This window comes from Pseudomonas sp. PAMC 26793 (assembly GCF_000313235.1).
In the GTDB taxonomy this organism is placed as follows: domain Bacteria; phylum Pseudomonadota; class Gammaproteobacteria; order Pseudomonadales; family Pseudomonadaceae; genus Aquipseudomonas; species Aquipseudomonas yamanorum.
Genome location: NZ_AMXG01000018.1, coordinates 1 through 56946 on the forward strand (window position 1 = coordinate 1; position 56946 = coordinate 56946).

Consider the following 56946-nt stretch of genomic DNA (forward strand, 5'->3'; position numbering starts at 1 on the left):
GCAAAGACCTTTTGGTTACTTTTGGCTGCGCCGGCATTCCGGGCGTTTGCCAAAAGTGACCCGCTGTAAGAGCGGAACCATAAGCCGCCGTTACCGCAGCAACGGATATGTACACAGTCCCCCACAACCAAATTTCGACCAAAACATTGATCCAGAGCGGTATCCGCGCCCCCAAAGTCAGTTAAAAGATCCGCCTTACCAACTAACACCACCCGCACAAGTAACAGCAACTTCCTCCGTTAAACCCCGAACAGCTGTTTAAAACCCACGCAAACAATATTCATTATCATTTAGAGCATGAAAACTTCTTTACAGCTTAAACAAAACATAATTGGTGAAATGCCCGCTAATGCCCGCCCCACAAGGGCTACAGCCCCAAGAAGGTGCACTATGTCCTTATTCCATCGAATAATTTCGCTATAGGAATTTTACTTGCCCGGTGTTTAGCCATAAAATCACCGCGATTGATTGCGCTGCGACATATCGTCACTGCATCGTTACTTTTTCGAGCTCAGAGACCTTTGCTCTCTGTTAAGGATTTCCAGCATGACCGAAGCGACAGGACTCATGGCCCACAACTGGGGCTTTGCAATTTTCCTCCTCGGTGTTGTCGGCCTCTGCGCCTTCATGCTCGGTGTCTCCAGCCTCCTCGGGTCAAAAGCCTGGGGCCGCAGCAAAAATGAACCGTTCGAGTCCGGCATGCTGCCTACAGGTGGCGCCCGCTTGCGGCTCTCAGCCAAATTCTATCTGGTCGCGATGCTCTTCGTGATCTTCGATATCGAAGCCCTTTTTCTCTTTGCCTGGTCTGTGTCCGTCCGCGAAAGCGGCTGGACCGGATTCGTCGAAGCCCTCGTTTTCATAGCAATTCTGTTGGCAGGCCTTGTCTACCTATTCCGAGTGGGCGCCCTTGACTGGGCTCCGGAAGCTCGTCGTAAGCGGCAAGCGAAGCTGAAACAATGAGGCTTTGGCGATGCAATACAATCTCACCAGGATCGACCCGGATGCTCCTAACGAGCAGTACCCCATCGGCGAACGGGAAACCGTTTCCGATCCGTTAGAAGACCAAGTCCACAAAAACATCTACATGGGCAAGCTGGAAGACGTGCTGAGTGGCGCGGTCAACTGGGGACGTAAGAACTCCCTGTGGCCGTACAACTTCGGTCTGTCCTGCTGCTACGTGGAAATGACCACCGCCTTCACGGCGCCCCACGACATCGCGCGCTTTGGCGCCGAAGTCATCCGGGCATCGCCGCGCCAGGCGGATTTCATGGTTATCGCCGGTACCTGCTTTATCAAGATGGCGCCGATCATTCAGCGTCTCTACGAGCAAATGCTCGAGCCAAAGTGGGTTATCTCCATGGGTTCGTGCGCCAACTCCGGTGGCATGTACGACATCTACTCCGTGGTTCAGGGGGTGGACAAGTTCCTGCCCGTGGACGTCTACGTGCCTGGCTGCCCGCCCCGCCCTGAAGCATTTCTGCAAGGCTTGATGCTGTTGCAGGAATCGATTGGCAAGGAGCGTCGCCCACTTTCCTGGGTTGTCGGAGATCAAGGCGTATACCGCGCCGAGATGCCGTCACAAAAGGAACAGCGCCGCGAACAGCGTATTCAGGTAACCAACCTGCGCAGCCCCGACGAAGTCTGATCCAGAACCGCTTCTTTTATAGAACGAAAACCTGGCTTCATTCTTTACGTTGACCGAAAGCGATAAAAAACCATGACTACAGGCAGTGCTCTGTACATCCCGCCTTATAAGGCAGACGACCAGGATGTGGTCGTCGAACTCAATAACCGTTTTGGCCCTGACGCCTTCACCGCCCAGGCCACACGCACCGGTATGCCGGTGCTGTGGGTGGCGCGTGCCAGGCTCGTCGAAGTCCTGAGCTTCCTGCGCAACCTGCCCAAGCCGTACGTCATGCTCTATGACCTGCATGGCGTGGACGAGCGCCTGCGCACCAAGCGCCAGGGACTGCCGAGCGGCGCCGATTTCACCGTGTTCTACCACCTGATGTCCCTGGAACGTAACAGCGACGTGATGATCAAGGTGGCCCTCTCCGAGAGCGACCTGAGCGTTCCGACCGTGACCGGTATCTGGCCCAACGCCAACTGGTACGAGCGTGAAGTGTGGGACATGTTCGGCATCGACTTCCCGGGCCACCCGCACCTGTCGCGCATCATGATGCCGCCGACCTGGGAAGGTCACCCGCTGCGCAAGGACTTCCCTGCCCGCGCCACCGAATTCGATCCATTCAGCCTGACCCTCGCCAAGCAGCAGCTTGAAGAAGAGGCTGCACGCTTCCGTCCGGAAGACTGGGGCATGAAGCGCTCCGGCACCAACGAGGACTACATGTTCCTCAACCTGGGCCCGAACCACCCTTCGGCTCACGGTGCCTTCCGCATCATCCTGCAACTGGACGGCGAAGAAATCGTCGACTGCGTGCCAGACATCGGCTACCACCACCGTGGTGCCGAGAAGATGGCCGAGCGTCAGTCGTGGCACAGCTTCATTCCGTACACCGACCGTATCGACTACCTCGGCGGCGTGATGAACAACCTGCCGTACGTGCTCTCGGTCGAGAAGCTGGCCGGCATCAAGGTGCCGGACAAGGTCGACACCATCCGCATCATGATGGCCGAGTTCTTCCGGATCACCAGCCACCTGCTGTTCCTGGGTACCTATATCCAGGACGTCGGCGCCATGACCCCGGTGTTCTTCACCTTCACCGACCGTCAGCGTGCGTACAAGGTCATCGAAGCCATCACCGGCTTCCGCCTGCACCCGGCCTGGTACCGCATCGGCGGTGTCGCACACGACCTGCCACGTGGCTGGGAACGCCTGGTCAAGGAATTCATCGACTGGATGCCCAAGCGCCTGGACGAGTACCAGAAAGCCGCCCTGGACAACAGCATCCTCAAGGGCCGGACCATCGGCGTCGCCCAGTACAACACCAAAGAGGCCCTGGAATGGGGCGTCACCGGTGCTGGCCTGCGTTCCACCGGTTGCGATTTCGACCTGCGCAAGGCGCGCCCGTACTCCGGCTACCAGAACTTCGAATTCGAAGTCCCGCTGGCGGCCAACGGCGATGCCTACGACCGCTGCATCGTGCGCGTCGAAGAAATGCGCCAGAGCCTGAAGATCATCGAACAGTGCATGCGCAACATGCCGGAAGGCCCGTACAAGGCGGATCACCCGCTGACCACGCCGCCGCCGAAAGAGCGCACGCTGCAACACATCGAAACCCTGATCACGCACTTCCTGCAAGTTTCGTGGGGCCCGGTGATGCCGGCCAACGAGTCCTTCCAGATGATCGAAGCGACCAAGGGTATCAACAGTTATTACCTGACGAGCGATGGCGGCACCATGAGCTACCGCACCCGGATTCGTACGCCAAGCTTCCCGCACCTGCAGCAGATCCCTTCGGTGATCAAAGGTGAAATGGTCGCGGACTTGATTGCGTACCTGGGTAGTATCGATTTCGTTATGGCCGACGTGGACCGCTAAGCATGAATAGCACGCTTATCCAGACAGACCGTTTCACCTTGAGTGAAACCGAGCGCTCGGCCATCGAGCACGAGCTGCATCACTACGAAGACCCGCGCGCGGCGTCGATCGAAGCCTTGAAGATCGTCCAGAAGGAGCGTGGCTGGGTGCCCGACGGCGCCCTCTACGCCATCGGCGAGATCCTCGGCATCCCCGCCAGCGACGTTGAAGGCGTGGCGACGTTCTACAGCCAGATCTTCCGCCAGCCGGTTGGCCGCCACATCATTCGCGTGTGCGACAGCATGGTCTGCTACATCGGTGGCCACGAGTCCGTGGTCAGCGAGATCCAGAGCAAGCTGGGCATCGGCCTGGGCCAAACCACTCCGGACGGCCGCTTCACGCTGCTGCCGGTGTGCTGCCTGGGCAACTGTGACAAGGCGCCGGCGTTGATGATCGACGACGACACATTCGGTGACGTGCAGCCTGCTGGCGTCACCCAATTGCTCGAGGGCTACCCATGACCCTGACTTCCTTCGGTCCTGCCAACCGCATCAAGCGCACGGCTGAGACTCACCCGCTGACCTGGCGCCTGCGTGACGACGGCGAAGCCGTTTGGCTCGACGAGTACCAGGCCAAGAACGGTTACGCGGCCGCGCGCAAAGCCTTTGCCGACATGGCCCAGGACGACATCGTCCAGACCGTGAAAGACGCAGGCCTTAAGGGCCGCGGCGGTGCAGGCTTCCCCACCGGGGTCAAGTGGGGCCTGATGCCGAAAGACGAATCCATCAACATCCGCTACCTGCTGTGCAACGCGGATGAAATGGAGCCGAACACCTGGAAAGACCGCATGCTGATGGAGCAACTGCCCCATCTGCTGATCGAAGGCATGCTGATCAGTGCTCGCGCACTGAAAACCTACCGTGGCTACATCTTCCTGCGTGGCGAATACACCACCGCCGCCAAGCACCTGAACCGTGCCGTGGAAGAAGCCAAGGCAGCCGGCCTGCTGGGTAAAAACATCCTCGGTTCGGGTTTCGACTTCGAACTGTTCGTGCACACCGGCGCCGGGCGTTACATCTGCGGTGAAGAAACCGCACTGATCAACTCCCTCGAAGGCCGCCGCGCCAACCCGCGCTCCAAGCCGCCCTTCCCTGCCGCCGTGGGCGTGTGGGGCAAGCCAACCTGCGTGAACAACGTTGAAACCCTGTGCAACGTGCCGGCAATCATCGGCGACGGCGTGGAGTGGTACAAATCGTTGGCCCGCGCAGGCAGCGAAGACATGGGCACCAAGCTCATGGGCTTCTCCGGCAAGGTCAAGAACCCGGGCCTGTGGGAACTGCCTTTCGGCGTGACCGCACGGGAGCTGTTCGAGGACTACGCCGGCGGCATGCGCGACGGCTACACCCTCAAGGCCTGGCAGCCTGGCGGCGCCGGTACCGGCTTCCTGTTGCCTGAGCACCTGGACGCGCAAATGTACGCCGGCGGCATCGGCAAGGTGGGCACCCGTATGGGTACCGGCCTGGCCATGGCCGTGGACAACACCGTGAACATGGTGTCGTTGCTGCGCAACATGGAGCAGTTCTTCTCCCGTGAATCCTGTGGCTTCTGCACCCCGTGCCGCGATGGTTTGCCATGGAGCGTCAAGCTGCTGATGGCCCTGGAAAACGGCGAAGGCCGCGAGGGTGACATCGAGACCCTGCTGGGTCTGGTCGGTTTCCTCGGCCCAGGCAAGACCTTCTGTGCTCACGCACCGGGCGCCGTGGAGCCATTGGGCAGCGCGATCAAATACTTCCGCTCGGAGTTCGAAGCCGGCATCGCGCCTACCAGCGCCGCCGTCCCGCCTCTGGCAAGGCCGATTGTTGTCGGCGCGTAACGCTTAAAAAGGCGAAGGGTCCGTGCCCTTCGCCTTCTCATGTGCTGACGCCTTCAAGGCTGTGTTGATGCACATGAATAACAAGATTCCATTAGCCACGCCCGCTGACACCGGGCCAACGAAGAACTTTGAACCATGGCCACTATCCACGTAGACGGCAAAGAGCTCGAAGTCGATGGGGCAGACAACCTGTTACAGGCGTGTCTGTCGCTAGGCCTCGACATTCCATATTTCTGCTGGCACCCCGCCCTTGGCAGCGTTGGCGCTTGCCGCCAGTGCGCGGTCAAGCAGTACACCGACGAGAACGACACCCGTGGTCGTATCGTGATGTCCTGCATGACCCCTGCCACCGACGGCAGCTGGATTTCCATCGAAGACGAAGAAGCGAAAGTGTTTCGCGCCAGCGTCGTCGAATGGCTGATGACCAACCACCCGCACGACTGCCCTGTGTGTGAGGAAGGCGGCCACTGCCACCTGCAAGACATGACCGTGATGACCGGCCACAACGAGCGCCGGTATCGCTTCACCAAGCGTACCCACCAGAACCAGCAACTGGGCCCGTTCATTTCCCACGAGATGAACCGCTGCATCGCTTGCTACCGCTGCGTGCGCTTCTATAAGGACTACGCCGGCGGTACCGACCTCGGTGTGTTCGGCGCCCACGACAACGTGTACTTCGGTCGCGTTGAAGACGGCACCCTGGAAAGCGAGTTCTCCGGCAACCTCACCGAGGTCTGCCCGACCGGTGTGTTCACCGACAAGACTCACTCCGAGCGCTACAACCGTAAGTGGGACATGCAGTTCTCGCCGAGCATCTGCCATGGCTGCTCCAGCGGTTGCAACATCTCCCCGGGCGAGCGCTACGGCGAACTGCGTCGGATCGAAAACCGCTTCAACGGTTCGGTCAACCAGTACTTCCTGTGCGACCGTGGCCGTTTCGGCTATGGCTACGTCAACCGCGAAGACCGCCCACGTCAGCCACTGTTGGCCGACGGCGCCAAACTGAGCCTCGACGAAGCACTGGATAAAGCCGCTGACCTGCTGCGCGGTCGCAACATCGTCGGTATCGGTTCGCCCCGCGCCAGCCTCGAAAGCAACTACGCGTTGCGTGAGCTGGTAGGTGCCGAGCACTTCTACTCCGGTATCGAAGCCGGTGAGCTGGAGCGTATCCGCCTGGTGCTGCAAGTGCTGAACGACAGCCCGCTGCCGGTTCCGAACATGCGCGACATCGAAGACCACGACGCGATCTTCGTCCTCGGTGAAGACCTGACCCAAACCGCTGCACGCGTGGCCCTGTCCCTGCGCCAGTCGGTAAAAGGCAAGGCCGAAGACATGGCCGACGCCATGCGCGTCCAGCCGTGGCTCGACGCCGCGGTGAAAAACATCGGCCAGCACGCGCTGAACCCGCTGTTTATCGCCAGCCTGGCTGAAACCAAGCTCGACGACATCGCTGAAGAATGCGTACACGCCGCGCCTGACGACCTGGCCCGCATCGGTTTCGCCGTGGCCCACGCCCTCGACGCCAGCGCGCCTGCCGTTGAAGGCCTGGACGCTGAAGCCGTTGAACTGGCCCAGCGTATTGCTGACGCCCTGCTGACCGCCAAGCGTCCATTGATCATTGCCGGTACCTCGCTGGGTTCCAAGGCGCTGATCGAAGCCGCTGCCAACATTGCCAAAGCCTTGAAGCTGCGCGAGAAGAACGGTTCCATCAGCCTGATCGTGCCAGAGGCCAACAGCCTTGGCCTGGCCATGCTCGGTGGCGAGTCCCTGGACGCCGCCCTGCAAGCCGTGACCGACGGCAGCGCCGATGCGATCGTGGTGCTGGAAAACGACCTGTACACCCGCACTGATTCGGCCAAGGTCGACGCAGCGCTGAACGCGGCTAAAGTGGTGATCGTTGCCGACCACCAGAAAACGGCCACCAGCGACCGCGCCCACCTGGTACTGCCCGCCGCCAGCTTTGCTGAAGGCGACGGTACCCTGGTCAGCCAGGAAGGCCGCGCCCAGCGCTTCTTCCAGGTGTTCGATCCGAAGTACATGGACGCCAGCATCCTGGTTCACGAAGGCTGGCGCTGGCTGCATGCCCTGCGCGCCACCCTGCTGAACCAGCCGATCGACTGGACCCAGCTCGACCACGTGACTGCCGCCACAGCCGCAGCCGCACCGCAACTGGCACGCATCGTCGACGCGGCACCGTCTGCCTCGTTCCGCATCAAGGGCATGAAACTGGCCCGTGAACCGCTGCGTTACTCCGGCCGTACCGCCATGCGTGCTGACATCAGCGTGCATGAGCCACGTACGCCACAAGACAACGACACCGCGTTCGCCTTCTCCATGGAAGGTTACTCGGGTTCGGTCGAGCCACGTCAGCAGGTGCCATTTGCCTGGTCGCCGGGCTGGAACTCGCCGCAAGCCTGGAACAAGTTCCAGGACGAAGTCGGTGGTCACATCCGCGCTGGCGACCCGGGCACCCGCCTGATCGAAAGCACCGGTGACTCGCTGAACTGGTTCGCCAATGTTCCGCGTCCGTTCAACCCGGCCCAGGGCACCTGGCAGGTTGTGCCGTTCTTCCACCTGTTCGGCAGCGAAGAAACCTCTTCCAAAGCCGCGCCGGTACAAGAGCGCATTCCAGCCGCCTACGTGTCCGTAGCCAAGTCCGAAGCCGACCGCCTGGGCGTCAACGACGGTGCCCTGCTCAGTTTGAACGTTGCTGGCAAGACCCTGCGTCTGCCACTGCGCATCAACGAAGAGTTGGGTGCTGGCCTGGTTGCATTGCCAAAAGGCCTCGCGGGGATTCCTCCGGCGATCTTCGGCCTCACCGTTGACGGTCTGCAGGAGGCAGCTCAATGACCTGGTTCACCCCTGAAGTGATCGACGTGATCATCGCGGTGGTCAAGGCCATCGTGATCCTGTTGGCCGTGGTCGTGGCGGGCGCCTTGCTCAGCTTCGTCGAACGTCGCCTGCTGGGCTGGTGGCAGGACCGTTACGGTCCGAACCGCGTTGGCCCGTTTGGTATGTTCCAGATCGCCGCCGACATGCTGAAAATGTTCTTCAAGGAAGACTGGACCCCGCCGTTTGCCGACAAGGTGATCTTCACCCTGGCACCGGTCGTGGCCATGAGCGCCTTGCTGATTGCCTTCGCAATCATCCCGATCACCCCGACCTGGGGCGTGGCGGACCTGAACATCGGCTTGCTGTTCTTCTTCGCCATGGCCGGCTTGTCGGTCTACGCGGTGCTGTTCGCCGGTTGGTCGAGCAACAACAAGTTCGCCCTCCTGGGCAGCTTGCGGGCCTCGGCCCAGACCGTCTCCTACGAAGTGTTCATGGGCCTCGCGCTGATGGGCATCGTGGTGCAGGTGGGCTCGTTCAACATGCGCGACATCGTCGAGTACCAGGCGCAGAACCTGTGGTTCATCATTCCGCAGTTCTTTGGCTTCTGTACCTTCTTCATCGCTGGCGTCGCCGTGACTCACCGTCACCCGTTCGACCAGCCGGAAGCGGAACAGGAACTGGCCGACGGTTACCACATTGAATATGCCGGCATGAAATGGGGCATGTTCTTCGTGGGTGAGTACATCGGCATCATCTTGATCTCGGCCCTGCTGGTCACGCTGTTCTTCGGCGGCTGGCACGGTCCGTTCGGCATCCTGCCGCAGCTGGCGTTCTTCTGGTTCTTCCTGAAGACCGCGTTCTTCATCATGTTGTTCATCCTGCTGCGCGCTTCCATCCCGCGTCCACGGTATGACCAGGTGATGGATTTCAGCTGGCGATTCTGCCTGCCGCTGACCCTGATCAATTTGCTGGTGACTGCTGCCGTTGTGTTGTTGAACACGCCAGCGGGCGCGGTTCAGTGAGGATTTGACCCATGTTCAAATATATTGGCGACATCGTTAAGGGTACCGGTACCCAGTTGCGAAGCCTGGTGATGGTGTTCGGTCACGGCTTTCGCAAACGCGACACCCTGCAATACCCGGAAGAGGCGGTGTACCTGCCGCCGCGTTATCGCGGCCGCATTGTCCTGACCCGCGACCCCGACGGCGAAGAGCGCTGCGTGGCCTGTAACCTGTGCGCCGTGGCATGCCCGGTGGGTTGCATCTCGCTGCAGAAAGCTGAAACCGAAGACGGTCGCTGGTACCCGGACTTCTTCCGCATCAACTTCTCGCGCTGCATTTTCTGCGGCCTCTGCGAGGAAGCTTGCCCGACCACCGCGATCCAGCTGACACCGGATTTCGAGATGGCCGAGTTCAAACGTCAGGACCTGGTGTACGAGAAAGAAGATCTGCTGATCTCTGGTCCCGGTAAAAACCCTGATTACAACTTCTATCGTGTTGCAGGTATGGCCGTTGCCGGTAAGCCGAAAGGCGCCGCACAAAACGAAGCCGAGCCGATCAACGTGAAGAGCTTGCTGCCTTAAGGAAGAAAGATGGAATTCGCTTTCTATTTCGCATCGGGTATTGCAGTGGTGTCCACGCTTCGCGTGATCACCAACACTAACCCCGTGCACGCCCTGCTCTACCTGATCATTTCGCTGATCGCCGTGGCCATGACCTTCTTCAGCCTCGGCGCACCGTTCGCCGGTGTGCTGGAAGTGATCGCCTACGCCGGCGCCATCATGGTGCTGTTCGTGTTTGTGGTGATGATGCTCAACCTGGGGCCGGCTTCGGTCGCCCAGGAACGCGTCTGGCTCAAGCCCGGCATCTGGCTCGGCCCGGTGATCCTGGCAGCCCTGCTGCTGGCTGAACTGCTGTATGTGCTGTTCGCTCACCAGAGCGGCCAGGCCATCGGCCACACCACCGTAGACGCGAAAGCCGTGGGCATCAGCCTGTTCGGCCCGTACCTGCTGGTGGTCGAACTGGCTTCGATGCTGCTGCTCGCTGCAGCCATCACCGCCTTCCACTTGGGCCGCAACGAAGCCAAGGAGCAATGACGATGCCTGCTATCCCTTTGGAGCATGGTCTGGCGGTCGCCGGCATCCTGTTCTGCCTTGGCCTGGTCGGCCTGATGGTCCGCCGCAACATTCTGTTCGTGTTGATGAGCCTGGAAATCATGATGAACGCCGCGGCACTCGCGTTCATCGTGGCCGGTAGCCGTTGGGGCCAGCCGGATGGACAAGTGATGTTCATCCTGGTGATCAGCCTGGCAGCCGCCGAGGCCAGTATTGGCCTGGCGATCCTGCTGCAACTGTATCGTCGCTTCCACACGCTTGATATCGACGCTGCCAGTGAGATGCGCGGATGAACATGATCTTTCTGACTTTCGTATTTCCCCTGATCGGTTTCCTGCTGCTGTCGTTCTCCCGTGGACGCTGGTCGGAAAACCTCTCGGCCCTGGTAGGCGTGGGTTCCATTGGCCTGTCGGCGATCGTCGCCGCCTACGTCATCTGGCAATTCAACGTTGCGCCACCTGAAGGCGGTCACTACACCCTGGTGCTGTGGCAGTGGATGTCGGTGGAGGGCTTCAAGCCCAACTTCGCCCTCTACGTCGACGGCCTGTCGATCACCATGCTCGGCGTGGTGGTGGGTGTGGGCTTCCTGATCCACCTGTTCGCGTCCTGGTACATGCGCGGTGAAGCCGGTTACTCGCGCTTCTTCGCCTACACCAACCTGTTTATCGCGAGCATGCTGTTCCTGGTGCTGGGCGATAACCTGTTGTTCCTGTACTTCGGCTGGGAAGGCGTGGGCCTGTGCTCGTACCTGTTGATCGGTTTCTACTACAGCAACCGCAACAACGGTAACGCCGCACTCAAAGCCTTTATCGTGACCCGGATCGGCGACGTGTTCATGGCCATCGGCCTGTTCATCCTGTTCCAACAGGTGGGCACGCTGAACATCCAGGAACTGCTGGTGCTGGCACCGCAGAAATTCCAGGTCGGCGATTTCTGGATCACCCTGGCGACCCTGATGCTGCTGGGCGGCGCTGTGGGTAAATCCGCACAACTGCCGCTGCAAACCTGGTTGGCGGATGCGATGGCCGGTCCTACCCCGGTTTCGGCACTGATCCACGCCGCAACCATGGTGACCGCCGGTGTCTACCTGATTGCCCGTACCCACGGCCTGTTCACCCTGGCGCCAGAGATTCTGCATCTGGTGGGCCTGGTAGGTGGCGTGACCCTGGTACTGGCAGGTTTTGCTGCCCTGGTCCAGACCGACATCAAGCGCATCCTCGCCTACTCGACCATGAGCCAGATCGGCTATATGTTCCTGGCCCTGGGCGTCGGTGCCTGGGACGGCGCGATCTTCCACCTGATGACCCACGCCTTCTTCAAGGCCCTGCTGTTCCTTGCTTCCGGTGCGGTGATCGTTGCCTGCCACCACGAGCAGAACATCTTCAAGATGGGTGGCCTGTGGAAGAAACTGCCGTTGGCCTACGCCAGCTTCATCGTCGGCGGTGCGGCCTTGTCGGCCCTGCCACTGGTGACCGCAGGTTTCTACTCGAAAGACGAAATCCTCTGGGAAGCCTTTGCCAGCGGTAACCACGGCCTGCTGTACGCCGGCCTGGTGGGTGCGTTCATGACCTCGCTGTACACCTTCCGCCTGATCTTCATCACCTTCCACGGTGAAGCCAAGACTGAAGCCCACGCAGGCCATGGCATTTCCCACTGGCTGCCACTGTCGGTGCTGATCATCCTGTCGACCTTCGTCGGCGCCATGATCACCCCGCCTCTGGCCGGTGTTCTGCCGGAAAGTGCCGGTCATGCCGGTGGTGCAGCCAAGCACAGCCTGGAAATCGCCTCGGGTGCCATCGCCATCGCCGGCATCCTGTTGGCCGCCCTGCTGTTCCTCGGCAAGCGCCGCTTCGTCACCGCCATCGCCAACAGCGGCATTGGCCGCTTCCTTTCGGCCTGGTGGTTCGCTGCCTGGGGCTTCGACTGGATCTACGACAAACTGTTCGTCAAGCCGTACCTTGCGATCAGCCACGTTCTGCGCAAAGACCCGCTCGACCAGACCATCGGTTTGATCCCGCGCGCCGCCAAGGCCGGTCACACCGCCCTGAGCCGCAGCGAGACTGGCCAATTGCGCTGGTATGCAGCTTCCATGGCGGCCGGTGCCGTCCTGGTAATCGGCGCCATCATCGTGGTCGCGGTCTGACTATGCACATTGCGAACTTTGCGAACTTGCGAAAGGAAACGAGCCCGTCATGATTCTGCCCTGGCTAATCCTGATCCCTTTTATCGGCGGCCTGCTCTGCTGGATGGGTGAACGCTTCGGCGCCACCCTCCCCCGCTGGATTGCGTTGCTGACCATGTCCCTGGAACTCGCACTCGGCCTCTGGCTGTGGGCCCATGGCGACTATTCATTTGCTCCGGCACCGGGTGTCGATCCAACCTTCGCGCTTGAATTCAAGCACGTGTGGATCCAGCGCTTCGGCATCAACGTGCACCTGGCCCTCGACGGTCTGTCGCTGTTGATGATCCTGCTGACCGGCCTGCTGGGTATCCTCTCGGTACTCTGCTCCTGGAAAGAGATCCAGCGTCACGTGGGCTTCTTCCACCTGAACCTGATGTGGATCCTGGGCGGTGTTGTCGGCGTGTTCCTCGCCCTCGACCTGTTCATGTTCTTCTTCTTCTGGGAAATGATGCTGGTGCCGATGTACTTCCTCATCGCGCTCTGGGGTCACAGTTCTTCGGACGGCAAGAAAACCCGGATCTACGCGGCGACCAAGTTCTTCATCTTCACCCAGGCTTCCGGCCTGATCATGTTGGTGGCGATCCTGGGTCTGGTACTGGTCAACTTCAACAGCACGGGCGTGATCACGTTCAACTACGCCGACCTGTTGAAAACCAAGATGTCACTGACCACCGAGTACATCCTGATGCTGGGCTTCTTCATCGCGTTCGCGGTGAAGCTGCCGGTGGTGCCGTTCCACTCCTGGTTGCCTGACGCTCACGCCCAGGCACCGACCGCCGGTTCTGTGGACCTGGCCGGTATCCTGCTGAAGACGGCGGCCTACGGCCTGCTGCGTTTCGCCCTGCCGCTGTTCCCGAATGCCTCGGCCGAGTTTGCGCCGATCGCCATGACCCTCGGTTTGATCGGGATCTTCTACGGTGCGTTCCTGGCCTTCGCCCAAACCGACATCAAGCGTCTGATTGCCTTCTCGTCCGTTTCCCACATGGGTTTCGTACTGATCGGCATCTACTCCGGCAGCCAACTGGCACTGCAAGGCGCGGTGATCCAGATGCTGGCGCACGGTGTGTCGGCAGCGGCACTGTTTATCCTCAGCGGCCAGTTGTACGAGCGCCTGCACACCCGGGACATGCGTGAAATGGGTGGCGTATGGTCGCGTATCGCCTACCTGCCGGCCATCAGCCTGTTCTTCGCCGCCGCGTCCCTGGGCTTGCCGGGTACCGGTAACTTCATCGGCGAGTTCCTGATCCTGATGGGTGCTTTCGTGCATACACCGTGGATCAGCGCAATCGCTACCTCCGGCCTGGTGTTCGGTTCGGTCTACTCGCTGATCATGATCCACCGCGCGTACTTCGGTCCGGCCAAGTCCGACACCGTGCTGCACGGCATGGACGGTCGCGAACTGATCATGGTGCTCGGCCTTGCGGTACTGCTGGTGTTCATCGGCGTTTACCCGCAACCGTTCCTGGATACCTCTGCCGCAACGATGCATGGCGTGCAGCAATGGTTCAGCACCGCCTTCACTCAACTCGCTTCGGCCCGGTAAGAGCGCTATGGAATTCACGATCCAACACTTTATCGCGCTTGCGCCGCTGCTGATCTCCAGCCTCACCGTTGTGGTGGTGATGCTGGCGATCGCATGGCGCCGCAACCACTCACAGACCTTCCTGATTTCCGTGGCAGGTTTGAACCTGGCCTTGCTGTCGATTATCCCGGCACTCAAGGTCGCACCGCTGGCGGTCACGCCGCTGTTGATGGTCGATGACTTCGCGCTGCTGTATATCGCGTTGATCCTCGTGGCCACCCTGGCCTGTGTCACCCTCGCCCACGCCTACCTCGGCGAAGGCGGCACGGGTTACCCGGGCAACCGCGAAGAGCTGTACCTGCTGATCCTGCTGGCTGCGACCGGCGGTATCGTGCTGGTCAGCGCACAGCACCTGGCCGGCTTGTTCATCGGCCTGGAACTGCTGTCGATCCCGGTCTACGGCCTGGTGGCGTATGCCTTCTTCAACAAGCGTTCCCTGGAAGCCGGCATCAAGTACATGGTGCTGTCGGCCGCCGGTTCCGCGTTCCTGTTGTTCGGTATGGCCCTGCTCTACGCAGAAGCCGGCAGCCTGAGCTTCAGCGGTATCGGCCACGCCCTGGCAGCTTCCGGCAGCCCTGCGCCAATCGCCCAGCTGGGCCTGGCCATGATGCTGATCGGCCTGGCGTTCAAGCTGTCGCTGGTGCCATTCCACCTGTGGACACCGGACGTGTACGAAGGCGCCCCGGCGCCGGTAGCCGCGTTCCTGGCTACCGCGTCGAAAGTCGCGGTGTTTGCGGTGATGGTGCGTCTGTTCCAGATATCCCCAGCGGCCAACACCGGTGTACTCAGCAACGTGCTGACCATCATCGCGATCGCCTCGATCCTGTTCGGTAACCTGCTGGCGCTGACCCAGAACAACCTCAAGCGTCTGCTGGGTTATTCGTCCATCGCGCACTTCGGTTACCTGCTGATCGCCCTGGTGGCGAGCAAGGGCCTGGCGATGGAAGCCATCGGCGTGTACCTGGTCACCTACGTGATCACCAGCCTCGGTGCCTTCGGTGTGATCACCCTGATGTCCTCGCCTTACAAAGGCCGTGACGCCGACGCCCTGTACGAATACCGCGGCCTGTTCTGGCGCCGTCCGTACCTGACTGCCGTGCTGACCGTGATGATGCTGTCCCTGGCCGGTATCCCGCTGACCGCTGGCTTCATCGGCAAGTTCTATATCGTGGCCACCGGTGTTGAAGCGCACGAATGGTGGCTGGTTGCTTCCCTGGTACTGGGCAGCGCCATCGGCGTTTTCTACTACCTGCGTGTGATGGTGACCTTGTACCTGATCGAGCCAAACCTGCGCCGTGTGGACGCCGAGTTGCACTGGGAACAGAAAGCAGGCGGCGTGATGCTGCTGGCAATCGCCCTGCTGGCGTTCTTCCTGGGTGTGTACCCACAACCGTTGCTCACCCTGGTGCAGCATGCGGTGATGGCGGGTTGATCGCTTAGTTAGATGCAGTAAACAAAACGGCGCCTTCGGGCGCCGTTTTGCTTTCCACTGTAGGAGCAAGCTTGCTCGCGATGGTCGTTAACGATGACGCGGGGTATCTGAAACAACGCAGCGCTTTTCAGTTTTTCGCGAGCAAGCTCGCTCCTACAGAAACGGCGGAGTTGTCTGACCCCACACACAATCTCTACTGATATCGCCCTCTCAAGCGCCACCGTAGAGTTGCCGGCCTATACGCAATCTACGTAGGCATACCCATGAAACGTGACATCTTTTCCGAACTGGTCGAAGGCCTCGACGCGCTGGCAGATGAACGAGAAGGCAAGGTAACGCTGCGCAGCCACAAGGTGCAGTTGAGCAAGCTGGCACCGCTCACTGCCGACGAAGTAGTCGCTGTGCGTCAACAACTCAATCTGTCGCGCTCGGTGTTTGCGATGTACCTGCGTACCAACACCCGGACCCTGGAAAATTGGGAGCAAGGCCGGGCCACACCCAATGCTCAAGCGGCGACCTTAATTCGGCTGGTGGCGAAGTTTCCGGAGACGGTGGAACGTTTGGCGCTGTTGACCTGATCGATCAATCTAGCCGGCCCCATCGGCAACAGGACGTTGCCGATGGCTCAAGCCTGCAATCAAATCCTGAACTGCCCCACCAGCTGCCCCAACCGCTGCCCCAGGTCCGCCAGGCTGCGGGAGGTCTGGGCACCCTGCTGGGTTTCATCGGCCACGCTGTCCACCGCCACCGCGATCTGATGCACGCTGCGATTGATCTCTTCGGCCACGGCGGTTTGTTCTTCCGCCGCGCTGGCGATCTGCGCGTTCATTGAGTTGATGGTGCCGATCAACTGCGCCATGGTGTCCAGGGACGCACCCGCTTCATTGGCCTGGGCTGAAGTGCCGTCACCGGCATCACTGGAGCGGCGCATGGATTCAACGGCGGCTTCGGTGCCTTTTTGCAGACGGTCGATCATGCCCTGGATTTCCTGGGTGCTTTGCTGGGTGCGGCTGGCCAGCGCCCGCACTTCGTCGGCGACCACGGCGAAACCACGGCCGGCCTCCCCTGCCCGCGCGGCTTCAATCGCGGCGTTGAGGGCGAGCAAGTTGGTCTGCTCGGCAATCGAGCGGATTACCCCCAGCACGCTGACAATCGAGGAAACGTCCTGCTGCAAGCTGTCCAGGGATACGCCGCTGGTGCGGATGTCGTTCACCAGCGCGTGAATCTGCGCGATGCTGCCATCCACGACTTTTTTCGCGGCCTGGCCTTCGGCGTCAGTCTGCTGCGCTGCAACCGCCGCGCCTTGGGCACTGCGCGCCACTTCATGGGCGGCGGAAGACATTTCGTTGATCGCAGTCGCCACCTGGTCCGTCTCGTGACGCTGGCGTTCCATGGCTTTTTCCGAGCGATTGGCTTGCTCGGCGACCTGGCTCACCAGGCCGGTAAGCTGGGAGGTCATTTCAGTGATCTGGCGCACAAGGCCGTGGATCTTGTCGACAAAGCGGTTGAAAGAACCGGCCAGTTCCCCCAGCTCGTCCTGGCTGGTGATGGCCAGGCGGCGGGTCAGGTCACCCTCACCGGCCGCGATGTCGTCGAGGTTGATCTTCATCAGGTGCAACGGCCGCAGGATGGTATTGGCCACCAGCATGCCCACGGCGGCGATCACCAGCAGCACTACCACGGCTATCCCGATAATACTCAGCACCACCCCTTCCATGCGCTTCTCGACCTTGGCCTGAACCTCGGCGACCTGTGCATCGATACCGTCCAGGTTCACCGACGTACCGATCACCATGTCCCATTTGGGCAGGTATTCGGTGTAGCCGAGCTTGGGCACCAGTTCGGTCTGGCCGGGCTGTGTCGAGCTGTATTGCAGGTAGTGGGTGCCGTCTTTGCCGACTTTCACCAGGTCACGGTTGACGTAGACGCCATTCGGGTCGCGGTTGTCCTTGAAGCTTTTGCCGACGCCGTCCGGGCTGTTGCCCTTGAACAGGCGAATGGTCTCGGAGTCGTAGCCGAAGAAATAACCGTCCTTGCCGTAGCTGGTGTTGGACAGCAGCTTGACCACCTGTGCCCGCGCCGCCGTGTCGCCCTGGGCGGCAGCGTCGTACAGCGGCTTGATGGTGGTCATGGCCACCTCGACGTAACCGCGCAAGGTGGTCTTGGCGTCGTTGAGCAGGTTCTGACGGGTTTCTTCAACCTCGTTACGAGCCTGCTCCTGAAGGATCCACACCGTGGTCAGGCTGATGATCACGGCAAACAACAACACGGGCAGGACAGCAAGGGACAGTACTTTGGCCTTTAGACTCAGACGCATGGCTCTTCTCTCCTAAGGGACAACTTAAGAGGTTAACGGCTAGTTACAATAAATCTGTAGGACAATCCCGTCAGAGCGTCATCGCGGCAAACCAGCCAAACGCCAGCAGCGGAATGTTGTAGTGCAGGAAGGTCGGCACCACGGTGTCCCAGATATGGTGATGCTGGCCGTCGATGTTCAAACCAGAAGTCGGGCCCAGGGTGGAGTCCGACGCCGGTGAGCCGGCATCACCCAATGCCCCGGCCGTGCCGACGATGCACACGATGGCCAGCGGGCTGAAGCCCAACTGCACGCACAACGGCACAAAGATCGCCGCGAGGATCGGCACCGTGGAAAACGACGAGCCGATACCCATGGTCACCAGCAACCCCACCAGCAGCATCAGCAGCGCGCCCACACCACGGCTATGGCCGATGAAAGCCGCGGAGGCTTGCACGAGTGTCTGCACTTCACCGGTGGCCTTGAGCACTTCGGCAAAGCCGGACGAGGCGATCATGATGAAGCCGATCATTGCCATCATCTTCATGCCTTCGGTGAACAGGTCATCCGTATCGCGCCAGCGCACAATCCCCGACACCGAAAAGATCAGGAACCCGGCCAGGGCGCCAATGATCATCGAGTCCAGCCACAGCTGGATAATGAACGCTGCCGCGATTGCCAGGCCGGCCACCAGCAGGGTCAGCGGGTTGTATTGCACCGCCACCTGCTCGACCCGCTCGATTTTCTCCAGGTCGTACACGCGCTTCTTGCGGTAGCTGATAAACACCGCCACCAGCAGGCCGACCACCATGCCCAGCGCCGGGAGGCCCATGGCGTGGGTGACGTTGACGTGGCTGATGTCGACGCCGCTCTTGGCCACGTTGGCCAGCAGGATCTGATTCAGGAAGATATTGCCGAAGCCCACCGGCAAGAACATGTAGGGCGTGATCAGGCCGAAGGTCATGACGCAGGCGATCAGCCGACGGTCCAGCTGCAGCTTGGTCAGCACATATAAAAGCGGCGGTACCAGCAGCGGGATAAACGCGATATGGATCGGCAGGATGTTCTGGGAGGCGATGGCCACCACCCAGAGCAGGCCGATCAACAACCATTTGACGTGACTGCCGCCCGTGGCTTCCTGGCGATCCACCAGCAGCAGGGCTTTGTCCGCCAGCGCATGGGCCAGGCCGGATTTGGCAATCGCCACGGCGAACGCGCCGAGCAGCGCGTAGGACAACGCCACCGTCGCACCGCCACCCAGCCCGCTGTTGAACGCCTTGAGCGTTGCATCGATACCCAGGCCGCCGGTCAGGCCACCCACCAGGGCGCCGACAATGATCGCGATCACCACATGCACGCGGGACAGGCTGAGCACCAGCATCGTGCCGACCGCGGCGATTACTGCATTAATCATCGTTACCTCAAGACAGAAAAACTAAAAAAAGCACGCACCTGCCCGGGCTGCTGTCGGGAACGGCTGCCGCAAACCAGGTTTTAAAGGCGTTTTATTAGAGGGCGCGCACTTTGCAGCAGGTGGGCGGGCATGTCAAAGAACGGCGTCGCAAACGAGTTTAAATTGATCGTTTGAATAAAGAAAAATCCTGTGCGGCCGATACAGGCAGATCGTCTCTGTCGTATCGAAAGTTAAGGAAGGCTCCATGTCGCTCAGACAGCTGTCCATTCAATGGAAAATTACCCTGCTGGCCGGACTTTGCCTGCTGGGCATCGTGACCTTGCTGGTAGGTCTCTCGCTGTACCGCATGGCGCAGAGCTCCGAACTGGTCAAGGCTTCCAGCATGGAAATGCTCGACAAAGCCGCCCAGGCCCGCATTGAAGCCCAGGGTGAGGTCCAGGCCTTGGGCATTCGCCAGCAGTTCATGGACGCCTATCAATACGGCCACGGTTTTTCCCGGCAGGTGCTGTTCCTGCGTGAACAGGCGGAGAAACGCTTCCTGGATGCCTTCGACCTGCGCGAAGACCTCACCCGCCAGGTCAAGGCCGCGCTGCAGGCCAATCCGGAACTGCTAGGCCTGTCCTTGGTGTTCGAGGCCAACGCACTGGATGGCAAGGACGAGTTGTTCGCCAACCAGCAAGAGCTGGGCAGCAACGACAAAGGCCGTTTTGCGCTGTACTGGTCCCAGCCGACTGCGGGCAAACTGACTTCAATGTCGCTGCCCGAAAGCGACATGTCCGACACCAGCGTCGGACCCAGCGGCGAAAAAGCCAACGCCTGGTTCACGTGCCCGCGTACCACCCTCAAGCCGTGCGTGATCGAACCCTACTTCTATGTGATCGACGGACAAAAGGTGCTGATGACCAGCATCGTCTTCCCGCTGATGGTCAACGGCAAAGTCATCGCCTCGCTGTCGGTGGACATCAACCTCAACAGCCTGCAAGCCGTCAGCCAGGGCGTCAGCCAGAAACTCTATGACGGCCAGACCAGCGTCAGCATCATCAGCCCGGTGGGCCTGCTGGCCGGCTACAGCCCGGACGCCGGCAAACTCGCCCAGCGCCTGGACGCCGTCGACACGGCCAACGGCGCGCAGCTGATCAGTTCGCTTTCCACCAGCACCCAGACCCGCAGCGTGCGCACCGACCATCAACTCAAGGTGCTCGCGCCGTTCCAGCCGATTCCCGATGGCAAACCGTGGGGCGTTCTGCTGGACGTACCGGAAAAAGTCCTTGTCGCCCCGGCTGAGGCCCTGAAGTCCAAACTGGATGCCGACAACGCCAAAGGCACCCTGCTGGAACTGAGCCTGGGCCTGCTGGCAGCAATCGTCGGCCTGTTGCTGGTGTGGCTGATGGCCCGCAGCGTAACCCGGCCGATACTCGGCGTGGCGCGCATGCTGGAAGACATTGCCAGTGGCGAAGGCGATCTGACCCGGCGCCTGGCCTACGACAAGCACGATGAACTCGGCGAGTTGGCTGGCTGGTTCAACCGCTTCCTCGACAAGCTGCAGCCGATCATTGCCCAGGTCAAACGCTCGGTGCAGGACGCCCGTGGCACCGCCGACCAGTCGGCGGCGATTGCTACTGAAACCAGTGCAGGCATGGAGCAGCAATACCGTCAGGTCGACCAGGTGGCCACCGCCTCCCACGAAATGAGCGCCACCGCCCAGGACGTTGCCCGCAGCGCAGCGCAAGCCGCCCAGGCCGCCCGCGATGCCGACCAGGCCACTCGTGAAGGCTTGACCGTGATCGACCGCACCACCACCAGCATCGGCCACTTGGCGGCGGACATGAGTACTGCGATGACCCAGGTTGAAGGGCTGGCCGCCAACAGCGAGAAGATCGGCTCGGTACTGGAAGTGATTCGTGCAATCGCCGAGCAAACCAACCTGCTGGCACTGAACGCCGCTATCGAAGCTGCTCGTGCGGGTGAAGCCGGTCGCGGTTTTGCGGTGGTCGCCGATGAAGTGCGCAACCTGGCGCGACGTACCCAGGAGTCGGTTGAAGAAACCCGCCTGGTGATCGAGCAATTGCAAAGCGGTACCCAGGAAGTGGTCGGTTCCATGAGCAACAGCCATCGCCAGGCTCAGGGCAGCGTCGAACAGGTGGGCCAGGCCGTGACCGCCTTGCGCCAGATCGGCGAGGCGGTGACGGTGATCAGCGACATGAACCTGCAGATCGCCAGTGCCGCCGAAGAGCAAAGCGCGGTGGCCGAGGAGATCAACAACAACGTAGCGACGATTCGCGATGTGACGGAGTCGTTGTCCGAGCAGGCGAATGAGTCGGCGCGGGTCAGCCAGGCGTTGAACAGCTTGGCGAATCAGCAGCAGAGCCTGATGGACCAGTTCAGGGTTTGATAACACGCCGGTGGTGAAGAGGCTTGCTTCTTCACCACCCTGCTAGTGGCGACGTGGCAAGTCGATTACTACCGTTAAACCACCAAGTTCGCTTTCTTCAAGCCGCAGTACCCCGCCCCACACCTCTACGATATCCCGCACAATACCCAGCCCCAGACCATGCCCGTCAGTCTGCTCATCCAGCCGTGTGCCTCGGCTGAACACCTGGTCGCGCTGATGCTCGGGAATCCCCGGCCCATCATCTTCCACCACCAGCCGAAAGCCTTCCGGGGTTTCACTGATGCTCAATACAATTTCCGCGTCCGCCCATTTGCAGGCGTTGTCCAGCAGGTTACCCAACAGTTCCAGCAGGTCTTCACGGTCCCACGGCAACTGCAAACCGGGCGGTACGCGGTAACTCAAATCCAGGTGTTCGCCATGGATCATGTTCAGGGTCGCCAGTAACCCCGGCAATTCAGCATCGCAATCAAACAAGGCACCCGGCAACGTCTCGCCGGCCAGGCGCGCACGATTGAGTTCGCGATTAAGCCGTTGTTGCACCTGCTCCAACTGTTCACGCAGCAGCTTGCTCAGTTGCGGATGGTCCTTGAGCTGCTCACTGGATGCCACACTCAGCAACACTGCCAACGGGGTTTTCAAGGCATGGCCGAGATTGCCCAGGGCATTGCGCGAGCGCTTGAGGCTGTCTTCGGTGTGGGCCAGCAAATGGTTGATCTGCGCCACCAGCGGCTCCAGTTCCACCGGCACCTGAGTGTCCAGTTGCGAACGCTGGCCTTGCTGCAGTTGCGCGATCTGGTTGCGCGCGGTCTCCAGCGGGCGCAAGGCCCGGCGCACGGTGACCCGTTGCAGGATCAGGATCAGCAACAGCGCCGCCAGCCCCAGCACCAGGCCGATCTGGCGCATCAGGCGAAAGCTTTCCCTGACCGGGGTGTAGTCCTGGGCCACGCTGATGGAAATCGATTGGCCAAAGCGCTTGTAGTCCGAACGCAGTACCAGCAACTGCTGGCCTTCCGGCCCCAACTGCAGGTTGCCCTTGAGCCCGGCGTGAGGCAGTTGCGGCAATTCCTGGTCCCATAGCGAGCGGGAACGCCAATGGGTGTCGGCAAAATCAATACGGAAATAGTGCCCGGAAAACGGACGCTGGTACGCAGGAGACAACCGCTGTTCATCCAGTTGCACCCCCGCAGGCCCACGCACCAATGCCACCAGCAGGTTTTCACTGTCGTTGCGCAAGCCCGATTCCAGGTAGCGTTGCAGACCCATTTCGAACAGCCACAGGCTGGTTTGCGCCAGCACCAGGCCGACGATCACCATGACGCTGATCAGCCCCAGGCTCAGGCGCCGCTGGATCGACTTCATGCAGGGCTGGCGCCGAAACGGTAACCCTGCCCGCGCCGGGTCTCGATCACGCTGCGGCCCAACTTGCGGCGCAGGTGATTGACGTGGACCTCCAGCACATTGGAATCACGTTCGGTCTCGCCATCGTACAAATGTTCGGCCAAGTGGCTTTTTGAAAGGATTTGCTCGGGGTGCAGCATGAAGTAACGCAACAGCCGAAATTCGGCGGCGGTCAGTTGAATCTCCTCGCCATCACGCATCACACACTGGCGGCCCTCATCCAAATGCAAGCCGGCGGCCTGCAAGGTCGGCTGATTGGCCTGGCCATGGGAACGGCGCAGTAAGGCCTGAATACGCAGGTGCAGTTCTTCGGGATGGAACGGTTTGCTCAAGTAATCGTCGGCACCCGCCTTGAGCCCTTCGATGCGCTCAGCCCAGGAGTCGCGGGCAGTGAGGATCAGCACCGGCGTGGCCAGGCCGGCGGCACGCCACTGCGTCAACACTTCAAGCCCGGGCAAACCCGGCAGGCCGAGGTCAAGGATGATCAGGTCGTAGGGCTCGCTGCGCCCCTGATACACCGCATCACGCCCGTCCGCCAGCCAATCCACGGCATAGCCCTGACGGTTTAGCCCAGCCATCAGCTCATCGGCCAGGGGGACGTGGTCTTCCACCAGGAGCAGGCGCATCAGTCGTCTTCCTTGTCTTTGAGCAGTTCACCAGTGTTGGCATCAAGTTCGATCTCGCGCACCACGCCTTCCACCGTCAACAGTTCGATTTCATAGATATAGCGCACAGGTCGATCCTTGTGCTCTTCAAGCTCGGCGTCCAGCAACTTGGCACCCGGGTAGCGCTCGAAAGCCGGGCCCAGCAGATGCTCAAGCGGCGCAATGACACCCTTCTGGCGCAGGCGCAGCGCTTCATCCTGGCCCAGGTCCCGCGCGGCCAGGCCTGAGCAAAATGCCGAGAGCACCAGCGCCACTTGAACGCTGGTGCGTAGATTTACCTTCATTACGTATCCTGATGATCCTTGAGGACGGTCCCGGTCACAGCGTCCAATTCCAGGTCCCACTCAACGCCCTGGGCGTCGCGCAGTTCCACCTGATAAAGGTACTTGCCGTATTCCTCTTCAAGCTCGGTTTCATGCACGGTGGCGCCGGGATGTTTGGCCAGTGCGATGGCGTTGAGCTTCTCGAAAGACACAATGGTACCAGCGTCGCGCAACTTCAGTGCTTCATCCGGCCCCAGGTCGCGAGCCTGGGCGACGCCTGCGGTGAGGGCGATGATACTGCTGGCGATCAAGGCTGTGAGGGATTTCATGGTGAGTCTCCGTTTCAGGATATTTTGCCTACGGGGCTCACGGTACTGGATCCAACTTAACTGAAACTGAATTGCCACCATGGCAATTCTGCGCAATACCTTTGCCTGCAACCGCGCAAGATTTCCTATACTGCCCCGCTCGCTGTCGATGAGACCGGTATGACTGCTATCCACATGAAGTTCCCCGCCCTGACCCTCAAGGCCGGTAAACGCGCCTTCACACGCATTCGTGAGCAGGGGCTTGCGCCTGCGGACGTCGGCATCCTTCCCGGCGCCGCCGGCGGCCCCAAGGCGCTGGGCATCCAGGGTCTGGACCTGGCGCTGTTCGGCGACTGGCTGCCCCGCGCGCCACGTGAACGTGCGCTGATCGGCGCCTCGATTGGTTCCTGGCGGTTTGCCAGTGCGTGCCTGCCCGACCCGGTGCAAGGCCTGCTCGACCTGGGCCGGCTGTACAACGAACAGAGTTTTGTCAAAGGCGTGACCATGGCCGAAGTCAGCCAGAGCTGCGTGCGCATGCTCGATGACTTGCTGGCCGGCCGCGATGCCCGGGTGCTCGACAACCCGAACTACCGGCTGAACATCATGGTGGTCAAAAGCCATGGCCTGCTCGCCGACGATCATCGCGGTCGCCTCGGTTTGGGGCTGTCCTCGGTGATCGCCGACAACCTGCGGGGCCGCGCGCGGTTGTCCCGGCACTTCGAACGGCTGATCGTCCACGACCCACGCCAGGCACCCCCGCTGTATACGCTGGAGGATTTCCCGTCGCGTTTCCTGAATCTGGAACTGGGCAACCTGCGCCAGGCGCTGCTGGCGTCGGGCTCGATCCCCATGGTGATGCAAGGCGTGCGCGACCTGCCCGGCGCCGGTGCTGGCACCTACCGCGATGGCGGCCTGCTGGACTATCACCTCGACCTGCCCTACCACGGCGATGACATCGTGCTGTACCCGCACTTCACCGACCGGGTCATTCCTGGCTGGTTCGACAAAGGCTTGCCGTGGCGCCGCGCCAGTCAACAGGGCTTGCAGGATGTATTGCTGCTGGCACCGTCGAAGGAATACCTGGCCCGCCTGCCCCACGGCAAACTGCCGGACCGCAGCGACTTCAAGCGCTTCATGGGGGATGACCCGGGCCGCAACAAATATTGGCAAACCGCGATGAGCGAAAGCCAGCGGCTGGGTGACGAGTTTCTGCAACTGGCCGACAACGGGCAATTGGGCGAACGCCTGCTGGCCCTCTGATCAAGAGGTGTGCGCGGCGAGGTCACAAACTGTTAAACTCGCCGCCTGCCAGACACCTCACCGAGCTGAAAAACCCTGTGGAAATCTTCAAAGAGTTTACCTTCGAGTCCGCCCACCGCCTGCCCCACGTTCCGGAAGGCCACAAATGCGGGCGCCTGCATGGCCATTCTTTCAAGGTGGCGATCCACCTCAGCGGCGACCTCGACCCGCATACCGGCTGGATCCGTGACTTCTCGGAGATCAAGGCGATTTTCAAGCCGCTCTACGAGCGCCTCGACCACAACTACCTCAACGACATCCCGGGCCTTGAAAACCCCACCAGCGAAGTGCTGGCCAAGTGGATCTGGAATGAGTTGAAACCGTTGTTGCCGGAACTCAGCGCGATTCGCATCCATGAGACCTGCACCAGCGGCTGCATCTACCGCGGCGAATAAGCCGGTGATGTAAAAAAACCACCCTTGCGGTGGTTTTTTTATACCGGTGAGTCCCTTACAGTCAGGGCCTCTCGATGATATCGCCGCCATTGAAGGAACCTTCATGGAAAACACCTGGCTGGCCCAGGCCAAGCGCTTGCAAGCATTGGCCTCCACGGGACTGCACTTCTGCACCGATGACTTCGAGCGCGAGCGCCTCGAGGAAATCGCCCAGATTGCCCACAGCATGCTGGCGCAGTTGGGTGAGGTACCGCTGGAGCGCATCACCGGGCTGGTGCCGGATTTTGCCAAGCGCTATTCAACGCCCATGATTGATGTGCGGGGCGCGGTGATTGAGGGCGACCGGATCCTGTTGGTGCGCGAGCTGACGGATGGCTGCTGGGCGTTGCCTGGTGGTTATGCGGATATTGGTTTGTCGGCCGCTGAAAACATCATCAAGGAGATCCGCGAAGAGGCCGGACTGACCGTCACCGCGAGGGCGCTGTACAGCGTCACCCATAAGGCCAAAGGCTTGTACCGGCCGGATATCCGCGACTTCTACAAACTCTACTTTCTGTGCGAACGGGTTGATCAACTGGCGCCAGCAGCGGGATTCGAAACCACGGAAGTCGGGTTCTTCAGCCTCGACGACCTGCCGCCGTTGTCCCGTGGCCGCACCATTGAAAGCGACCTTGAGGCCGCCTTTGCATTTCATCGCGGCGAGACCACTCACACCCTGTTCGATTGAATAACCGGTGATCCAATTTGTATCACCGCTGCACCGCTTTCGCGCCTGACTGGGCAGAAAGACCAATCCCCCCCTGCGTGCTTCCCCTGTTTGGCTATAAATACTGTGCAACCTGCACAGCACTGACCGTGCGCCCGTCACTGCCTTGCACTTGGCACGACGGGTGCAATAGGCCTGCGTCACTCATTCAGGGAGAACGGCACATGACGCAGAACGAATCGGGCAATGACTACCCTCTCAGCGAGGTGCCCATGCATGCCCGCAAAGGCCTGGCCTCCACCGCCATGGTGCTGCTGGGCTTTACCTTTTTTACCGCGACCATGTTCGCCGGCGGCAAGCTAGGGGTGGCCTTCAGCTTTACCCTGATGCTCGGCGTCGTGGCCCTGGGTAACCTGCTGTTGGGTATCTACGCCGCAGGCTTGGGTTACATCGCGTTCAAGAGCGGTTTGAACTCGGTACTGATGGGGCGCTTCTGCTTCGGTGAAGTGGGCAGCAAGTTGAGCGACTTGATCCTCGGTTTCACCCAGATCGGCTGGTACGCCTGGGGCACCGCCACCGCCGCCGTGGTGCTGGGCAAATATTTCGAGTTGAGCCAGGGCAGCGTACTGGGGTTGATGGTGCTGTTTGGCATGATGTTCTGCGCGACGGCCTACGTGGGCTATCGCGGTTTGGAGATTCTGTCCTACATCGCCGTGCCGGCCATGGGCATTTTGCTGTTTCTGTCGATGTGGGTCGCCACGGTAAAGGTCGGCGGACTGGACGGGCTGCTGGCCGTGGTTCCCACCGGAGAGCTGGACATGTCCACCGCCATCACGCTGGTGTTCGGCACCTTCGTCAGCGGCGCGACCCAGGCCACCAACTGGACGCGATTCTCGCGTTCGGCCAAGGTCGCGGTGCTGGCCAGCCTGATCGGTTTCTTTATCGGCAATGGCTTGATGGTGCTGATCGGTGCCTACGGCGCCATCGTCTACCAGCAGCCCGACGTGGTCGAAGTGTTGCTGCTGCAAGGTTTTACCATGGCGGCCATGGCCATGTTGCTCCTGAATATCTGGAGCACCCAGGACAACACCATCTACAACTTCGCCGTTGCCGGCTGCAACCTGCTGCGCACCAAGCGCCGCAAAACGGTGACCCTCGCCGGTGCGGTGATCGGCACCCTGCTGGCGCTGCTGGGCATGTACGACATGCTGGTGCCCTACCTGATCCTGCTGGGCACGGTGATTCCACCGATTGGCGGGGTGATCATGGCGGACTTTTTCTATCGCTACCGTGGCCACTATCCGCGCCTGGCCGATACGCGCCTGCCGGCCTTCAACTGGCCAGGACTGATCGCCTATGCCGTGGGCACGGTGCTGGCCTTTCATTCGCCGTGGGTTGCTCCACTGGTGGGGATTGTGGCGGCGTCGCTGACCTATATCGTGCTGACCAGTGTGCTACGGGTGCGAGCACCTTTGGCTGACGTCCAGGCATGAGCCTGACCATCGCCGATGTGTTGGCCTTGCCTGGCCTTGAGTCGATGTGCCTGCGGGCCGGAGAAGCCGGCCTGGAGAACACGGTGCGCTGGCCCTATGTCGCGGAAAACAGCGGCATCGCCGAATGGGTGCTGGGGGGCGAACTGGTGTTTGTCACCGGCATCAATCACCCACGGGATGAGGCCAATCTGTTGGTGCTGCTGGACGAAGCCTGTCAGCGCCAGGTCGCCGGCCTGGTGATCCTCACGGGGCCGGACTATATCCGGGCGATTCCCCTGCGTCTGCTGGAAGCGGCGCAAGAGGCGGGCATGCCGCTGATCGAACAGCCGTACTCGTTGAAGATGGTGCTGGTGACCCAGGCCATCGGCTCGGCGTTGATCCAGTCGCAGCAGTTGGGGCGCTCGCGACACGATGTGCTGGAGCGCCTGCTGGCCGGTGATTACCAATCCCTGGATTTGCTGCTGCACCGCGCTGCGCAGCTGGACATGCCGTTGGCCGGACATTGGCAGGTCGTCCAGCTGCAACTGGACGGCAGCGATGCACTGTTTGCCCAAGGCGAAGCGCCGGTGGTAGAGGCACAGCTTGCCCGTCAGCACGATGCCATTACCCGGCGTTTGCGCCAGTTTTCTGCGCAGCACCCATCGCGCTTGCCCGTGCTGGGGCGTGCCGGGCAATGGACGTTGCTGTTGCCGGCGATGGACGCGGGTGCGGCATTGGCCAACCGCCAATTGTTGGCCGGTTGGTTGAAAGCACTGAACCTGCGCCTGGCCCCCTTGAAACTGTTTATCGGCCTGAGTGCTGCCGCGCACCCACCCGCGCGCCTGGCCCAGGCCCTGGACGAGGCACGTCAGGCGTTGACAGCTGCACGACGGTTCAGTGAGCGCGCCGGGCTGTGCGTCTACGATGAGTTGGGGGTACTCAAGCTGCTCAGTGGCGTACGTGATCGCGCCCTGCTCGACCAGTTTCTCAACGAACGCCTGGGGCCGCTGTTGCGGCATGACCTGCACCACGGCCCAAGCCTGATGCCGACCCTGGAAGCCTGGTTCCACGAGAATGGTAACCTTGTGGCCGCCGCCCAGCGGCTGGCGGTTCACCGCAACACCCTGACGCACCGCGTCCAGCGCATCGAAGCCCTGTGCGGCCTGAGCCTGGACAATGCTTATGACCGCCTGGACATCGGCATCGCGCTGATGATCTGGCGGCTGTCTGCCTGACTGTTTTTTGCCAAGAGGAACTTGCCCATGCACATCATCAACGCCCGCCTGCGCAACCGTGAAGGCCTGCATGATCTGCACCTGGAACACGGCCGGATCGCCAGCATCACCCAACAAGGCGCTGCTCCCATAGCCGGCCCCGACGACCTGGACGCCGCCGGCAACCTGGTGGTACCGCCCTTCGTCGAGCCGCATATCCACCTCGACGCCACCCTGACCGCTGGCGAACCCCGCTGGAACATGAGCGGCACACTGTTTGAAGGCATCGAGTGCTGGGGCGAACGCAAGGCCACCATCACCCTGGAAGACACCAAGACCCGCGCCAAGAAAACCATCCAGACCCTGGCCGCCCATGGCATCCAGCATGTGCGCACCCATGTCGACGTCACCGACCCGGACCTCACCGCACTCAAGGCCATGCTCGAAGTGCGCGAGGAAAGCGGCCACCTGATCGACCTGCAAATCGTCGCATTCCCCCAGGAAGGCATCGAGTCCTACCGCAATGGCCGCGCGTTGATGGAAGAGGCCATTCGCCTGGGCGCCGACGTGATCGGCGGCATCCCGCACTTTGAATACACCCGCGACCAGGGAGTGAGTTCGGTGAAGTTCCTGATGGACCTGGCCGAGCGCACTGGTTGCCTGGTAGACGTGCACTGCGACGAAACCGACGACCCGCACTCGCGCTTCCTCGAAGTGCTGGCCGAAGAAGCCCGCAGCCGCGACATGGGCGCCCGCGTGACCGCCAGCCACACCACGGCCATGGGCTCGTACGACAATGCCTACTGCGCCAAGCTCTTCCGCCTGCTGGGGCATTCGGGCATCAGCTTTGTCTCCTGCCCCACCGAAAGCATCCACCTGCAGGGCCGCTTCGACACCTTCCCCAAACGCCGCGGCGTGACCCGGGTCAACGAACTGCTGGAGGCCGGCATGAACGTCTGCTTCGGCCAGGACTCCATCGTCGACCCTTGGTATCCACTGGGTAACGGCAACATCCTGCGGGTGCTGGAAGCCGGACTGCATATCTGCCACATGCTCGGCTATCGCAACCTGCAAAGCGCCCTCGACTTGGTCACCGACAACAGCGCCAAGGCCATGGCCTTGGGGGATCGTTATGGCCTGGAACCGGGACGTCCGGCGAACCTGTTGATCCTGTCTGCGGACAGCGACTATGAAGTGATTCGCAGCCAGGGATTGCCGTTGTATTCGATTCGTGGAGGCAAGGTGTTGATGAAACGCCGACCGGCGCAGGTGGAGTTTTTGTAGGCTCATGTGATTGAGTCGATGTCGAGGGTTTGCGGCTTTCCCCAGCCGTCATCCGGTTGTGACGGGATGCTTGCCGCCTGGGTGAGTTCGCGGTTTTGCGGATGAGCGAACCAGCGTTTCAGGCTGGATTGCAGGGTGGAGGATGAAGCGTGGCTGCCATAGACGTCGCGGGCCTGGAGGTGGCGCCAGCGGAGGGTTGCCAGGCGGTCGCGACTACTTTGCAGGCGATCAGCTTCGATGCTCAAGGCCTGAATATCTTCATAACCGCGCTGATTGGCCGGGCGACGATGGTCCAGTTCGCGCTTTTTGTCCCGTAATTGTTGCCGCATGGTGATCAGGGCTCTTTCAATCAGTTCAAATTCACTCGCAGTCACCAGTGTTCCATCGACGTCCACGGTTTGCTGCCAACGGCGTAGCGTCGCCCAGGCCGCTGGGATGTAGCTCGCGGTCATAAAGTGCTGTTTGTATTGGACTAGCTGGTTGATCAGGTTTGCGCGGTCTGGCATGTCACCGCTGAGTTGAATCGCGCGATTGCATGCGGCTTCTTCGATCGACTCACAGCCAGGGTTCCACATTATTGAAGACTGCGTGCCATCGGGCAAAGAAATCGGCATGAAATGCTGCTGCGCGCCATGGTGCTGATAGGGGTTGCCGCCCAGGCGAACCAAGCCAAGCGCGAACAGCAAGCCTCCCGGCGCAGGATTGCTGAACAGGGAAACGAGCCCGGGAATCCAGACTTTTGCGGTTGTGTTCATCCAAGGTGCCGGGACGCTAGGTACCGGGTCGTTATGGTTGACAATGCGGTGATGCACCAAGGATGAAGCACCGTCAGCGAATTCAGAGTCGGCGGCGCGGGGAGCGCCATAGGTGTAAAGAAGGACGTTACGGTCGTAACTTGGAATTCGCCGAAGAGATTCTGCCAGTAGCAGCGCTATGGCGCCGCCGAGACTATGGCCACATATTATGATGCGTTGGCCTATGTAGAACCGGTCGAGGTAATGCAGCGCAAAATCACGCATCGCCCGATACGCGCCATAAAAGCCCTCATGAGCCTTACCAACACCATCGACAAAAGCGACTTGGTGGGCATTTGCATCCCGTAGCCCATCGGAAGGGCTTGCAGTTCCCCGTACTGCAATCAGGATCACATTGTCGTGATGGCTGATAAACGCCTGAGTGTCAGTGCCATTCTCCTCGTCATCAAAAAAATGGAGCTTCGCTGGGTGGACCTGGCCCTCTCCCTGCTCCGGTCGATTTTGCTCATACAACTCAGGATCAAAAGGTACGACCTCGAATCGTTGAGAGTACGGCACGTCTTCATACACGGGATAAAAGTGTTCCACCTGGTCGGAATCGAACTTCCAGGCCTCCTGATAGCCCGACAGTTTTTCGGAAAAAATATTGCCAACACTCGGTTCCACGGGAAAACTGACCTGATCCATCGGCGGAGTCGACGGTTCTTGCCCAAAATCGCAATAACTCAACGTGGCCATAAGTGCCAGCTGATAAAGGTTCAAAGCACAGAACTGGTCTTCAACCGACAACAACGGGCGTAACGCGCGCAGCGGCCGTACCTCCAGCACTGTGTGCAGGTCAGGAAATAAAACTAGCCCTGTTAGCTTAGGCTGAGGTGGTCCAAATCCAAGTTCAGCCAACATTCGGAGCGCATGTCGCGGTGGTTGATGGGTTCTGGGCGCCAAGGGAGGCAAATGAGCAGTGTGCAAGACCAAGTCGCTGACCTCGACTTGGTAGAAATTGCCTGTTTCCCGCCGTGCCGGGTTTCGCTCGACGCGCTCCCCGTTTACACATGAGAAACGCGTCTGTTCAGCTCGGACCTGAAATTCGGTGATAGGTAGTGAATAACAACCACGCCTTTGCAACGTTTCGTAGTAATCCCCGCTCATTTCATATGGAGCATCGAAGATCAGAACCACAGGCCCTCGATATGGGTTGTCCAACTTTGCGAAACCGTTCCCATCCAAACGACCTGCATATTGTTGACCCGTGCTGTCAAAAACCTTGTACGCAAGACCTCCATAAGCATTTCCGTCACCTGATTCGTCCACAAGACAAAAACTCAGCCAACATCTACGCACTGCACAAGCCGGCATTTTTTCGCTAAAAAAAGGTTGTTTCCATTCTGTAAAAGCCATCGCTGAATATCCTTATTCAGTAAAGTTAAAGATAAGTACGCTCCTCATCAGATTCCCCAAACACGACCCTCACCGTTTTACCGTTCAGCTCGTTACGCTGCACGCGGCCGCCCGTTGCTGTCGTTGGCGGCAGTCCTTTTGCATCCACCAAGTTGCATTGAAATACGTTATCAGTCGTCTGCGTTGGCCCTGCTGGCCTGAGTAACCACTGACACGTTCCCGGTACCTCCAAAGTGCCTGGCCCCGGCATTCGAGACATATTGGGTTCCACCCAATCATGCACACCGACAAACGCAAAATCCCCCCCGCCATCCGCCAAGTGCTCAGCCGACTTCGCATAGACATCAAACGTCATGTAACGCAGCACTAACGGACACCCATTCACCCTCTCCGTCAGAGGCAACTCAAAGCTCACCCGATTCGCCGCCGGCTTCTCGAGAGCATCGAATATCTTGATCTCTGGCAGATCACCTGGACGCCATCGTAAAGTGCAAGTCTCACCTGTTGCGGGGACGTAGGTTGCATCGCCTCTGAGTCTGTAATTCGCCGGCAAATCGACTTCCAGGGTGAAACTGTCCGCCGGTTTCATCGCACAGCCAGAAACAGCCAGCCCCCCACAAACGAGCAACCCTCGCCACACGCTCAACATAAATCCTCTACGCATCCTGCTGCCCCCGCTCCACCCGACGCCACTCCCCAACCACCCGCTGAAAATGATCCTCAGCCACTTCCCCCCGCATCGGCTGCCATCGAATAAGCACGTCCCCAGTGGCTTCCACCAACCGCCGCACGACCAAAAACTCCAGCTGTTCCGGTCTCTCCCATTGCCAAGCCCGCGCTTGCTCCAGCACCTGTTCCAACCAGATTCTCGGGTTCTGAAATTCAGCCAGTTGACTGAGCGCCTCGCTGTACTCAGCCAGCAGATAACGCAGGATATTGGCCTGCAGAATCGCTGCCGCCTGTGGGTTCGGAACCTCCAGCCACGGCGCAGGATCGGGCACCGGATACGCCCCCGGAGCCGGGTTATCGACACAGCACCAACGCTCACCCTGCCAGTAACACACGCTGATCAGCGGCCCGAGAAAAACAGGCCAGTCCTGAGCAGGCAGGTGAACCAAGGCCCGCGCCAAGGTGCGGTTATCGTGGAAGCGGTACAGCGCCTGACTGCCCATCGCCCCCACCACCAACCTCTCGCGCCAGTGCCGGGTAACACCCGATAAATCATCACCAGGCAGGCTGCCCAACCATCCCCAGTTACGCTGAGGGTTTTGTAACAAACCCACCAATCCGGGTTCGTTGACATGGTCGAGCAACAGGAGCATCGGGCCATCCGCAGACATTTCCGATGCGACGGTTTCACCATAGAGGCTGCAATACTCAGCCACCGTGCGTGTCGCCAGCAGTAGCCCGCGCGCATCGCTTTCACCCTGTAGAACCAGGCAAAGCCGGCGCCCTGCCTGCTGCTGTTCAGCCATCCACTGGCCAGGCGCGATCTCCATCAAGCCGCCCTCCCCGTGAATTCGCACAGGCCTTCACGGCAGCGCTCGCACACTGGACAGAAGTCCGCATCCAGTCTTCTGGCCAGCTCCATGACTGCGCCTTGGATAACCGCAACCCTCGGCCCATCCGCTACAAAGGCGGACGAAGCAGCCACGTCACCCGGTCCAACTGGGTTGGCTGTACGAGTCCCAGCAGGCACACCGCCCAACGTGATCGGCCGACTGCTGAAAATCCCTCCGGCCTGTATCAGCAAATGCTCACCACCCGCCTTGAAGCTCAACTGCGCACCGGCATCGATAACCAGGTTGGCGCCCGCTTTGAGATGGACCTGTTGCCCCGCTTCGATCACCAGGGTCTGGCCGACATGCGTCTGGCTGTTGCCCTGCACCTGCAAGTGATCATCAGCCCCAAGCCGAACCTTGCGGTCGCCGGCGATGCTGCGGTGGTCCTCGTCTCCCAGGGTGGTCGTACTCAAGCCTTGGATGGTTTCCCGACGTTCGCCCACCACTTCCAGCCGACTGTCGTGGCCTACCTGCTGCTCCAGGTCGCGTTGGGCGCGCAGGTAGATGAGTTCCTGGCCGCTACGGTCCTCGAGGTGCAACTCGTTGGCCCCTGCCCCGCCTGGCGAACTGCGGCTGCGCAGAACGCTGCGGGTCTTGTGTTGCGGCAACGGATAGGCAACCGGTTGCAACGTGTTAGGCAGGCAACCATTGATCACTGGCCGATCCGGATCACCTTCCAGGAACGTCACCAATACCTCCATGCCCACGCGCGGGATCATCACCGCGCCAAAGCTGTCACCCGCCCAGCCGGTTGCCACCCGCACCCAACAACTGCTCTTCTCGTCGTTCTTGTCCAGCCGGTCCCAGTGAAAGCGAATTTTCACCCGCCCGTGTGCGTCGCAATGCACGTCCTCACCCTCGGGGCCGGTGACGATTGCGGTCTGGCTGCCGCTGATACGCGGTTTGGGGTGCGTGATCGGTGGGCGGTGAGCGGCGCGCCAGGGCGTGGCGGTAAATCGATTGCGATAGCCTTGGAATGCCTCGACATCCACTACCGCCTCCTCCAGCACCTGCGGTTGATAGCCTTCGTGGCGCACGCTGGTGATCAACCACAAGTCATTGCAGGAGAGGTCCGGGTGGTCGCGTAGTTCCAGGAAATGCCCACTGCGCAAAGCCGGCTGATCACTGCGACCCAACGCCCGATGACGGCCCCGCTGATGACGTTCCAGGCTCCGTCGGGCCAACTGCGAACCTCGCAAGTGCCCCGTGAACCCCGCTGGATATTGATAGTCCTCAAGTGCCGGGGAAGAACCGGCCTGCTCCTGCAAGCGCAATGATGGATGCTCGAAGTCATGGTCGCGCCGGACAACCTGAGTGCTGCGCGTGGCCAGGCGCACATCAAAACGCTGGATCACCAGTGCCCCGGCAGTTGGGCCACCGGCCGCACAATAGTGCTGCGTCGGCAAACGACGGAACACCGTCTGATCATCACCAAACACCAGTACATGGCCGTCCAGACTGTGGCGAAAGTGGTAGTGGATGCCCTCTTCCTCGCACAGCCGTTGAATAAAATGCAGATCGGTTTCCGCGTATTGCACACAGAACGTACGTGGCGGGTACACCACCGGCCCCAATTCAAAGGCATAGGCATCGGCGAAAATACCGTGCTGTTCAAGCACCGCCGCGATGATCTGCGGCACGCTGCGCTGCTGGAAAATCCGCTGGTCGCAACGATGGGCCAGATACGCCAGACGCGGAGCAAGGGTCAGGTGGTAGCGGGTCAGCCGCCGGCCCGGGTCTTCCCGGCCAATGGCATAGATCTGCCCGTGAAGGCCTTCACCCGGTTCACCAAAATCCAGATAGGCCGGTTGATGAAGCAGCTTCTCCAGATCAAGGCCGGGGTTTTCACTGACCCACTGCACTTCAATGAAAAAAGGCTGATCGATACTTTCGCTGCCTTTAAACGCCAGTACCTCAAGTTCCTGTTTTATTCCTGCGACGATCAGTTTGAAGCGTGACGAAACAAGCGTGTTGAACATCCGTTGTTACCCGCCATTCATTGTCGAGCTGAAATGGCCGCTCCACAAAACGCAGAGAAAGCCACCCAATTCGAAGCCGATAAAAAGTGCCTGAACCCCAGGAATACTAGCGATTTCAGGCGAAATTCGGCCGCTTCAAAATAAAAAAGAAGATTCGTACATGGATATTGGAAAGGTCTTTTATCAATTACAGAAATGCAGTTAAACAGCCAGTACTCACTAACAGGAATACTCTTACATCGCCATTCACCAAGACCGCTTTTTTATAGAGAAGCGACTGACAAAGATAATTAAGCCAGCCACCTCCTTTTTCAAACTTCCTGCAGCCGCGCAGTCCCGAACAGGCCAACGCTCAGCAACTCACCCGCCTCTGCTTGCAACCGCACCGGTGCCGTACCGCCCGGCATCACCACCGCCACCTCACCTGCCGTCACCCATCCTACAGACCACGCGGCACATGCCACCGCACTGGCGCTGGTCCCGGAGGACGCCGTCGGTCCCTCACCACGCTCAAACACCCGTGCGATCACGCGGTTGCCTGAATCCCGAGCGACCCATTGCAGGTTGACCCCGGAAATACAAGGCTGGCCTGCCCCGGCAGGTGGTGCAAAAGCAATCGCTCTCAGCGGATCAAACAAGGCTGGCCGATGCATCTGCGCGTTGTCCGGCAACACTGACGCGTCCTGTACCAGCGTCACACAGTGAGGATTGCCCACACGCACAAACTGGCTGTGATTCCACTCGGGTTTGAGCGCAGCCAGTGGCAAAACCTGGCTCACCTCGGTCCCCTCAAGCGAGACGACTGCCACACCAACCGCCCCTACCGCCAAAGGCCCGAACTCGGGACGCCCCAGCGCCAGCCAGAAGCCCTGGACCTGTTCGTACTCCGCAGGCTCAACCCGCGTAACCACTGGAGACAGTGCGTCCGTCTTGTCGTGATGCACCCGCAGGTCGCAGCCCTGCGCCATCAATCCCTGGTCGGTCAATGACTGGGCAAAAATCGTCAGGCCATTGCCACTGCGTTCGGCCAGGGAGCCGTCAGTGTTGACGATCAACAGGTCAAAGGGCGGCACGGCCTGAAAGGGCCCCACCAACAAACCGTCACAACGATGCGCCTTGGCCTCTGCCGGGCGCGGCAACTCACCCCAACCGCACTCCGCAGCAATGGCCGCCAATGCCCAGGCACCCCGGGTGCCAGCGGCCAAGTCGGCACGGTCCGGCACTTCGATACCCTTGTTGCGTAACTGCGCCGGGCTTACCACCCCGTAGATATTCCCGCGGGCGTCGTAGAACACGGTCATTGCGCCGTCCGCATAAAGATCCGTACCACCTCTTCCAGGTGCTTGCGCATGGCCTGTCGTGCACCTTCCGCGTCTCGTTGTTCCAGTGCATCAAGGATCTTGCGGTGCTCGTCTTCGGAGCGATGGGGCATGTCGTCCGAGGTGTAATGCGCCTGTAACCGCTGGAACATGCTGCCGTAGCGATGCCCCAGCAGGTGCGCAATCATCAGCGCATAGGCCGGATTGCCCGAAGCCTGGGCGATGCGGATGTGAAACAGGCGATCGCCCGGGTGGGTATGGGAGCCTTCGCGGTTGTCCTGCACGTTACGCTCGAACGCCTCGCGGATACCCGCGAGTTCCTCGTCAGTGGCGTGTTTAGCCGCCAGGGCGGCGGCTTCCGGCTCAATCAGTCGCCGGGCCTGGAGCAAGGAAAACGGCGGAATCTCGGCGTTGAAATCGACGTGCAGGTTGAGTTCCGGATCGAACTCTTTCCATTGATCCCGGGTGGCCTGGGCCATTACCGGCTCCTGGCTGACTTTCGGTTGCACCGGTTCGCACACCAGCACGCCGTTGCCCACTCGAACGTCCACCAGCCCGATCACTTCCAGGGCAATCATCGCTTCGCGAACGGAGGCGCGACTCACGCCCAGCAGCTTGGCCAGCTCGCGCTCAGCCGGCAGACGACTGCCCGGCGGAAATTCTCCGCTGTCGATCAACGCCCGTAGCTGGTCGGCAATCTGTCGATAAAGACGTTGGTTATCAATCACTTGAAATGGCATCTAGGCTCAGCTCGATTCATGCACGGCACGGTCCAGGTGATCAACTCGCGAAAAAGCCGCTTGTTGACCGGGAAGACCCATGCTAAAAATTGGATCAATGGCCTGACCATTGGATCGTTTCCAGTGTGCTGATCATAGCAAACCCACCACAGTTCGCTATGCCGCAGATGCAGGCGTTTCACGCCCTCAATGGCCTGACCATTGAGCCAATAATAACAATCAAGGGAGTCTGTTATGGACCTCACCGGTAAACGCGTGCTGATCACCGCTGCCGCCCAGGGCATTGGCCGCGCCAGCGTCGAAGCCTATCTGGCGGCCGGCGCCGAAGTGATTGCAGCGGACATCAATCAACAGGCGCTCGTTGACTTGTCGGGCGCGCAAACGGTCTTGCTCGACGTCACCGACGCCAGCGGCATCCAACGCCTTGCTGCCGAGATCGGACCGCTCGATGTGCTGTTCAACTGCGCAGGCGTGGTGCACGCCGGCAATATTCTTGAATGCCCGGAAAGCGACTGGACGTTTGCCCTGGACCTAAACGTCACCGCCATGTATCGCATGATCCGCGCGTTTCTGCCGGGGATGCTGGCGGCGGGCGGCGGTTCGATCATCAATATGTCGTCGGTGGCCTCCAGCCTCAAGGGCGTGCCCAACCGCTTTGCCTACTGCGCCAGCAAGGCCGCCGTCATCGGCCTGACCAAATCCGTCGCGGCAGATTTTGTCACCCAACGCATTCGCTGCAACGCCATTTGCCCCGGCACCGTGGAGTCGCCTTCGCTGCAGCAACGCATCGTCGAACAAGCCCGTCGCGAAGGCCGCCAGCAGGATGAGGTGTACGCCGCCTTCACCTCCCGCCAGCCGATGGGACGCCTGGGCACGCCCCAGGAAATCGCCCAGTTGGCGCTGTACCTTGGCTCCGATGCCAGCGCCTTTACCACCGGCACCACCCAGATTATTGACGGCGGCTGGAGCAACTGACCGCCCACTTCTAATAAGAGGATCGCTCATGAAATTGCTGCGCTATGGTGAAAAAGGTCAGGAACGTCCGGCCTTGCTGGACGCTGATGGACGTCTGCGTGATTTGTCCGCTCACATCGGCGATGTCGCCGGTGACGCCCTGCTCCCGCAAAACCTCGCTCGCCTGCAAGAACTCGACCCCGCGAGCCTACCTCTGGTGCCGGGCAATCCGCGTTTGGGCGCCTGTGTCGGCCAGGTAGGAAAATTCATCTGCATCGGCCTGAACTACGCCGACCACGCCGCTGAAACCGGCGCCCCCATCCCTGACGAACCAATCATCTTCAACAAATGGACCAGCGCCATCGTCGGCCCCAACGACAACATCGAAATCCCGCGCCACTCCACCAAGACCGACTGGGAAGTCGAGTTGGGGGTGGTGATCGGCCAGGGCGGTCGTTACATCGACGAAAGCCAGGCCATGCAGCACGTGGCCGGCTACTGCGTGATCAACGACGTCTCCGAACGCGAATTCCAGCTGGAACGCGGCGGCACCTGGGACAAGGGCAAAGGCTGCGACTCCTTCGGCCCGCTGGGACCGTGGCTGGTCAGCCAGGATGAAATCGCCGACCCGCACCAACTGTCGATCTGGCTGGAAGTCGACGGCCATCGCTACCAGAACGGCAATACCCGCACGATGATTTTCCAGATTCCCAAACTGATCAGCTATCTCAGCCAGTTCATGAGCCTGCAACCGGGGGATGTGATTTCCACCGGCACCCCGCCCGGTGTCGGCCTGGGGATCAAGCCCACGCCGGTCTACCTCAAGCCAGGGCAAAAGATTCGCCTGGGCATTGAAGGCCTAGGCGAACAGAACCAGATCACGGTCGATGCCTGACAAGAACCAAGGAGCCGTTCATGACCACCATTACCGCGATTCGCGTCGAAGATATCCGCTTTCCTACGTCCCAGTCCCTGGACGGTTCCGACGCCATGAACCCGGACCCGGACTACTCGGCCGCCTATGTGATTTTGCAGACCGACAACCCGGCCCTTGAAGGCCATGGCCTGACCTTCACCATCGGCCGTGGCAACGAGATCTGCTGCGCCGCAATCCAGGCCATGCAGCCGCTGCTGGTGGGCTTGACCCTGCAATGGATCGCCGAAGACATGGGCCGTTTCTGGCGGCATGTCACCAGCGACAGCCAGTTGCGCTGGATCGGCCCGGACAAGGGCGCCATCCACCTGGCCACCGGCGCGATCGTCAACGCCGCGTGGGATTTGTGGGCCAAGGCCGAAGGAAAACCCCTATGGCGCCTGGTGGCCGACATGAGCCCGGAACAGTTGGTGCGGTGCATCGACTTCCGCTACATCACCGACTGCATCACCTCCAGCGAAGCCCTGGCCTTGCTGCGCCAACGCGCCGAAGGCAAGGCTGAACGCATGGCCGACCTGCAAGCCAATGGCTACCCCTGCTACACCACCTCGGCCGGCTGGCTCGGTTATGGCGACGAAAAGCTGCGCAGGCTGTGCCAGGAAGCGGTGGATGCCGGGTTCAACCACGTCAAGCTCAAGGTCGGCCACGACTTGCAGGACGACCTGCGCCGCGTGCGCATCGCCCGCGAAGTACTGGGCCCGGACCGCCAACTGATGATCGATGCCAACCAGGTGTGGGAGGTCGACACCGCCATCGATTGGGTGCGCGAATTGGCGTTTGCCAAGCCGTGGTTTATCGAGGAGCCCACCAGCCCTGATGACATCGAAGGCCATCGCAAGATTCGCCTCGGTGTAGCGCCGGTCAAGGTCGCCACCGGCGAGATGTGCCAGAACCGGATCATGTTCAAGCAGCTGATCATGCGCGAAGCGATCGATGTGGTGCAGATTGACGCCTGCCGCCTGGGTGGGGTGAACGAGGTGCTGGCAGTGATGCTGATGGCGGCCAAATATGGCCTGCCGGTTTGCCCGCACGCTGGCGGCGTTGGGCTTTGCGAGTACGTGCAGCATTTGTCGATGATCGATTACCTGTGCATCGCCGGCACCCACGACGGCCGGGTGATCGAGTATGTCGACCACTTGCATGAGCATTTCGAGGAACCTTGCGTGGTGCGCGGCGCGGCCTATCTACCGCCCAAGGCGCCGGGGTTCTCGATCCAGATGAAAGCCGCGTCCCGGGAGCAATATCGCCACCGGCCGTGAACTGAAGCACACCTTTGATTGGACGGAGCACAATAATAATGTCGTCCCCATCACCTCTGAGGCTCGATGCGCACCAGCATTTCTGGCGCTACCGGGCCGCTGATTATCCGTGGATCGGTGCGGCTGAGGCTGACCTGCGGCGGGACTTTCTCCCACAGGATTTGCGGCCGCTGCTCGACGCTGCCGGCCTGGATGGCTGCATTGCCGTGCAGGCCCGCGCCGGCGAGCAGGAAACCGACGTGCTGCTGGAAATGGCGCGGCAGCACCCGTGGATACTCGGCGTCGTCGGCTGGGTCGACCTGTGCGACCCAACCCTGGAACATCACCTGGAACAGTGGCGCGACGCGCCGAAACTCAAGGGCTTTCGGCATCAGATTCAGGACGAACCCACGCCTGCCAGTTTCATGGCTGACCCGGGATTCTCCCGTGGCCTGCAGCACCTGCAGCAACAAGGCTACGTCTATGAGCTGCTGATCCGTTGCGCCGACCTCGACGCCGCCACCGCCCTGTGCCAGCGCCACGACCAGCATCATCTGGTGCTGGATCACCTGGGCAAGCCCGACATCGCCAACGGCCCGGCCGGTTGGGCCGAACACCTGGCGCCCCTGGCCGCCCTGCCCCACGTCAGCTGCAAGCTGTCGGGCCTGCTTACCGAAGCCGGGCCCGAGCAACGCAACGCCCGAGCCCTGCGCCCTTACATCGAACTGGCACTGGAACTGTTCGGCGCCGAGCGCTTGATGTTCGGCTCGGACTGGCCGGTGTGCCTGCTGGCCGGCGAATACCAGGGCACCTGCCAATTGCTGCAACAGACCCTCGGCTCACTGTCGCCCAAAGAACAGCAGGCCATCTGGGGCGGTACCGCCCAGCGGATCTACCACCTTGAAGGAAACTGCCCATGAATCTGCATTTGCAGGACCGCGTGATCATCGTCACCGGCGGTGGCTCGGGGATCGGCGCCGCCATCTCCCTGGGACTGATTGCCGAAGGCGCGATCCCGGTGATTTTCGGTCATCAACCGTTGTCGCCGGCCTTCGCGGCTGAGCTTGAACAGCAAGGCCAAAGCCACTTCATCCGCGTCGAGTTGCGCGATCAAGACGCCTGCCGCGCGGCCGTCAACGAAGTGCAACAACGCTTCGGGCGCATCGATGGCCTGGTGAACAACGCCGGCGTCAACGACGGTGTGGGGCTGGACGCCGGGCGTGCCGCCTTTGTCGAGTCCCTGGAAAAGAACCTGATTCACTACTACCTCATGACCCACCTGTGCCTCGACGCCCTCAAGGCCAGTCGCGGGGCGATCGTGAATATCAGCTCCAAGACGGCCCTCACCGGCCAGGGAGGCACCAGCGGTTATACCGCCGCCAAAGGTGCGCAGTTGTCCCTGACTCGGGAATGGGCGGCGTCCTTGCTGGCGTTCGGCATCCGGGTCAATGCCGTGGTGCCTGCCGAGGTGCTGACGCCGTTGTACCAGCGCTGGATCGATGGCTTCGATAACCCCGAAGCCAAGCTCGCCGCCATCGTCGAAAAAATCCCCTTGGGCAAACGGATGACCACCCCCGAGGAGATCGCCGACAGCGTGTTGTTCCTGCTCTCACCCCGCACCTCCCACACCACTGGGCAATGGCTGGTGGTGGACGGTGGCTACACCCATTTGGACCGGGCGCTGACATGAGCGGCCAACGTTACTGCCTGGCCCTGGACCTGGTCGACGATGTGGCATTGATCGTCGAGTACCAGCAGTTGCATCAACGCATCTGGCCCGCCGTGGCCGAACATCTGCGCCGCCAGCACATCCTGGAGATGCAGATCTGGCGCCTGGGCACGCGGCTGTTCATGGTCATGGACACTGCGGCCGGGTTCAGCTTCGACGGGTTGGACCACGCCGCACGCGCCAACCCCGACGTGCAAGCCTGGGAAACCCTGATGTGGCGCTTCCAGGCGCCCACACCGTGGACTGATCCTGGCGGCAAATGGCAGCCGCTGACGCAGATTTTCAGCCTCACCGACCAACCCTAGTACCCGCTGCATCGCACGCCTTGATCCCATAAAAACAACAGGAGAAGCGTCATGTTAAGCAAAGACACACACCTGCCTGGCACCCGCGCGGTGCCGACCTATCGCTGGGCACTGATGCTGGTGACCAGTCTGTTCTTCCTTTGGGGCTTGTCCTACGGTTTGCTGGACGTCCTGAACAAGCACTTCCAGGAAGTGCTGCACGTCAGCAAGGCCCAGTCCGGGCTGTTGCAAGGTGCGTATTTCGGCGCGTACTTCCTGATCGCCCTGCCAGCGGGGCTGCTGATGGACCGCCACGGCTACAAAGCCGGGATCCTGTTGGGCTTGTACCTCTATGCAGCAGGCGCCTTGCTGTTCATGCCGGCGGCGGCCGCGGCGAGTTTTCCGTTTTTCCTGTTCGCGCTGTTCGTCATCGCCTGCGGCCTGGGCTGCCTGGAGACCGCGGCCAACCCATACGCCACGGTGCTGGGCGAACCCCAGGGCGCCGAGCGGCGGTTGAACCTGGCGCAATCCTTCAACGGCCTTGGTCAGTTCTTCGGCCCGCTGATTGGCGGCGCGATGTTCTTCAGCACCGGCAGTACACCGGCCTCGGACATGAGTTCGCTGCAAACCACCTATGTGGTGATCGCCGTTCTGGTGTTGCTGGTAGCGCTGTTGATCGCCCGCACGCCGCTGCCGGATCTGCGCGCCCAGGAGCAAGCACTGCAACCGGTGGCCGGCAAGGGGCTGTGGCAGTATCCGGAGTTCGTGGGTGCGGTGATCACGCAGTTTTTCTACGTGGCGGCCCAGGTCGGGGTCGGGGCATTTTTCATCAATTACGTCACCGAGCATTGGGCACAGATGGGCAGCCAGCACGCAGCCTACCTGCTGTCGATCGCGATGCTGGCCTTCATGTTCGGGCGTTTTTTCAGCACCTGGTTGATGGGGCGGGTTAGCGCGCAGAAGCTGCTGCTGATGTACGCGCTGATCAATATCGCGTTGTGTGCGCTGGTGGTGATAGGCCTGGAAGGCCTCTCGGTGATCGCGCTGATTGCGGTGTTCTTCTTTATGTCGATCATGTTCCCGACGCTGTTTGCCATGGGCGTGAAAAACCTCGGGCCGCATACCAAGCGCGGCAGTTCGTTCATGATCATGGCGATTGTCGGCGGCGCGCTGATGCCGTACTTGATGGGCAAGGTGGCGGATAACAGCACGGTGGCGCTGGCTTATTTGTTGCCTATGGGCTGTTTCGTGGTGGTGGCGGTGTATGCCCGTAGTCGGTTGCGCCATCCATGAAGTACCGCCCCGGCGTCGTCCCAAACGTGCGCCGGAACATGGCAATAAAGGCACTGACGTTTTCATAACCCAGGTCCAGCGCAACCCGGGTGACCGGTGCGTGCGCCGCCAGTAACTCCAAGGCGCGCAACAACCGCGCACGCTGGCGCCATTGGCTGAAGGTGAACCCGGTCTCGGCGACAAACCGCCGGGCCAGCGTACGCGGGGATACGCTGGCCCACTGCGCCCATTGCTCCAGCAGGCGGTTGTCGCTCGGGTCGTCGGCCAGCGCCTGGGCGATGCGCAACAGCCGCGGGTCCTGGGGCAGCGGCAAGCCAAATGGCTCCTGGGGCAAGCCGGCGATTTCATCAAGGATCACCTGGGCAATTCGCGCCTGTGGCGGCGCCAGCAGCGGCTCGGTCCAGGTTGCCGCGCGTCTGACAGCCTCCAGTAACAAGGCCGACGTGGCGATAACACATGTCTGTTGCGGCAGACCCGCACACACCTGAGGGTCGACATACACACTCCATCCATCAAACGGCCCGTGGGAACGCAGGGAGTGGGAGCAATCAGGCACGATCCACACCGCGTGAGTGGCCGGCACCACCCAGTGCTGATGCGCCGCCTGTACCGAGAGCAAACCGCGCAGGGCCCCAAGCAGCTGACCCCGGGCATGCTGATGGGGCGCGGTGGTGCGCTCGACGGGGCTGTTACGCAACGTTGCCACCAGCAAGGGACCGCCGATTGCATTGGCGAGTTGAGGTGATACGAGGGTGGGTGGCATATGGCAGCTTTACCGTATTGAATGACCCGAATAAGGCAGTGTAGCCACATGTGCGCGCCTAGACTGCGGATTCATTCATTGAGGACTCCGTCATGCGTGCAGAAGACTTGCTTCCCGATCATCTCGACCAAGGCCAATTCAATGGCGTGACAGTGCGCAAAGGTACGGTGGGGGCATTCCTCGCCAACGCCAGAACCTGGTGCGATCCGGCCACTCCGGGCGAACAGCGATTGCTGGCCGAACAGGACATGCTGGAGGCCCTCCCCGCATTGCAAGCCCTGGGCTTGTTTGAGGTGTTGCAGGTGCGGGATGCCGAGCTGGCCCGGCTGCTGAAGTGAGAGGATCGGCCTGGAAGGTGGTAATCCACCGCAAGAATCCCGGGGTTCGCCAGTTCTCGCGGGGATTACGCACCTTCCAGACCACCTCGCACAACAGACGATTACTCGTCCTACAGGCTGATAGTGGTTGGGACGGCCAATCGCGTTCCATGCTCCTGGAAAAATTGTTGGCGCTGTGTTCAGGCATGCCAAGGGAACCCGGCTCGCTCGATACGGCCTGATGTGCAAGGATGTTGCGCTGCACATCGTTCGTTGAACGCAAAACCAAGGATTTGTCATGACCGCCATCAGCACCCCAGCGCCCGTGGTACCCGGGCGGCTGGAACAAATGTCCACCCGCATCGCGTTTTTTATCGCAGGTTTCGGCATCGCCGCCTGGGCACCGCTGGTGCCTTATGCCAAGGCCCGTGCTCAACTCAATGAGGGCACCCTGGGCCTGTTGCTGCTGTGCCTCGGCGTAGGGTCGATGATCGCGATGCCGGTCGCAGGGGCCCTGGCCTCTCGCTTTGGCATCCGGCGAGTGGCCACCGGCGGGACAATCCTGATCTGCCTGGGCCTGCCGATGCTCGCCACCGTCACCTCGGTTCCGCTGCTGATGGCTGCGCTGTTTGTATTTGGCGCCGGCCTTGGCACGGTGGACTCCACGGTCAACCTCCAAGCGGTGATGGTCGAACGGGCCAGCGGCAAGACCATGATGTCGGGCTTTCACGGGCTGTTCAGCCTGGGCGGGATTGTCGGTGCGGCGGGGGTCAGCGGGTTGCTGGGGTTGGGGTTATCGCCGTTGCAGGCCACCCTCGCCGTCATCGTTGTCATCGCGGTGGCCTTGCTCAAGGCCGGGCCACACTTGCTGCCCTACGGCAGCGAAAGCTCCGGGCCGGCCTTTGCCGTGCCCCACGGCGTGGTGCTGTTTATCGGCTGCCTGTGCTGCATTGTGTTTCTCGCCGAAGGCGCTGTGCTGGATTGGAGCGCAGTATTCCTGAGTGCCGAGCGCGGCCTTGACGAAGCCTATGCAGGCCTTGGCTACGCAGCCTTTGCCTTGACGATGACCGTCGGGCGCCTTACCGGTGACAGGATTGTTCGCCGCCTGGGGGCGACCCGAGTGATCGTGTTCGGTGGCGCTCTTGCAGCGGCCGGTATGTTGCTGGCGACGCTGTTTCCTGCGTGGGAAACCGCCTTGCTGGGGTATGCCCTGGTAGGTGCCGGGTGTTCGAATATCGTACCGGTGCTGTACACCGCCGTCGGCAAGCAGACCGTCATGCCGGAACACATTGCCGTGCCCGCCATCACCACCCTGGGTTACACCGGCATTCTCGCCGGCCCTGCGGTGATCGGCTTTATCGCCCATGGCAGCAGCCTGAGCACAGCCTTTGTGCTGATTGCCGTGCTGCTGATCGGTGTGGCGATCAGTGGGAAAATAGTGCGGGTTTGACGGGGTAACCCCATAACGCCTCATTCGTTGAGGCGTTACCCCGGACTATCTGGTTTTATTGTGCTCGAGCCAGCGCTCAAGGGTTTTGTTACTGAGCCAACCCTCTTGATGATGGCTGCCAAAAATACGCCGACCACTGCCGTGGGCGTTTTTCAGGGACTGCAATAACCCGGGCCGGTCCACAATATTCTTCGCCATATACACCTGCTGTTCATCGTATTTTTTCCGCGCCAGCCCAGAGGCGGGGTCCAGGACGGGTTCACCCTGGCTGTCGAGTTCGTCGGGGTCCTTGCTCATGGCAACCAGCAACTCGATATTGACGTAGCCGATGTATTCAAAGAAGCCCTTACGGTCCCGGGACCTGTCACGCAACTCGCTAAACATCGCCTTGAATACCTGGACAAGCTCTGCGTTGCTCTTGGCATGGAAAGGGTCCGGGCTGAAGGCACTGGGATCGCTGTTGCCGAACACCACGCTTTCGGCCTTTGCAAGGCTCTCCCGGGTGATGTAACCGTCCTGATCGGTAATCGCATCGATCAGGCGCGGGCGCTGGACAAGTGCTTTGGCCAGCAGGATGGCGCTATCGGCCTCTTGGCTCACGCCGAGCTTTTTGCCGGCAATTTGCTGGAGTGAAGACAGCAACAACCCGTCACTTTTCATTGAGTTTTTTCAACATGGGGAATTGAGTGTTCACGGCTTTAACCAGATCACCGTCCGGAAAATTAATGTAGGGATTAGGCCGACGGGGGTGATGGGCAGTATCGTTCTGGAGCGGCAGATGGTTCAGTAGACTCCCCCAGTGATTTTCCCCCCGCAAAGGTGGTCTGTAGCCGGAAGACCGAACAGCCGAGGCGCCAGGTTGATGGTGGGCTTGCCGGCCAGCATCACCAGGTTCAATTGAAACCAGCTGAGCAGTACGGGCCCCCTCATCCGGTGTCACATCAAATGGGCCTGTCCCACCGGGCTGCAGGTAGCCTGACCCGCGATCAATTCTCATGATTCATCTCCACCAAATTTAGATCCACGCTTGCCTGGACATCACCCCGGTAGCGGCCGTATCGCTCACGCGATTAACAAGCCAAAGGTGTGTGGTGTGCCGCAAGCGATGGTTCCGCGAGAGCGAAGTGTTCCAATGACAACATGTAAAAAGCGAAAATCAGTTGGCTTTCCGTGACGCTGGTTTCATCTCCTGCCAAAGGCCTTTGATCAGGCCGACCATCGGCCCCATCGCTGTGCAAAACTGGCGTAACACAGAATTGTCAGCGGCAGGCAACTGCCCATCGGGCAACATGCCTTTGATGAAGTCGTCGGCCGCCGGGGCCTGAAATTTGTGCTGCCCGGTGAAGTTCTTCACTCGCCGGGCCTCGGCACCCTGCTCGCGATTTATAGCCTGCGGCAAAACATCACAATCAGCCGGCGGATTGCAGGCTGACAGGGGGCCGGGATTGCGTGACCCAAACGACGTTGACGTCATGTCTAAGCCCTCGCTGGAAAAGTAAAAGCAGCGGATTGATCAAGGCAAGTCATCACGCCACGAAACATTCGCAGCGCGATCAGGCCGTGACGGGGTTAGCGAGACAACCAGCGCAGCGCATCCTTGTGGATCTTGCCGTCGTAGGGATGATGGCCAGTGTTTTCCATTTGTTGGAGCAAATAGGAGCGCTGGATGACTTCCTTCGCCAGTTGAATGAGTTCATCCTCCTGCTGGTGACCGGTCAGAGGCTGACCAGCAAGCTGGCGCAGCCTTCCGATTTCTATCGCGGGCCTCCAAAAGCCACTTTTCAAATCGCCAAACCGTTCAAGCATGGCTTGGGCAACCTCCTTGTCGTCGTGGTATTTGAAAGGGTTTGTCGAGTTGATGATCATGGTGATTTTCAACCTGTCGATCAACCCATCCAACTGCCCCGTGGAACTGTGACGATCAAGGGCTTCCACCAGTCCCGGCCGTTGCAGGATTTCCCTGGCCGCACGGATGTTATGGTCGGTGGCGGCGTGACAGGTCAACGGCCTGCCCGCCATGTTTTCCAGGTTTTTCGGCGTGACGTATTGCGCCCCCCGCTCGCCAAAACTATCGAAATTATCCAGCAGATGCTTGGCCAACTCTTCGTTAGTCTTGCCTGCATACAGCGGATCCGGCCTGCCGGAAACCGGACCGCAATACCCCGGATTCGGCTTCGGCGGTTTACCGATACCTGGCCGGCACGGCTCCGGGTCCGGCATCGGTGGTTTGCCGATACCTGGCCGGCATGCTCCTGGGTCCGGCTTTGGTGGTTTGCCGATACCTGGCCGGCACGGCTCCGGGTCCGGCATCGGTGGCTTGCCGATACCTGGCCGGCATGCCCCTGGGTCCGGCTTTGGCGGTCTACCGATACCTGGCCGGCACGGCTCCGGGTCCGGCATCGGTGGATTGCCGATACCTGGCCGGCACGCCCCCGGGTCCGGCTTTGGCGGTCTACCAATACCAGGCCGACACGGCTGCGGATCCGGCTTTGGCGGTTTAACGAAACAGGGTCGGCATGGGGGCGCGGTGTTGTTGTGAATTGAGGCGGTAGTCTGATTGGACACGGATACCGACATAGGCATCTCCTGTTCGGCTGGTTTTCAGAGAGCGCCTCATCCTCCAGAGCACCCCGACAAATTGATCGTCCAGGCACTGTATGAAAAGTGGGCAAACCTGTGTGGCCGAACTGTCGGATTCAGTTCCTGTGAAAGCGAGGAAAGGTCGAAACCCGTGCCGACAATGCCGGAACAGGCTGCGACCTCATTAGATCAACCGCGGGTCAAAACCCGACGCTGGCCTGCACAAAGAACGTGCGCGGCTGGCCCAGGTAGATCCCGGAGTTGTTGTCGCTTGAGCGGGTGTAGTGCTCCTGGTTGAACACGTTTTTTACCCCGACGCCCAGCTTCAGGTTCGACAGTTGCGCGCCGAAGTCATAACCGCTGCGCACGTTCACCGAGACATAGCCGGGAATGTCCCCGTACTGGCCATCGGCGGTCGGCTGAGTGATGTAAGTCGTTCCGGTGCCCGGCGCACGCTGGCCGGACTGGGCGTAGACGTCCAGGTTGTGGGTCCAGTGGTTGATGTCGTAACGCAGCCCCAGGGTGGCCACTTCACGGGAGTACAGCGGCAAGTCGCGGCCCTTGAAGGCAACGTCGCCTTCGGAGGTGGCCTTGGTGTAGGTGAAGCCGGCGTTGGCGGTCAGGCCGTCCAGACGCGGGTCCAGGTTCGACAGGTCGTAATGGGCCGACGCTTCGATGCCTTCGTGCTTGGTGGCGCCGAGGTTGGTCCAGCCCACATCGTTGCTGACGTATTGCAACTCGTCCGAGAAGTCGATGTAGAACAACGTCACTTCACCGCCCCAGACGTTGTCGTTGTAGCGGGTACCGATTTCGTAAGTCTTGGCTTTTTCCGGGTTCAGGCCGTTCGCGGTCTGGTCGCCATTACCGCCCTGGCCCAACTGGAAGTACTGCAGGCTGCCGAAGGAAGTTTCGTAGTTAGCGAACAATTTCCACGCATCGGAGACGTGGTACATCACGCTCAGGGCCGGCAGCGGTTCGTTGTTGTGAATCTCGCGACGTTTCTCCTGGACCGTGGTGCCATTCAGGGCGACTACCGGACGGTCGTGCCATTCGGTGCGGATCTGCTCAAAGCGAATGCCCGGGGTAACGGTCCACTTGCCGATATCAATCTTGTTATCGATGTAGAACGAGTTGGCCTAGGTGCCGCCGGTACGGTCCTGGTACACGTGGCCGTCATTCTGGCCCACCGGCGTCGGCACGTTATTGACCAGCGCCAGGCTGGTGGCCTGCTCGTGAATGCCTTCCTTGAGGTAGCGATAGCCGACGCTGACTTCCTGGGTACTCGGCCCTAGGTCAAATACATGGGACACACGCGGCTCGATGCCGAAGGTGTAGTAGGTGCGCGGGTAGGAACCCAGGGTTTTCAGGTCGCGGTTGGCGATGTTGCTGCCGCGGAAACTGTCGGAGTAGTAGGTCAGCACTTCAGCCTGGGTGCGGTCGTCGATCTGCCGGATGTACTTGAAGGACATATCCTTGCGCCGGCCATTGAAGTTGTCCCAGTCACGCACCGATTGATACGGGTTGGCGTCGTACTGCTTCTGGGTCAGGCCGCCGGGCATGTCGGCGCTGGCGTCGTAGTAGTGGAAATTCAGCGAGAAATCGTCTTGATCAGTCGGCGCCCAATGGGTCTTGAAGATCACGTCGTCGATGTCGTTGCCGTTATTGCGATCGCGGTAACCATCGCCCTTGGTCCCGGAATACAGCAACGCAGCGCCGATACCGTTGTCGGCGGTGCCGCCGATGAAAGCGTTTTCAATATGCTTCCAGCCGCCATGGGCCGCCGTCTCCAGGGTGGTGCCGACTTCACCGGAGAATTTTTCCGGAATGGCGCGGGTCACAAAGTTGATCACGCCGCCGACGTTCTGTGGCCCATAACGCACGGAGCCCGCGCCGCGCACCACGTCGATGCTGTCCAGGTTGCCCGAGGAAATCGGCGCCATCGACAACTGCGGTTGACCGTAAGGGGCGAATGCCGCCGGAACGCCATCGATCAATACCGTGGAGCGTGGTGACAGGCGTGAGGTCAGCCCGCGCACGCCGACGTTAAGGGAAATATCGCTGCCACCGGTGCCGTTGGCTTCCTGCACCTGCACGCCGGGAATGCGCCGCAGCACATCACCGACGTTCATCGCGCCCTGCTCCACCATGGCCTCACGACGTACCACGGTGCGCGCGCCGGGGTGGTTCTGCACCACTTCGGCATTCGCATCGCCCAGCCAGTCGCCCACCACCTTGATGTCGGTGGCGCCCAGCTCCAGCGGCGAACCTGCTTCGCCGGTGCCTTTACCCAGCGGGCGCAGGGTCACAGAGCCGGCGTCGATCTGATAATCCAGGCCGCTGCCTTGCAGCAATTGGCGCAGGGCTTGTTCTGGCGACAGCTTGCCGTCGACGGCCGGGGCTTGTTTGCCGGCCACCATGTCGGGGCTGAAAAACACTTGCAGCGACGTCTGTTGACCCAGTTGGCTCAAGGCCGACCCCAGGGACTGGGCCTGGATATGAATCGCGTCGTCAGCATAGGCTGCCGGCAGTGCGGCGCTGACGGCCAACACCAAAACGAGAGGTGCCCAACGGGATGATTTATTGTTTTTCACGGCGAGTTTTTTCACGTCGAACGGAGTCCTGTGATCGCAAGAGAGTGCGGCTGTTAATGCAAACCAGTTGCAGTTGCACAAGAAGACGAAGAACTCGGAAAAAACCTGAATCTATCGTGAAATTATTTCCTGGCTACCGTCGGGCAAGGTGCGCAAGGCCACCGGAAGAATGTGCGGCAAGGCCTTGAGCAAGGCATCGGTGTCGTTGGATTTGAACACACTGGTCAAGCGCAGGTTGCTCACCGCAGGTGCACTGACCCGCAATGGTTGCTCGCGGTAACGCGAGACTTCCCGGGCCACCTCGCCGAGGGTGGCGTTGTTGAACACCAGCTTGCCGGTGCGCCAGGCCGTCAGTTCTTCGGGGTTGACGGCGTAGGCAGCCGCCACCTGGCCTTGGGTATCCACATGGGTGCCCCGGCCGGCCGTAAGCATCACGACCGCATCGGATGTGCGCCCTTGTACCTTGACCGTACCGGCCTCGACCACCACGCGGGTCTGGTCGTCATCGCGGCGCACGTCGAAACTTGTACCGGTGACCGTCACCTGCCCTGCCCCGGCCGACACCACAAAGGGCCGGCTGGTGTCGTGCTCGACACTGAACATCGCCTCGCCCTGCTTGAGTTCGATGCCGCGCTGCCCTTTTACGTAATGCACCGCCACCACACTGCGGCTGTTCAAATCCATCAGCGAGCCGTCGGGCAGCGCCACCTGCCGGCGCTCCCCCAGCGCGGTGCTGAACTCGGCGTTATACGTCGCCGGATGATCCAGGCCACTGAACAACCCAAGGCCCAGAGCCACCGCCAGCACACTCGCCGCCACCCCATAGCGCAGCACTGGCCGGCGCTTCGCACGCGGTTCTGGGGCATCGCACAACGCCTGCAAGCGCGCCTTTGGCACCAGGTCAGTGGCGCTCCACAAACCCTGCAGCACATCAAATTCGTACTGGTGCTCGGCATGCTCCGCACGCCAGGCATCAAAACGCTCGCGTTCTTCGACGCTCAACGGGCTGTCCTGCACACGCACAAACCACTGCGCCGCCTCATCGCGGGCCGTCGCACTGCCGCAGGCGCACTCACGGGTATCCATCATGGAAGGTCCTGTTTCAAAGCGGGCATGGGTCATGGGGCCATCGCGTCCAGGCGGTCACGTAGATGCCGCAGGGTGCGGATCATATACTTTTCCACCATGTTTTTAGACAGGCCCAGGCGCTCGGCGATTTCCTGCTGGGTCAGGCCTTCGATCTTTTGCCAGATGAAAATCTTGCGGCAATTAACCGGCAACTCGGCCAAGGCTCGCTCGATGGAGTCCGCCAGCTGGATCGCGTGCATGAAATGCTCCGGGTCGCCACTGTGGGGCGAACGCTGATCAAAGGCCTCCAGCGCCATTGCCTCCCGACGGTCTTCGCGGCGATAAGCGTCAACGGCGATATTGCGCGCCGTTTGATGCAGATAGGCACGAGGTTGCTCAACCGCGCCGGGCTTGGACTCAAGCACCCGTACAAAAGTGTCGTGGGCCAGGTCCTCGGCCTGCTGACGGTTTCTCAGGCGGCGCGTCCAGGTCCCGATCAACTCTTCATAGTGCTCGAAAAAGCCTGTTCTGCGGGGCGGCTGAGGAGTCATCTGGGTGCACTGGGGAGGCGGGGCGTGAATAGTAATGCTTCCTATTAAGTGGAGCAATTGCTTCCCGTCGTCCTCTTTCCTTGACCCTTGTGCAACCCGCCCAATCCCGGCAGCATTCGCCCGTGACTTTCACGGACGAGCACCTTATGACCTTGCCCTTTTTCGCCCCCGTTCTCCTCACCACCGAGCGTCTGGGCCTGCGCCCTCCCCATCAGGATGATTGGCGCGCGCTGTTTGCCATCTGGTCCGATCCCGAGGCCATGCGCTACTTTTCCTTTCCCACCATGACCCGCGCCGAGCAGGCCGTTGAACGCTTCGGCCAACTGATGGAAGCCTCGATTGCCGGTGAAGACCTGGTGTGCATGGTGGAGTTGCTGGCCACTGGCGAGGTGATCGGCAGTTGCGACCTGTTCAATGTGGATGAGCAATGCGGTCGTGCCGAAATCGGCTTCACCCTGAACCACCAGCATTGGGGCAAGGGCTACATGAGCGAGGCGGCCCGCGCCGTGATCGACCACGGCTTCAACACCGTCGGGCTGCGCCGCCTTGAAGCCGATATCGACCCACGCAACCTGGGCTCCGCAAGATTGCTCGAGCGCCTGGGTTTTGTGCGCGAAGGCCTGTTGCGCGAGCGCTGGGTGGTCGGCGATGAGATCTCGGACAGCGCGCTGTATGGCCTGCTCAAGCGTGACCGCCCTGCCTGACCCGCAACGGGCGTCCCTTCTTCATTCCCACGATCAAGGCCAACAGAATCAAGCCCATGGCCTGCCACTGGGAAACCCCGGGGCGCTCCCCCAGAATCAGCATTGAGCTGACGACGCCAAACACCGGGATCAGCAGTGACAGGGGCGCCACCCGGGAAACCGGGTACTCGCGCAGCAACAGGTTCCAGCCCCAATAACAGAAGTGCGTCGCGCCATACACCTGAAACGCCAGCGAGAACAACGCCACGCGGTTCAACTGAGCAGGCAAGGCGACAAAGGCTTGCGGGCCGTCCAGCAGCCACGTCAACAGCACCAGCGGCAGCGGTGCAAACAGGCTGGCCCAGACCACGAAGGCAAAGATCTCCCGCACCCCGGAGACCTTGATGATGATATTGCCAATGCTCCAGGCCAGCGCACTGAACAGCACCAGGGCAAACCCCAGCATCGTCGCCGCCCCCTGCACACCCAACAGCATGCCCACCAAGCCCATGGCCGCCAACGCCACGCTGATCAATTGCGGCAGGGACAGGCTTTCACGAAACAGCAGCACGCCCCAGCCCAGGGTGAAAAATGCGCTGAACTGGATCAACAATGACGCGCTGCCGGGCGGCACGCCCATGGCGATCCCGAGGTTGATCAAGGCCCACATCGCCACCCCGAAGATCAAGCCGTAGGCCGCCAGCCACTTCACCGCCACCTGGGGTCGTTTCACCAGAAACACCCAAGGCAACGCAGCCAGGGTGAAACGCAGGGCCGTCAGCAACAATGGGTTGATCTCGGCCAGGCCCAGCTTGGTAACGGGGAAGTTGAATCCCCACACGGCCGTCACCAGGACGGCCAGTAACAGGTGTTTGTGCTTCATGGTGACGGGGTCCATTTGCTGGTTGGCACGACAAGAGGCCGTGCATCCGGCAGATTTTTTCGCAAACTGCGATGGCCCGCCTGCGATTCTGGGTCAACAAAGGCTAGAATCAGGCCATGCCCGATATTCATCCCTACGAAAACACCCCCCGCGACGTGGTCGTGACCGCCATCGACTATGCCGACGGCCAGCTGTTCCCCGACCACGCGCACCCACGCGGGCAGTTTGCGTATGCCAGCCGGGGCGTCATCACGGTCTACACCGCTACCGGTAACTGGGTCGTGCCGCCCCGCCGCGCGATCTGGGTGCCGCCACATGTGTCCCACGCCATGCTGATGCGCGGGCCGGTGACGATGCTCAACACCTACATTCGCCCGCAGGCGGCGCGGCGGCTGGAGTTGCCGCAAGCCTGCCAGGTGCTGGACGTGTCGCCGCTGCTCGGGCAGTTGCTGGAAAAGGCCGTGGAGGTGCCTGCGCGTTACGCGATGGGTGGCCGCGATAGCTATTTGATGGGCTTGCTGCTGCACGAGATCGCCCAGATGCCGGTGCTGCCGCTCAGTGCGCCGTTGCCCGCAGAGCCGCGGCTGGCGAAGGCTTGCGAAGCGTTCATGGCTGGGCCTTCGTTGGAGGTCAGCATTGATGCCATGGCGCTCGGCGCGGGGATGAGCCGCCGGACCTTTACCCGGCAGTTTCGTCAGGCTACCGGCCTCAGTTACCTGCAGTGGCGCCAGCAAGCCTGCCTGCTGGCGGGGATTGTGCGGCTGGGCAATGGGGAACCGGTGACCAGGGTGGCGCTGGATTTGGGGTATAGCAGCCCGAGTGCGTTTGCGACGGTGTTCAAGCGTGTGTTGGGTGAGGTGCCGAGTCGGTATTTCACCAGGGAGTTGCGGGGGGTGGATCGGGGTACATATCCATAATTTTCGTAACGGCGACTATGGGTTCCGCTCTTACAGCGGCTCACTTTTGAACAGCGCAAAAGTAAGCAAAACGCTCTTGCCCCACCACTCGGCTCCTCGCCTAGGCTCGGTGTGCCCTCTCTCCGGCCAGCGTGGTTTAACGGGGCGCCTAAGATCAAGATCAAAAGCAGATCAAGAGCACAGCGGCCTACCGGCCGGCTTGAGTGTTAAAAGCAAAATCAAAAGCTAAAGCGGGCACGGTCAAAAATGTGGGAGCGGGCTTGCTCGCGAAGGTCGTTAACGATGACGTGGGCATTCTGGATGAACGCGGCGCTCTCAGGTTTTTCGCGAGCAAGCCCGCTCCCACAGAAAAGCAGA

51 protein-coding genes and 4 pseudogenes are annotated in these 56946 nt (G+C 60.8%); 35 read left to right on the forward strand and 20 right to left on the reverse strand.

Annotation, left to right across the window (positions count from 1 at the left end):
* From D109_RS1000000134725 to D109_RS0106135, 16 genes and pseudogenes are all read left to right on the forward strand, one after another.
* On the forward strand, window positions 1–262 hold a 262-nt coding region (locus tag D109_RS1000000134725), incomplete at its 5' end, for a hypothetical protein (protein WP_218187374.1).
* A gap of 284 nt (window positions 263–546) precedes the next feature.
* Window positions 547–960, forward strand: a complete 414-nt coding sequence (locus tag D109_RS0106065; RefSeq protein ID WP_003219575.1) for an NADH-quinone oxidoreductase subunit A — start codon at window positions 547–549, stop codon at window positions 958–960.
* A gap of 10 nt (window positions 961–970) precedes the next feature.
* Window positions 971–1645, forward strand: coding sequence for an NADH-quinone oxidoreductase subunit B family protein (locus D109_RS0106070; RefSeq protein WP_003219572.1), 675 nt, complete (start codon window positions 971–973; stop codon window positions 1643–1645).
* Window positions 1646–1717: 72 nt separating this feature from the next.
* On the forward strand, window positions 1718–3502 hold the full coding sequence (nuoC, locus tag D109_RS0106075; protein WP_003219570.1) for an NADH-quinone oxidoreductase subunit C/D: 1785 nt from the start codon (window positions 1718–1720) through the stop codon (window positions 3500–3502).
* A gap of 2 nt (window positions 3503–3504) precedes the next feature.
* Window positions 3505–4002, forward strand: a complete 498-nt coding sequence (gene nuoE, locus D109_RS0106080; RefSeq protein WP_003219568.1) for an NADH-quinone oxidoreductase subunit NuoE — start codon at window positions 3505–3507, stop codon at window positions 4000–4002.
* Window positions 3999–5354, forward strand: coding sequence for an NADH-quinone oxidoreductase subunit NuoF (nuoF, locus tag D109_RS0106085; RefSeq protein WP_017476144.1), 1356 nt, complete (start codon window positions 3999–4001; stop codon window positions 5352–5354). Before nuoE ends, nuoF begins: the two co-directional genes overlap by 4 nt.
* 135 nt (window positions 5355–5489) lie before the next feature.
* Window positions 5490–8204 (forward strand): NADH-quinone oxidoreductase subunit NuoG, encoded by a 2715-nt coding sequence (nuoG, locus tag D109_RS0106090; RefSeq protein WP_017476145.1) that lies wholly within the window; start codon window positions 5490–5492, stop codon window positions 8202–8204.
* Window positions 8201–9208: an NADH-quinone oxidoreductase subunit NuoH gene (gene nuoH / locus D109_RS0106095; protein WP_003219563.1), complete on the forward strand. Its 1008-nt coding sequence runs from the start codon at window positions 8201–8203 to the stop codon at window positions 9206–9208. The genes nuoG and nuoH overlap by 4 nt, the downstream gene beginning before the upstream one ends.
* Before the next feature lie 11 nt (window positions 9209–9219).
* Complete coding sequence (nuoI, locus tag D109_RS0106100) at window positions 9220–9768, forward strand: NADH-quinone oxidoreductase subunit NuoI (RefSeq protein ID WP_003174725.1); 549 nt, start codon at window positions 9220–9222, stop codon at window positions 9766–9768.
* 9 nt (window positions 9769–9777) lie between these two features.
* Complete coding sequence (nuoJ, locus tag D109_RS0106105; protein WP_017476146.1) at window positions 9778–10281, forward strand: NADH-quinone oxidoreductase subunit J; 504 nt, start codon at window positions 9778–9780, stop codon at window positions 10279–10281.
* A gap of 2 nt (window positions 10282–10283) precedes the next feature.
* Window positions 10284–10592, forward strand: coding sequence for an NADH-quinone oxidoreductase subunit NuoK (gene nuoK / locus D109_RS0106110; RefSeq protein WP_003219560.1), 309 nt, complete (start codon window positions 10284–10286; stop codon window positions 10590–10592).
* Complete coding sequence (nuoL, locus tag D109_RS0106115) at window positions 10589–12442, forward strand: NADH-quinone oxidoreductase subunit L (protein ID WP_003219559.1); 1854 nt, start codon at window positions 10589–10591, stop codon at window positions 12440–12442. Before nuoK ends, nuoL begins: the two co-directional genes overlap by 4 nt.
* Window positions 12443–12491: 49 nt before the next feature.
* Window positions 12492–14024 (forward strand): NADH-quinone oxidoreductase subunit M, encoded by a 1533-nt coding sequence (nuoM, locus tag D109_RS0106120; RefSeq protein ID WP_017476147.1) that lies wholly within the window; start codon window positions 12492–12494, stop codon window positions 14022–14024.
* A 7-nt stretch (window positions 14025–14031) separates the two neighbouring features.
* Window positions 14032–15495 carry an NADH-quinone oxidoreductase subunit NuoN gene (gene nuoN, locus D109_RS0106125; protein ID WP_017476148.1) on the forward strand — a complete coding sequence of 488 codons (1464 nt, stop codon included), beginning with the start codon at window positions 14032–14034 and terminating at the stop codon, window positions 15493–15495.
* Window positions 15496–15575: 80 nt separating this feature from the next.
* Window positions 15576–15653: pseudogene (locus tag D109_RS1000000135215) on the forward strand (outer membrane lipoprotein carrier protein LolA); the annotation flags it as partial.
* 105 nt (window positions 15654–15758) lie between these two features.
* Window positions 15759–16073 carry a DNA-binding transcriptional regulator gene (locus D109_RS0106135; protein WP_017476150.1) on the forward strand — a complete coding sequence of 105 codons (315 nt, stop codon included), beginning with the start codon at window positions 15759–15761 and terminating at the stop codon, window positions 16071–16073.
* A gap of 59 nt (window positions 16074–16132) precedes the next feature.
* Here D109_RS0106135 and D109_RS1000000135220 read toward each other — a convergent pair whose 3' ends face one another.
* The 3 genes and pseudogenes from D109_RS1000000135220 to D109_RS0106145 form a co-directional block, all read right to left on the reverse strand.
* Window positions 16133–16954 (reverse strand): methyl-accepting chemotaxis protein, encoded by an 822-nt coding sequence (locus tag D109_RS1000000135220; RefSeq protein ID WP_371103564.1) that lies wholly within the window; start codon window positions 16952–16954, stop codon window positions 16133–16135.
* Between the two features lie 36 nt (window positions 16955–16990).
* Window positions 16991–17812: pseudogene (locus tag D109_RS1000000135225) on the reverse strand (cache domain-containing protein); the annotation flags it as partial.
* 70 nt (window positions 17813–17882) lie between these two features.
* Window positions 17883–19202: a Na+/H+ antiporter family protein gene (locus D109_RS0106145; protein ID WP_167410187.1), complete on the reverse strand. Its 1320-nt coding sequence runs from the start codon at window positions 19200–19202 to the stop codon at window positions 17883–17885.
* 1390 nt (window positions 19203–20592) lie between these two features.
* Between D109_RS0106145 and D109_RS1000000135230 the strand changes: the two are divergent.
* Together D109_RS1000000135230 and D109_RS1000000135235 are read left to right on the forward strand one after the other, a co-directional pair.
* Window positions 20593–20739: pseudogene (locus D109_RS1000000135230) on the forward strand (HAMP domain-containing protein); the annotation flags it as partial.
* 102 nt (window positions 20740–20841) lie between these two features.
* Window positions 20842–21597: a methyl-accepting chemotaxis protein gene (locus D109_RS1000000135235; RefSeq protein WP_371103565.1), complete on the forward strand. Its 756-nt coding sequence runs from the start codon at window positions 20842–20844 to the stop codon at window positions 21595–21597.
* A gap of 42 nt (window positions 21598–21639) precedes the next feature.
* On the opposite strand, the gene D109_RS0106155 is transcribed toward D109_RS1000000135235, so the two are convergent.
* Genes D109_RS0106155 through D109_RS0106170 form a run of 4 tightly spaced genes read right to left on the reverse strand, consistent with a single transcriptional unit; the run spans window position 21640 to window position 24252 of the window.
* On the reverse strand, window positions 21640–22956 hold the full coding sequence (locus D109_RS0106155; RefSeq protein ID WP_017476154.1) for a sensor histidine kinase: 1317 nt from the start codon (window positions 22954–22956) through the stop codon (window positions 21640–21642).
* Window positions 22953–23621, reverse strand: a complete 669-nt coding sequence (locus D109_RS0106160; RefSeq protein ID WP_017476155.1) for a response regulator transcription factor — start codon at window positions 23619–23621, stop codon at window positions 22953–22955. The genes D109_RS0106155 and D109_RS0106160 overlap by 4 nt, the downstream gene beginning before the upstream one ends.
* The gene (locus tag D109_RS0106165; RefSeq protein WP_017476156.1) at window positions 23621–23944 is read right to left on the reverse strand and encodes a PepSY domain-containing protein; all 324 of its coding nucleotides are present in this window, start codon (window positions 23942–23944) and stop codon (window positions 23621–23623) included. The genes D109_RS0106160 and D109_RS0106165 overlap by 1 nt, the downstream gene beginning before the upstream one ends.
* Window positions 23944–24252, reverse strand: a complete 309-nt coding sequence (locus D109_RS0106170; protein WP_017476157.1) for a PepSY domain-containing protein — start codon at window positions 24250–24252, stop codon at window positions 23944–23946. The genes D109_RS0106165 and D109_RS0106170 overlap by 1 nt, the downstream gene beginning before the upstream one ends.
* Window positions 24253–24411: 159 nt before the next feature.
* On the opposite strand from D109_RS0106170, the gene D109_RS0106175 reads away from it, so the two are divergent.
* The 6 genes from D109_RS0106175 to codA all read left to right on the forward strand — a co-directional run bounded on the left by D109_RS0106175 (window position 24412) and on the right by codA (window position 30601).
* Window positions 24412–25491 (forward strand): hypothetical protein, encoded by a 1080-nt coding sequence (locus D109_RS0106175; protein WP_017476158.1) that lies wholly within the window; start codon window positions 24412–24414, stop codon window positions 25489–25491.
* Window positions 25492–25568: 77 nt separating this feature from the next.
* Complete coding sequence (gene queD / locus D109_RS0106180) at window positions 25569–25925, forward strand: 6-carboxytetrahydropterin synthase QueD (RefSeq protein ID WP_003190259.1); 357 nt, start codon at window positions 25569–25571, stop codon at window positions 25923–25925.
* A 103-nt stretch (window positions 25926–26028) separates the two neighbouring features.
* Window positions 26029–26652, forward strand: coding sequence for an NUDIX hydrolase (locus D109_RS0106185; RefSeq protein WP_017476159.1), 624 nt, complete (start codon window positions 26029–26031; stop codon window positions 26650–26652).
* Between the two features lie 203 nt (window positions 26653–26855).
* Window positions 26856–28124 carry a cytosine permease gene (gene codB, locus D109_RS0106190; RefSeq protein WP_017476160.1) on the forward strand — a complete coding sequence of 423 codons (1269 nt, stop codon included), beginning with the start codon at window positions 26856–26858 and terminating at the stop codon, window positions 28122–28124.
* Complete coding sequence (locus D109_RS0106195; protein WP_017476161.1) at window positions 28121–29338, forward strand: PucR family transcriptional regulator ligand-binding domain-containing protein; 1218 nt, start codon at window positions 28121–28123, stop codon at window positions 29336–29338. The genes codB and D109_RS0106195 overlap by 4 nt, the downstream gene beginning before the upstream one ends.
* Before the next feature lie 27 nt (window positions 29339–29365).
* A complete protein-coding gene (gene codA / locus D109_RS0106200) occupies window positions 29366–30601 on the forward strand; it encodes a cytosine deaminase (RefSeq protein WP_017476162.1) in 1236 nt (411 codons plus the stop codon).
* A gap of 2 nt (window positions 30602–30603) precedes the next feature.
* Here codA and D109_RS01000000131740 read toward each other — a convergent pair whose 3' ends face one another.
* The 5 genes from D109_RS01000000131740 to D109_RS0106230 all read right to left on the reverse strand — a co-directional run bounded on the left by D109_RS01000000131740 (window position 30604) and on the right by D109_RS0106230 (window position 38354).
* Entirely contained in the window at window positions 30604–32754 is a 2151-nt protein-coding gene (locus D109_RS01000000131740; RefSeq protein ID WP_032868292.1) for a lipase family protein, read from the reverse strand.
* 656 nt (window positions 32755–33410) lie between these two features.
* Window positions 33411–34253, reverse strand: a complete 843-nt coding sequence (locus D109_RS0106215) for a DUF4123 domain-containing protein (protein WP_017476167.1) — start codon at window positions 34251–34253, stop codon at window positions 33411–33413.
* Complete coding sequence (gene tssI / locus D109_RS0106220; RefSeq protein ID WP_017476168.1) at window positions 34253–36295, reverse strand: type VI secretion system tip protein TssI/VgrG; 2043 nt, start codon at window positions 36293–36295, stop codon at window positions 34253–34255. The genes D109_RS0106215 and tssI overlap by 1 nt, the downstream gene beginning before the upstream one ends.
* A 311-nt stretch (window positions 36296–36606) precedes the next feature.
* Window positions 36607–37596: a diaminopimelate epimerase gene (locus D109_RS0106225; protein WP_017476169.1), complete on the reverse strand. Its 990-nt coding sequence runs from the start codon at window positions 37594–37596 to the stop codon at window positions 36607–36609.
* Window positions 37593–38354 (reverse strand): FadR/GntR family transcriptional regulator, encoded by a 762-nt coding sequence (locus tag D109_RS0106230; RefSeq protein ID WP_017476170.1) that lies wholly within the window; start codon window positions 38352–38354, stop codon window positions 37593–37595. The genes D109_RS0106225 and D109_RS0106230 overlap by 4 nt, the downstream gene beginning before the upstream one ends.
* 234 nt (window positions 38355–38588) lie before the next feature.
* Between D109_RS0106230 and D109_RS0106235 the strand changes: the two genes are divergently transcribed.
* Genes D109_RS0106235 through fucP form a run of 7 tightly spaced genes read left to right on the forward strand, consistent with a single transcriptional unit; the run spans window position 38589 to window position 44786 of the window.
* Entirely contained in the window at window positions 38589–39329 is a 741-nt protein-coding gene (locus tag D109_RS0106235; RefSeq protein WP_017476171.1) for an SDR family oxidoreductase, read from the forward strand.
* Between the two features lie 28 nt (window positions 39330–39357).
* Window positions 39358–40203 carry a fumarylacetoacetate hydrolase family protein gene (locus D109_RS0106240; protein WP_017476172.1) on the forward strand — a complete coding sequence of 282 codons (846 nt, stop codon included), beginning with the start codon at window positions 39358–39360 and terminating at the stop codon, window positions 40201–40203.
* 20 nt (window positions 40204–40223) lie between these two features.
* Window positions 40224–41501 (forward strand): L-fuconate dehydratase, encoded by a 1278-nt coding sequence (locus D109_RS0106245; RefSeq protein WP_017476173.1) that lies wholly within the window; start codon window positions 40224–40226, stop codon window positions 41499–41501.
* Between the two features lie 38 nt (window positions 41502–41539).
* Window positions 41540–42400: an amidohydrolase gene (locus tag D109_RS0106250; protein WP_017476174.1), complete on the forward strand. Its 861-nt coding sequence runs from the start codon at window positions 41540–41542 to the stop codon at window positions 42398–42400.
* On the forward strand, window positions 42397–43170 hold the full coding sequence (locus D109_RS0106255) for an SDR family oxidoreductase (protein ID WP_017476175.1): 774 nt from the start codon (window positions 42397–42399) through the stop codon (window positions 43168–43170). Before D109_RS0106250 ends, D109_RS0106255 begins: the two co-directional genes overlap by 4 nt.
* Entirely contained in the window at window positions 43167–43514 is a 348-nt protein-coding gene (locus tag D109_RS0106260; RefSeq protein ID WP_017476176.1) for an L-rhamnose mutarotase, read from the forward strand. Before D109_RS0106255 ends, D109_RS0106260 begins: the two co-directional genes overlap by 4 nt.
* A gap of 51 nt (window positions 43515–43565) precedes the next feature.
* On the forward strand, window positions 43566–44786 hold the full coding sequence (fucP, locus tag D109_RS0106265) for an L-fucose:H+ symporter permease (protein ID WP_017476177.1): 1221 nt from the start codon (window positions 43566–43568) through the stop codon (window positions 44784–44786).
* On the opposite strand, the gene D109_RS0106270 is transcribed toward fucP, so the two are convergent.
* On the reverse strand, window positions 44728–45549 hold the full coding sequence (locus tag D109_RS0106270) for a helix-turn-helix domain-containing protein (RefSeq protein WP_050555050.1): 822 nt from the start codon (window positions 45547–45549) through the stop codon (window positions 44728–44730). The two genes, fucP and D109_RS0106270, sit on opposite strands and share 59 nt — an antisense overlap.
* Before the next feature lie 92 nt (window positions 45550–45641).
* On the opposite strand from D109_RS0106270, the gene D109_RS0106275 reads away from it, so the two are divergent.
* Both D109_RS0106275 and D109_RS0106280 read left to right on the forward strand, forming a co-directional pair.
* Window positions 45642–45887: a hypothetical protein gene (locus tag D109_RS0106275; RefSeq protein ID WP_017476179.1), complete on the forward strand. Its 246-nt coding sequence runs from the start codon at window positions 45642–45644 to the stop codon at window positions 45885–45887.
* Window positions 45888–46164: 277 nt separating this feature from the next.
* Entirely contained in the window at window positions 46165–47316 is a 1152-nt protein-coding gene (locus D109_RS0106280) for an MFS transporter (protein ID WP_017476180.1), read from the forward strand.
* Window positions 47317–47361: 45 nt separating this feature from the next.
* On the opposite strand, the gene D109_RS0106285 is transcribed toward D109_RS0106280, so the two are convergent.
* From D109_RS0106285 to D109_RS0106315, 6 genes and pseudogenes are all read right to left on the reverse strand, one after another.
* The gene (locus D109_RS0106285) at window positions 47362–47976 is read right to left on the reverse strand and encodes a hypothetical protein (protein ID WP_017476181.1); all 615 of its coding nucleotides are present in this window, start codon (window positions 47974–47976) and stop codon (window positions 47362–47364) included.
* Window positions 47977–48472: 496 nt separating this feature from the next.
* The gene (locus D109_RS0106295) at window positions 48473–48670 is read right to left on the reverse strand and encodes a hypothetical protein (protein WP_017476183.1); all 198 of its coding nucleotides are present in this window, start codon (window positions 48668–48670) and stop codon (window positions 48473–48475) included.
* Between the two features lie 215 nt (window positions 48671–48885).
* Window positions 48886–49536 carry a hypothetical protein gene (locus tag D109_RS0106300; protein ID WP_017476184.1) on the reverse strand — a complete coding sequence of 217 codons (651 nt, stop codon included), beginning with the start codon at window positions 49534–49536 and terminating at the stop codon, window positions 48886–48888.
* Window positions 49537–50096: 560 nt separating this feature from the next.
* Window positions 50097–52502, reverse strand: a pseudogene (locus D109_RS01000000131745) (TonB-dependent siderophore receptor).
* A gap of 96 nt (window positions 52503–52598) precedes the next feature.
* Complete coding sequence (locus D109_RS0106310) at window positions 52599–53573, reverse strand: FecR family protein (protein WP_026077810.1); 975 nt, start codon at window positions 53571–53573, stop codon at window positions 52599–52601.
* Window positions 53574–53605: 32 nt separating this feature from the next.
* Entirely contained in the window at window positions 53606–54106 is a 501-nt protein-coding gene (locus D109_RS0106315; protein WP_026077811.1) for a sigma-70 family RNA polymerase sigma factor, read from the reverse strand.
* 146 nt (window positions 54107–54252) lie between these two features.
* On the opposite strand from D109_RS0106315, the gene D109_RS0106320 reads away from it, so the two are divergent.
* Entirely contained in the window at window positions 54253–54810 is a 558-nt protein-coding gene (locus D109_RS0106320; protein WP_017476189.1) for a GNAT family N-acetyltransferase, read from the forward strand.
* Here the strand turns inward: D109_RS0106320 and D109_RS0106325 are convergent.
* A complete protein-coding gene (locus tag D109_RS0106325) occupies window positions 54788–55672 on the reverse strand; it encodes an amino acid metabolite efflux pump (protein WP_017476190.1) in 885 nt (294 codons plus the stop codon). The genes D109_RS0106320 and D109_RS0106325 overlap by 23 nt on opposite strands.
* Before the next feature lie 116 nt (window positions 55673–55788).
* Between D109_RS0106325 and D109_RS0106330 the strand changes: the two genes are divergently transcribed.
* Entirely contained in the window at window positions 55789–56589 is an 801-nt protein-coding gene (locus D109_RS0106330) for a helix-turn-helix domain-containing protein (protein WP_017476191.1), read from the forward strand.
* Window positions 56590–56946 lie beyond the last annotated feature (357 nt).

Excerpts from the sequence above, each read along its gene's own strand:
- fucP (WP_017476177.1), top strand. The coding sequence starts at position 43,566 with ATGTTAAGCAAAGACACACACCTGCCTGGCACCCGCGCGGTGCCGACC.
- D109_RS1000000135220 (WP_371103564.1), bottom strand. The coding sequence starts at position 16,954 with ATGACCTCCCAGCTTACCGGCCTGGTGAGCCAGGTCGCCGAGCAAGCC.
- D109_RS0106270 (WP_050555050.1), bottom strand. The coding sequence starts at position 45,549 with ATGCCACCCACCCTCGTATCACCTCAACTCGCCAATGCAATCGGCGGT.
- nuoH (WP_003219563.1), top strand. The coding sequence starts at position 8,201 with ATGACCTGGTTCACCCCTGAAGTGATCGACGTGATCATCGCGGTGGTC.
- D109_RS1000000135235 (WP_371103565.1), top strand. The coding sequence starts at position 20,842 with ATGGAGCAGCAATACCGTCAGGTCGACCAGGTGGCCACCGCCTCCCAC.
- D109_RS0106280 (WP_017476180.1), top strand. The coding sequence starts at position 46,165 with ATGACCGCCATCAGCACCCCAGCGCCCGTGGTACCCGGGCGGCTGGAA.
- D109_RS0106195 (WP_017476161.1), top strand. The coding sequence starts at position 28,121 with ATGAGCCTGACCATCGCCGATGTGTTGGCCTTGCCTGGCCTTGAGTCG.
- D109_RS0106170 (WP_017476157.1), bottom strand. The coding sequence starts at position 24,252 with ATGAAATCCCTCACAGCCTTGATCGCCAGCAGTATCATCGCCCTCACC.
- codB (WP_017476160.1), top strand. The coding sequence starts at position 26,856 with ATGACGCAGAACGAATCGGGCAATGACTACCCTCTCAGCGAGGTGCCC.
- D109_RS0106300 (WP_017476184.1), bottom strand. The coding sequence starts at position 49,536 with ATGCCGGACCCGGAGCCGTGCCGGCCAGGTATCGGTAAACCGCCGAAG.
- D109_RS0106230 (WP_017476170.1), bottom strand. The coding sequence starts at position 38,354 with ATGCCATTTCAAGTGATTGATAACCAACGTCTTTATCGACAGATTGCC.
- D109_RS0106175 (WP_017476158.1), top strand. The coding sequence starts at position 24,412 with ATGACTGCTATCCACATGAAGTTCCCCGCCCTGACCCTCAAGGCCGGT.
- D109_RS0106185 (WP_017476159.1), top strand. The coding sequence starts at position 26,029 with ATGGAAAACACCTGGCTGGCCCAGGCCAAGCGCTTGCAAGCATTGGCC.
- nuoF (WP_017476144.1), top strand. The coding sequence starts at position 3,999 with ATGACCCTGACTTCCTTCGGTCCTGCCAACCGCATCAAGCGCACGGCT.
- D109_RS0106065 (WP_003219575.1), top strand. The coding sequence starts at position 547 with ATGACCGAAGCGACAGGACTCATGGCCCACAACTGGGGCTTTGCAATT.
- D109_RS0106320 (WP_017476189.1), top strand. The coding sequence starts at position 54,253 with ATGACCTTGCCCTTTTTCGCCCCCGTTCTCCTCACCACCGAGCGTCTG.
- D109_RS0106325 (WP_017476190.1), bottom strand. The coding sequence starts at position 55,672 with ATGAAGCACAAACACCTGTTACTGGCCGTCCTGGTGACGGCCGTGTGG.
- nuoN (WP_017476148.1), top strand. The coding sequence starts at position 14,032 with ATGGAATTCACGATCCAACACTTTATCGCGCTTGCGCCGCTGCTGATC.
- nuoJ (WP_017476146.1), top strand. The coding sequence starts at position 9,778 with ATGGAATTCGCTTTCTATTTCGCATCGGGTATTGCAGTGGTGTCCACG.
- nuoG (WP_017476145.1), top strand. The coding sequence starts at position 5,490 with ATGGCCACTATCCACGTAGACGGCAAAGAGCTCGAAGTCGATGGGGCA.
- D109_RS0106310 (WP_026077810.1), bottom strand. The coding sequence starts at position 53,573 with ATGGATACCCGTGAGTGCGCCTGCGGCAGTGCGACGGCCCGCGATGAG.
- D109_RS0106315 (WP_026077811.1), bottom strand. The coding sequence starts at position 54,106 with ATGACTCCTCAGCCGCCCCGCAGAACAGGCTTTTTCGAGCACTATGAA.
- D109_RS0106165 (WP_017476156.1), bottom strand. The coding sequence starts at position 23,944 with ATGAAGGTAAATCTACGCACCAGCGTTCAAGTGGCGCTGGTGCTCTCG.
- D109_RS0106235 (WP_017476171.1), top strand. The coding sequence starts at position 38,589 with ATGGACCTCACCGGTAAACGCGTGCTGATCACCGCTGCCGCCCAGGGC.
- nuoE (WP_003219568.1), top strand. The coding sequence starts at position 3,505 with ATGAATAGCACGCTTATCCAGACAGACCGTTTCACCTTGAGTGAAACC.
- D109_RS0106070 (WP_003219572.1), top strand. The coding sequence starts at position 971 with ATGCAATACAATCTCACCAGGATCGACCCGGATGCTCCTAACGAGCAG.
- tssI (WP_017476168.1), bottom strand. The coding sequence starts at position 36,295 with ATGTTCAACACGCTTGTTTCGTCACGCTTCAAACTGATCGTCGCAGGA.
- D109_RS0106255 (WP_017476175.1), top strand. The coding sequence starts at position 42,397 with ATGAATCTGCATTTGCAGGACCGCGTGATCATCGTCACCGGCGGTGGC.
- D109_RS0106245 (WP_017476173.1), top strand. The coding sequence starts at position 40,224 with ATGACCACCATTACCGCGATTCGCGTCGAAGATATCCGCTTTCCTACG.
- nuoC (WP_003219570.1), top strand. The coding sequence starts at position 1,718 with ATGACTACAGGCAGTGCTCTGTACATCCCGCCTTATAAGGCAGACGAC.
- D109_RS0106260 (WP_017476176.1), top strand. The coding sequence starts at position 43,167 with ATGAGCGGCCAACGTTACTGCCTGGCCCTGGACCTGGTCGACGATGTG.
- D109_RS0106240 (WP_017476172.1), top strand. The coding sequence starts at position 39,358 with ATGAAATTGCTGCGCTATGGTGAAAAAGGTCAGGAACGTCCGGCCTTG.
- D109_RS01000000131740 (WP_032868292.1), bottom strand. The coding sequence starts at position 32,754 with ATGGCTTTTACAGAATGGAAACAACCTTTTTTTAGCGAAAAAATGCCG.
- D109_RS0106250 (WP_017476174.1), top strand. The coding sequence starts at position 41,540 with ATGTCGTCCCCATCACCTCTGAGGCTCGATGCGCACCAGCATTTCTGG.
- nuoI (WP_003174725.1), top strand. The coding sequence starts at position 9,220 with ATGTTCAAATATATTGGCGACATCGTTAAGGGTACCGGTACCCAGTTG.
- D109_RS0106225 (WP_017476169.1), bottom strand. The coding sequence starts at position 37,596 with ATGACCGTGTTCTACGACGCCCGCGGGAATATCTACGGGGTGGTAAGC.
- D109_RS0106330 (WP_017476191.1), top strand. The coding sequence starts at position 55,789 with ATGCCCGATATTCATCCCTACGAAAACACCCCCCGCGACGTGGTCGTG.
- D109_RS0106285 (WP_017476181.1), bottom strand. The coding sequence starts at position 47,976 with ATGAAAAGTGACGGGTTGTTGCTGTCTTCACTCCAGCAAATTGCCGGC.
- nuoM (WP_017476147.1), top strand. The coding sequence starts at position 12,492 with ATGATTCTGCCCTGGCTAATCCTGATCCCTTTTATCGGCGGCCTGCTC.
- D109_RS0106135 (WP_017476150.1), top strand. The coding sequence starts at position 15,759 with ATGAAACGTGACATCTTTTCCGAACTGGTCGAAGGCCTCGACGCGCTG.
- codA (WP_017476162.1), top strand. The coding sequence starts at position 29,366 with ATGCACATCATCAACGCCCGCCTGCGCAACCGTGAAGGCCTGCATGAT.
- nuoK (WP_003219560.1), top strand. The coding sequence starts at position 10,284 with ATGCCTGCTATCCCTTTGGAGCATGGTCTGGCGGTCGCCGGCATCCTG.
- D109_RS0106275 (WP_017476179.1), top strand. The coding sequence starts at position 45,642 with ATGCGTGCAGAAGACTTGCTTCCCGATCATCTCGACCAAGGCCAATTC.
- nuoL (WP_003219559.1), top strand. The coding sequence starts at position 10,589 with ATGAACATGATCTTTCTGACTTTCGTATTTCCCCTGATCGGTTTCCTG.
- D109_RS0106155 (WP_017476154.1), bottom strand. The coding sequence starts at position 22,956 with ATGAAGTCGATCCAGCGGCGCCTGAGCCTGGGGCTGATCAGCGTCATG.
- D109_RS0106160 (WP_017476155.1), bottom strand. The coding sequence starts at position 23,621 with ATGCGCCTGCTCCTGGTGGAAGACCACGTCCCCCTGGCCGATGAGCTG.
- D109_RS0106215 (WP_017476167.1), bottom strand. The coding sequence starts at position 34,253 with ATGGAGATCGCGCCTGGCCAGTGGATGGCTGAACAGCAGCAGGCAGGG.